The organism is Clostridium sp. E02 (genome assembly GCF_003833015.1).
In the GTDB taxonomy this organism is placed as follows: domain Bacteria; phylum Bacillota; class Clostridia; order Lachnospirales; family Lachnospiraceae; genus Lacrimispora.
In genome coordinates, this window is sequence record NZ_RJLQ01000003.1 from 57,672 (window position 1) to 115,342 (window position 57,671).

At 40.5% G+C, this 57,671-nt stretch carries 50 protein-coding genes and 1 pseudogene (2 of these 51 cut by a window edge); 6 read left to right on the forward strand and 45 right to left on the reverse strand.

Features of this window, described 5'->3' with window-relative positions; genetic code table 11:
* The 17 genes and pseudogenes from EFT72_RS19435 to EFT72_RS02735 all read right to left on the reverse strand — a co-directional run.
* On the reverse strand, window positions 1–285 hold the beginning of the coding sequence (locus EFT72_RS19435; RefSeq protein WP_206426595.1) for an HNH endonuclease domain-containing protein. Its footprint begins 885 nt before the window's first position; the window shows 285 of its 1,170 coding nt (coding positions 1–285); its start codon is at window positions 283–285; its stop codon lies beyond the left edge, outside the window.
* 175 nt (window positions 286–460) lie between these two features.
* Window positions 461–3,010 carry a hypothetical protein gene (locus EFT72_RS02660; protein WP_164473052.1) on the reverse strand — a complete coding sequence of 850 codons (2,550 nt, stop codon included), beginning with the start codon at window positions 3,008–3,010 and terminating at the stop codon, window positions 461–463.
* A 176-nt stretch (window positions 3,011–3,186) separates the two neighbouring features.
* Entirely contained in the window at window positions 3,187–4,902 is a 1,716-nt protein-coding gene (ilvD, locus tag EFT72_RS02665) for a dihydroxy-acid dehydratase (RefSeq protein ID WP_124065349.1), read from the reverse strand.
* A gap of 107 nt (window positions 4,903–5,009) precedes the next feature.
* Window positions 5,010–6,335 carry a 6-phospho-alpha-glucosidase gene (locus EFT72_RS02670; RefSeq protein ID WP_124065352.1) on the reverse strand — a complete coding sequence of 442 codons (1,326 nt, stop codon included), beginning with the start codon at window positions 6,333–6,335 and terminating at the stop codon, window positions 5,010–5,012.
* A 26-nt stretch (window positions 6,336–6,361) separates the two neighbouring features.
* Window positions 6,362–7,951, reverse strand: a complete 1,590-nt coding sequence (locus tag EFT72_RS02675; protein WP_124065353.1) for a PTS transporter subunit EIIC — start codon at window positions 7,949–7,951, stop codon at window positions 6,362–6,364.
* A gap of 196 nt (window positions 7,952–8,147) precedes the next feature.
* Complete coding sequence (locus EFT72_RS02680; RefSeq protein WP_164473060.1) at window positions 8,148–8,918, reverse strand: MurR/RpiR family transcriptional regulator; 771 nt, start codon at window positions 8,916–8,918, stop codon at window positions 8,148–8,150.
* A gap of 763 nt (window positions 8,919–9,681) precedes the next feature.
* Window positions 9,682–10,569, reverse strand: a complete 888-nt coding sequence (locus EFT72_RS02685; protein ID WP_243109923.1) for an effector binding domain-containing protein — start codon at window positions 10,567–10,569, stop codon at window positions 9,682–9,684.
* Between the two features lie 215 nt (window positions 10,570–10,784).
* Window positions 10,785–11,393: a flavin reductase gene (locus tag EFT72_RS02690; protein ID WP_243109931.1), complete on the reverse strand. Its 609-nt coding sequence runs from the start codon at window positions 11,391–11,393 to the stop codon at window positions 10,785–10,787.
* Window positions 11,367–11,715: pseudogene (locus EFT72_RS02695) on the reverse strand (transposase); the annotation flags it as partial. The gene EFT72_RS02690 and the pseudogene EFT72_RS02695, both read right to left, overlap by 27 nt.
* A 219-nt stretch (window positions 11,716–11,934) precedes the next feature.
* Entirely contained in the window at window positions 11,935–13,047 is a 1,113-nt protein-coding gene (locus EFT72_RS02700; protein WP_124065361.1) for a hypothetical protein, read from the reverse strand.
* 68 nt (window positions 13,048–13,115) lie between these two features.
* Window positions 13,116–13,589 carry an immunoglobulin-like domain-containing protein gene (locus EFT72_RS02705; protein WP_124065363.1) on the reverse strand — a complete coding sequence of 158 codons (474 nt, stop codon included), beginning with the start codon at window positions 13,587–13,589 and terminating at the stop codon, window positions 13,116–13,118.
* A gap of 595 nt (window positions 13,590–14,184) precedes the next feature.
* On the reverse strand, window positions 14,185–14,400 hold the full coding sequence (locus EFT72_RS02710; RefSeq protein ID WP_124065365.1) for a hypothetical protein: 216 nt from the start codon (window positions 14,398–14,400) through the stop codon (window positions 14,185–14,187).
* Between the two features lie 246 nt (window positions 14,401–14,646).
* Window positions 14,647–16,158: a lysine--tRNA ligase gene (lysS, locus tag EFT72_RS02715; protein WP_124065367.1), complete on the reverse strand. Its 1,512-nt coding sequence runs from the start codon at window positions 16,156–16,158 to the stop codon at window positions 14,647–14,649.
* 120 nt (window positions 16,159–16,278) lie between these two features.
* Window positions 16,279–16,761 (reverse strand): transcription elongation factor GreA, encoded by a 483-nt coding sequence (gene greA, locus EFT72_RS02720; protein ID WP_124065369.1) that lies wholly within the window; start codon window positions 16,759–16,761, stop codon window positions 16,279–16,281.
* Window positions 16,762–16,859: 98 nt separating this feature from the next.
* Window positions 16,860–17,828: a tRNA dihydrouridine synthase DusB gene (gene dusB, locus EFT72_RS02725; protein ID WP_124065370.1), complete on the reverse strand. Its 969-nt coding sequence runs from the start codon at window positions 17,826–17,828 to the stop codon at window positions 16,860–16,862.
* Window positions 17,825–18,208 carry a DUF6145 family protein gene (locus EFT72_RS02730; protein ID WP_124065371.1) on the reverse strand — a complete coding sequence of 128 codons (384 nt, stop codon included), beginning with the start codon at window positions 18,206–18,208 and terminating at the stop codon, window positions 17,825–17,827. Before EFT72_RS02730 ends, dusB begins: the two co-directional genes overlap by 4 nt.
* A gap of 101 nt (window positions 18,209–18,309) precedes the next feature.
* A complete protein-coding gene (locus EFT72_RS02735; RefSeq protein WP_124065372.1) occupies window positions 18,310–19,317 on the reverse strand; it encodes a LacI family DNA-binding transcriptional regulator in 1,008 nt (335 codons plus the stop codon).
* 352 nt (window positions 19,318–19,669) lie between these two features.
* Between EFT72_RS02735 and EFT72_RS02740 the strand changes: the two genes are divergently transcribed.
* Window positions 19,670–21,151, forward strand: a complete 1,482-nt coding sequence (locus EFT72_RS02740; protein ID WP_124065373.1) for an altronate dehydratase family protein — start codon at window positions 19,670–19,672, stop codon at window positions 21,149–21,151.
* Window positions 21,152–21,179: 28 nt separating this feature from the next.
* Window positions 21,180–22,670, forward strand: a complete 1,491-nt coding sequence (locus EFT72_RS02745) for a tagaturonate reductase (protein WP_124065374.1) — start codon at window positions 21,180–21,182, stop codon at window positions 22,668–22,670.
* Between the two features lie 76 nt (window positions 22,671–22,746).
* Here the strand turns inward: EFT72_RS02745 and EFT72_RS02750 are convergent, their stop codons facing one another.
* The 6 genes from EFT72_RS02750 to EFT72_RS02775 all read right to left on the reverse strand — a co-directional run bounded on the left by EFT72_RS02750 (window position 22,747) and on the right by EFT72_RS02775 (window position 29,136).
* Window positions 22,747–23,577: a sugar phosphate isomerase/epimerase family protein gene (locus tag EFT72_RS02750; protein WP_124065375.1), complete on the reverse strand. Its 831-nt coding sequence runs from the start codon at window positions 23,575–23,577 to the stop codon at window positions 22,747–22,749.
* Between the two features lie 14 nt (window positions 23,578–23,591).
* Window positions 23,592–25,145 carry a glycoside hydrolase family 28 protein gene (locus tag EFT72_RS02755; protein ID WP_124065376.1) on the reverse strand — a complete coding sequence of 518 codons (1,554 nt, stop codon included), beginning with the start codon at window positions 25,143–25,145 and terminating at the stop codon, window positions 23,592–23,594.
* A gap of 84 nt (window positions 25,146–25,229) precedes the next feature.
* On the reverse strand, window positions 25,230–26,081 hold the full coding sequence (locus tag EFT72_RS02760; RefSeq protein ID WP_124065377.1) for a carbohydrate ABC transporter permease: 852 nt from the start codon (window positions 26,079–26,081) through the stop codon (window positions 25,230–25,232).
* Window positions 26,082–26,086: 5 nt separating this feature from the next.
* Window positions 26,087–26,986, reverse strand: coding sequence for a sugar ABC transporter permease (locus EFT72_RS02765; RefSeq protein WP_124065378.1), 900 nt, complete (start codon window positions 26,984–26,986; stop codon window positions 26,087–26,089).
* Window positions 26,987–26,991: 5 nt separating this feature from the next.
* A complete protein-coding gene (locus EFT72_RS02770) occupies window positions 26,992–27,660 on the reverse strand; it encodes a hypothetical protein (protein WP_124065379.1) in 669 nt (222 codons plus the stop codon).
* A 90-nt stretch (window positions 27,661–27,750) separates the two neighbouring features.
* The gene (locus EFT72_RS02775; RefSeq protein WP_124065380.1) at window positions 27,751–29,136 is read right to left on the reverse strand and encodes an ABC transporter substrate-binding protein; all 1,386 of its coding nucleotides are present in this window, start codon (window positions 29,134–29,136) and stop codon (window positions 27,751–27,753) included.
* Window positions 29,137–29,367: 231 nt separating this feature from the next.
* On the opposite strand from EFT72_RS02775, the gene EFT72_RS02780 reads away from it, so the two are divergent.
* Window positions 29,368–30,234 carry an AraC family transcriptional regulator gene (locus tag EFT72_RS02780; RefSeq protein WP_124065381.1) on the forward strand — a complete coding sequence of 289 codons (867 nt, stop codon included), beginning with the start codon at window positions 29,368–29,370 and terminating at the stop codon, window positions 30,232–30,234.
* Between the two features lie 40 nt (window positions 30,235–30,274).
* Here the strand turns inward: EFT72_RS02780 and EFT72_RS02785 are convergent, their stop codons facing one another.
* Together EFT72_RS02785 and EFT72_RS02790 are read right to left on the reverse strand one after the other, a co-directional pair.
* Window positions 30,275–31,411, reverse strand: coding sequence for a glycoside hydrolase family 88 protein (locus EFT72_RS02785; RefSeq protein WP_124065382.1), 1,137 nt, complete (start codon window positions 31,409–31,411; stop codon window positions 30,275–30,277).
* Between the two features lie 16 nt (window positions 31,412–31,427).
* Window positions 31,428–32,426 carry a LacI family DNA-binding transcriptional regulator gene (locus EFT72_RS02790; RefSeq protein ID WP_124065383.1) on the reverse strand — a complete coding sequence of 333 codons (999 nt, stop codon included), beginning with the start codon at window positions 32,424–32,426 and terminating at the stop codon, window positions 31,428–31,430.
* Between the two features lie 404 nt (window positions 32,427–32,830).
* Between EFT72_RS02790 and EFT72_RS02795 the strand changes: the two genes are divergently transcribed.
* Window positions 32,831–34,189, forward strand: a complete 1,359-nt coding sequence (locus EFT72_RS02795; protein ID WP_124065384.1) for an ABC transporter substrate-binding protein — start codon at window positions 32,831–32,833, stop codon at window positions 34,187–34,189.
* 30 nt (window positions 34,190–34,219) lie between these two features.
* On the forward strand, window positions 34,220–35,056 hold the full coding sequence (locus tag EFT72_RS02800) for an alpha/beta hydrolase (protein ID WP_124065385.1): 837 nt from the start codon (window positions 34,220–34,222) through the stop codon (window positions 35,054–35,056).
* 77 nt (window positions 35,057–35,133) lie between these two features.
* Here the strand turns inward: EFT72_RS02800 and pfkA are convergent, their stop codons facing one another.
* From pfkA to map, 12 genes are all read right to left on the reverse strand, one after another.
* Complete coding sequence (gene pfkA, locus EFT72_RS02805) at window positions 35,134–36,108, reverse strand: 6-phosphofructokinase (RefSeq protein WP_124065387.1); 975 nt, start codon at window positions 36,106–36,108, stop codon at window positions 35,134–35,136.
* 65 nt (window positions 36,109–36,173) lie between these two features.
* A complete protein-coding gene (locus EFT72_RS02810; protein ID WP_124065389.1) occupies window positions 36,174–39,659 on the reverse strand; it encodes a DNA polymerase III subunit alpha in 3,486 nt (1,161 codons plus the stop codon).
* Window positions 39,660–39,813: 154 nt separating this feature from the next.
* Window positions 39,814–40,071, reverse strand: coding sequence for an HPr family phosphocarrier protein (locus EFT72_RS02815; protein WP_124065391.1), 258 nt, complete (start codon window positions 40,069–40,071; stop codon window positions 39,814–39,816).
* A 29-nt stretch (window positions 40,072–40,100) separates the two neighbouring features.
* Window positions 40,101–41,069 (reverse strand): DNA-binding protein WhiA, encoded by a 969-nt coding sequence (whiA, locus tag EFT72_RS02820; RefSeq protein WP_124065392.1) that lies wholly within the window; start codon window positions 41,067–41,069, stop codon window positions 40,101–40,103.
* A 2-nt stretch (window positions 41,070–41,071) separates the two neighbouring features.
* A complete protein-coding gene (gene rapZ, locus EFT72_RS02825) occupies window positions 41,072–41,953 on the reverse strand; it encodes an RNase adapter RapZ (RefSeq protein WP_124065394.1) in 882 nt (293 codons plus the stop codon).
* Between the two features lie 19 nt (window positions 41,954–41,972).
* A complete protein-coding gene (gene murB / locus EFT72_RS02830) occupies window positions 41,973–42,884 on the reverse strand; it encodes a UDP-N-acetylmuramate dehydrogenase (RefSeq protein WP_124065395.1) in 912 nt (303 codons plus the stop codon).
* Between the two features lie 8 nt (window positions 42,885–42,892).
* Window positions 42,893–43,825, reverse strand: a complete 933-nt coding sequence (hprK, locus tag EFT72_RS02835) for an HPr(Ser) kinase/phosphatase (RefSeq protein ID WP_124065396.1) — start codon at window positions 43,823–43,825, stop codon at window positions 42,893–42,895.
* 96 nt (window positions 43,826–43,921) lie between these two features.
* Entirely contained in the window at window positions 43,922–45,793 is a 1,872-nt protein-coding gene (uvrC, locus tag EFT72_RS02840) for an excinuclease ABC subunit UvrC (protein ID WP_124065397.1), read from the reverse strand.
* Between the two features lie 10 nt (window positions 45,794–45,803).
* Window positions 45,804–46,316: a DUF1653 domain-containing protein gene (locus EFT72_RS02845; protein ID WP_124065398.1), complete on the reverse strand. Its 513-nt coding sequence runs from the start codon at window positions 46,314–46,316 to the stop codon at window positions 45,804–45,806.
* Window positions 46,317–46,332: 16 nt separating this feature from the next.
* Window positions 46,333–47,787 (reverse strand): putative glycoside hydrolase, encoded by a 1,455-nt coding sequence (locus EFT72_RS02850; protein WP_124065399.1) that lies wholly within the window; start codon window positions 47,785–47,787, stop codon window positions 46,333–46,335.
* A 134-nt stretch (window positions 47,788–47,921) separates the two neighbouring features.
* Complete coding sequence (locus tag EFT72_RS02855) at window positions 47,922–48,485, reverse strand: DNA-3-methyladenine glycosylase I (RefSeq protein ID WP_124065400.1); 564 nt, start codon at window positions 48,483–48,485, stop codon at window positions 47,922–47,924.
* Window positions 48,485–49,357, reverse strand: a complete 873-nt coding sequence (map, locus tag EFT72_RS02860) for a type I methionyl aminopeptidase (protein ID WP_124065401.1) — start codon at window positions 49,355–49,357, stop codon at window positions 48,485–48,487. Before map ends, EFT72_RS02855 begins: the two co-directional genes overlap by 1 nt.
* Window positions 49,358–49,535: 178 nt before the next feature.
* Between map and EFT72_RS02865 the strand changes: the two genes are divergently transcribed.
* Window positions 49,536–51,014 carry a DUF1846 domain-containing protein gene (locus tag EFT72_RS02865; protein ID WP_124065402.1) on the forward strand — a complete coding sequence of 493 codons (1,479 nt, stop codon included), beginning with the start codon at window positions 49,536–49,538 and terminating at the stop codon, window positions 51,012–51,014.
* A gap of 42 nt (window positions 51,015–51,056) precedes the next feature.
* On the opposite strand, the gene EFT72_RS02870 is transcribed toward EFT72_RS02865, so the two are convergent.
* The 8 genes from EFT72_RS02870 to EFT72_RS02905 form a co-directional block, all read right to left on the reverse strand.
* Window positions 51,057–51,575: a CarD family transcriptional regulator gene (locus EFT72_RS02870; RefSeq protein WP_243109924.1), complete on the reverse strand. Its 519-nt coding sequence runs from the start codon at window positions 51,573–51,575 to the stop codon at window positions 51,057–51,059.
* Window positions 51,576–51,822: 247 nt separating this feature from the next.
* Window positions 51,823–52,476: a deoxyribose-phosphate aldolase gene (deoC, locus tag EFT72_RS02875; protein ID WP_124065403.1), complete on the reverse strand. Its 654-nt coding sequence runs from the start codon at window positions 52,474–52,476 to the stop codon at window positions 51,823–51,825.
* 15 nt (window positions 52,477–52,491) lie between these two features.
* Window positions 52,492–53,820: a pyrimidine-nucleoside phosphorylase gene (locus EFT72_RS02880; RefSeq protein WP_124065404.1), complete on the reverse strand. Its 1,329-nt coding sequence runs from the start codon at window positions 53,818–53,820 to the stop codon at window positions 52,492–52,494.
* A 22-nt stretch (window positions 53,821–53,842) separates the two neighbouring features.
* The gene (locus EFT72_RS02885; protein ID WP_124065405.1) at window positions 53,843–54,271 is read right to left on the reverse strand and encodes a cytidine deaminase; all 429 of its coding nucleotides are present in this window, start codon (window positions 54,269–54,271) and stop codon (window positions 53,843–53,845) included.
* A gap of 14 nt (window positions 54,272–54,285) precedes the next feature.
* Window positions 54,286–55,464: a phosphopentomutase gene (locus EFT72_RS02890; protein ID WP_124065406.1), complete on the reverse strand. Its 1,179-nt coding sequence runs from the start codon at window positions 55,462–55,464 to the stop codon at window positions 54,286–54,288.
* Window positions 55,465–55,518: 54 nt separating this feature from the next.
* On the reverse strand, window positions 55,519–55,854 hold the full coding sequence (locus EFT72_RS02895) for a cyclic-di-AMP receptor (RefSeq protein ID WP_124065407.1): 336 nt from the start codon (window positions 55,852–55,854) through the stop codon (window positions 55,519–55,521).
* 81 nt (window positions 55,855–55,935) lie between these two features.
* Window positions 55,936–56,514, reverse strand: a complete 579-nt coding sequence (locus EFT72_RS02900) for an NUDIX hydrolase (RefSeq protein ID WP_124065408.1) — start codon at window positions 56,512–56,514, stop codon at window positions 55,936–55,938.
* 43 nt (window positions 56,515–56,557) lie between these two features.
* A protein-coding gene (locus EFT72_RS02905; RefSeq protein ID WP_124065409.1) for a DNA mismatch repair protein MutS crosses the window boundary here: on the reverse strand, window positions 56,558–57,671 show its 3' portion. The gene runs 776 nt beyond the window's last position; only the last 1,114 of its 1,890 coding nucleotides appear in the window; its start codon lies off the right edge, out of view; it ends in the stop codon at window positions 56,558–56,560.

Genomic DNA, 57,671 nt, shown 5'->3' on the forward strand with positions numbered 1-57,671 from the left:
TTCCAATCCATCTTTAACCTGACCTTCAATCATACCACTAAGATGAATATGAAATTCTAAAACCGTATACCATGCATTTGCAATCATCTCATCAATGATTTCATTGAAGCTAGTCTCTTTTACATCTTCTGAAATCATATGAACGATTGCCTCAAGCCAATAGAACTTATAACAGTATGACGGATTTTTCATCATAAGAGAGAATCCATCTATATCAAGTCTGTTGTAGTATTTGCCATCTATATTTAATTGATATCCGATTTTCTCAAAATCAAATGGATCCATCTTTCTTCATCCCCGCCTTATCTTACGTCTTCTGTTACCTATTGTACATCTAATACTGAAGTGTTTTGTACATAATCCACCCTCTATAAAAGCTACAACATATATTGTCTTATTATATTCCCATACCGGAATATTTTCAACGAATATGAAAGATTATTGAGCTTCACATCATCGATCAAGCGTGGCAGCTGTCATACAGACCAGTAAACAGGTTGATTCCATCTACCTGCCAGGTTCCCTTGGTCACCTGGATCTTCACACTGTGCTGTCCGTCTGTCAACCCTTCATTCCAGTAAGAAGTTTCCCTATCTCCACTCTTAAGGGATTCCACATCGACGCTCTGCCCATCCACTGTCACCTTAATTCCGGCTGACCCTGATTTTCCGAACACATCAAATCCGCTTCCTTTTGGGATTGTAAATTCCATGCTGCTTCCCGCCGGCATAGATGTATAACTCCGGTTATAATAAGCAAAGCTCTGACCAATGTTATGTTTTACACTTCCCTGCCAGGAAATTAGAGGAGATGTATCATCCAGTTTGGACGAAGCAAAGGCTGCTTTTCCCTCGATTGGCATAACCTCCAGATTATCAAAACAGGTATTCCAGAATCCACTCGTCAGTGTTATACGGCCCGTCATAACCGGACTTTCTTTATCCATAAAGCTTCCGGCTTCTTCTCCGTCTGCATACATGGTGATAACATTCTCATCTGCCTTTATCCCAAGCTTGTGCCAGCGTGAAGGATCAAAGTTATCAAGCTTTCCGGCTTTTTTCACGGCACCAAAACGAAGCAATTCCCATTTTCCGTCTACATAGATTTTAGCCCGGTAAGCCGCACCGCTTGAATGAACCACCTCACGCGCTCCGATAATAGCAAAATTTTTTCCATAGCCGTTTCCCTCTGTATCAAACTTCACGTCAATTCCTGCCGTGTAATTGGCCCACCGGTGATCTCCCAGTACCGTCCACGGACTGTTTGTGGTCTGGCTGCTTTCATCGCTTCCGCTCCCCCACGGATTCCAGCTATAGGGCCGGTTATCCCCATTGATCATCTGCATCAATACGTATCCGATATCTTCTGATTTCTGAACCTCAAAGGCTCCCTCTATATCCGTGGTAAATAACGGAGTTCCCCCTCTTTCCTCTACAAAGGAAGCCTCATAATCAAAATGATCGCAGTAAGGGAGTTTAAGAACCGATCGCTCCACACCGGTATCATTCTGACCGCTTCTATAACCGGTTCCACGATCAACCAGACTTGTCACTGTTACAATGGAGTACGGCTTCACAGAGAGCTCAATGGCCGAGGTCCCATCCCCATTGTCGTGAGGAACAGCATGATCTTCTATCTTTTTAAGCCAGTTGGAATCAAAGGTCTCTCCGTCATCCGGTCCTCTTGTCTCCCATATATTATAAGGGTTTTTAACTGTCTTCATATTTTTTAATGTCAGCTGGTACTTTCTTTCTGACATTGTATTGTTTGCAAATACAACCGTATAGTCATCCGTTTTCGGATCCTTTACAGCAAGACGGGTATCGGTGGAGGTGTCTGCCATGATGTCTCCGTCTCCGGTAGAACCATCGGAAAAACAGGCATCCGGAAGGTATTTCCAGCCTCTGCCCGTAAACTGCATGAAATGCTGCACCATCTGAATTCCGCCGTCTGCCTCATAATAACCAGACCAAGGGTCAAATGCCCCAATCAGCTGCTTCGGGCTATAGGTACTTCCTTCATAAAATGCCCCAATGGCTGGCTGAAACAACAACTTGGTCATATGACTGGTATATCCAGCCTGATTTTTATAGGCATATGCGGCAATCAATCGTTCTGCCATGGCAATAATGCCTGCAGAACCGCCGATCCCTCCCCGGTCCGGATCTACATTGGCACGGTAATAAGCATTGATCATGGGAGCCGTAGACTCTCCGTACCAGACCTCTTTCCCATATTCCTGATTGAGCTTGGACAGATCCGCACTTCCCAGCCATATCTGATAATGGTCGGAGATCACATCCACCATATCCCTCAATTGGGTATCCTTCATCAGTCTATCTACCGTGGTGCCCATGCCCCGATATAAATCTGTTGCAACGAGCCTGATCTCTCTGTAATCAAAGGCATTGATCCCATTTTCCCCATCTTCTTCAAACCGTCTGGCACAGTATTTGATCCATGCAAAATTATCGGCATCGTCTTTTCTTCGTTCATTCTGTCCTGGGCTCACTTCTGTAATCTTATAGCCATAATTCTTATAAACTGCATCAATCGTTCTTCGGTACCACTGGTACCTGGCTTCATATTTCGGATTATCATACGCTTCGTTTCCGATTCCCTCCTGGGTCCACTTTGGCTCCCCCCATCGGAGGATTTCCACAGTAATATCAGGATTAATGGATTTCGCATCTGCTGCAAAGTGAAACCCAGCCCCTCTTTTTACATTTGGCACCTCATGGGGAGACCGCATGGTGGCAGGCTCGGTTCCCGATGAGGAGTTCACATCCGCTCCCATCTCGATCTTCACGTGATTCAATCCCGCTCCTTCTTCCTTATCAAACAGAAGCTTCAACATTTCCCAATACTTATCCTCCTGGCAAGCCTTGTAATCCATAAGCAGCCTGGAGGTGTTATTGCAGGTAACGCAACCAAATCCTCCAAAGGTATTTACCTCATCAATCCGGCTTCCATCAATGGTAACAGGAATGGCCCAGCTTTTTTCTCTCACTTCTTTTTCCTCCCTCAAATAATATATTTTAACTTGTTCGTTTGGCTCGTTGCCAGCGTAATTTCCCAGAAAAAAAGGTTCCCAGAAAAATAAATACCGATCTTATATAGTCTACTCTGCTGCCGATTGGAATAAAACCAAGAATCGAATTTGAAACAATTAATAGGAGTGGAAGCTTACTTCATGTATCCTCCCTTCATCGGAGACACTGCACGTTCACTAAAAAGCTTCATGACCCCGGTAGAATATTTTGACGGTCTCGGTTTCCATTTCCCTCGACGTTCTTTAAGAATCTTCTCCATCTCTTCCTCTGTTTTTCTCTTTCCCTTCACCCCGACAATTGCAAGAATGCGGTTCGGGATATCTATTTTAATAATATCTCCTTCCTCTACCAATGCGATGGGTCCCCCTTCTGCCGCTTCCGGCGAGACATGCCCGATTGAGGGTCCTGTGGACGCCCCAGAAAAACGCCCATCCGTAATCAAGGCAATGGTACGTCCAAGTTCTTTATCGGATGAAATTGCTTCAGACGTATAGAACATTTCTGGCATTCCACTTCCTTTTGGACCTTCGTATCTGATCAACACGGCATCTCCAGGCTGTACATGATGTTTTAAAACTGCATCAATCGCCTCTTCCTCGCTGTCAAATGGGCGTGCATTCAATTCAGCCTGAAACATCTCTTTCGGACATGCAGTATGCTTAATAACTGCACCTTCTGGCGCAAGATTTCCTTTTAGAACAGCAATTGCCCCATCTGTTCCGATGGCTCTATGAAACGGCCGGATGATATCTTCTTTCACTACTCCGGCTTTTTGGCAGTATTCCTCACATTTATCATAGAATCCATTCTGTTTTAGGGTTTCCAAATTTTGACCCAAGGTCATCCCTGTAACTGTCATGGCATCTAAATGAAGCATCGATTTGATTTCTTCCATGATCCGTGGTACCCCTCCTGCATAATAAAAGTACTGAGCGGGCCACTTACCCGCAGGGCGGATATTCAAAAGATAATGGGCTCCTCTGTGCAGTCTGTCAAACATGTCAGAATCGATTTCCAAACCGAATTCATGGGCAATAGCCGGAAGATGTATGAGGGAATTGGTTGATCCAGATATTGCGGCATGCACCATAATTGCATTTTCAAAGGATTCCATAGTAACCAGATCTCTTGGCTTTATCCCCTTCTTTCCTATCTCTATAATCTGATGACCCGCCCTCGCTGCCACATCCTTTAAATCTGGGCAGGTTGCCGGCATAAGAGCGGTTCCAGGGAGCATAAGACCAAGCGCTTCTCCCATGACCTGCATGGTGGAGGCTGTTCCCATAAATGAACAGGCTCCGCAAGATGGACAGGCATGCTGCTTATAATATTCCAGCTTTTCAGGAGCCAGTTCTCCTCTTTGACACATTGCACTGTATTTTCCGATCTGTTCCAGCGTAAGAAGATCCGGTCCGGCATCCATTACACCGCCAGTAACTAGTATGGAAGGCATATTGACCCGTCCAATTGCCATTAAATGAGCCGGCACTGCTTTATCGCAGCTTGAAATAAACACTCCCCCGTCAAACGGCGTTGCATTTGCATGAATTTCAATCATATTGCAGATCATATCCCGGGAAGCCAGAGAATAATTAATGCCATCATGACCCTGTGCCATTCCATCACAAATATCTGTTGTAAAATACCTTGCCGCTTTCCCGCCTTTCTCCCTCACTCCGTCTACAGCCTTTTCTACCAGTCCCAGTAAGTGGGCACTTCCTGGATGGCTGTCCCCGAAGGTGCTTTCCACCATAATCTGCATTTTTGAAAGGTCTTCCACCTTCCAGCCCATCCCCATTCGAAGCGGATCCATTTCTGGAGCCAGTTTTCGTATATCCTGACTAATCATAACAACTCTCCCTTCCTATTTGTCTTATATATTACGTTAATCCAATCACGTAAAAAGGGTATTTCAAAGATCATATATATCTTTGGAGTACCCTTCGTTTCCATTTTTTACGTTAATTGAGGCCAATATTCCTTATTGACATCAATGAAATCATCTAAAATCTGTTTTGCCACAGCTGCGCTCGGCACGGTCTTAGACAAGGTCAGGGCCTGCCACAGCTTCAGATAGCTTCCCTCTACCCAGGCCTCTACAACAAGCCGCTCCACTGCCAGTTGCTCTTCCATCAAGCCTTTTTCAAACGTAGGAATATTCCCTTGGCACAGGGGTTCCGGGCCGCTGTTTCCAACCAGGCAGGGCACTTCCACCATAGCGGTTGCGTCAAAATTAGAAATAGCGCCTTTATTTTCCACAATGCAAAGCATCTCTTCCTTTGTATTAAAAGCAATGGCACAGGCTAAGTCCACAATAAAGGAAGCATGGTTGTCAATGTTGAATTCTCCTCCATTTGCATTTCCTGCCTGGATAATGGTTCTTGCTGCACCGAACACCTCCTTTTCTCTGCCTTCGATTACCTCATTGGCTCTGGTATGATCCGGATTGGTATGCTCAACCACATAATCCGGGTAAAGGTAATATTTTAAATAAGTATTTGGTAAAAAATTGGGGTCCAGCTTTAATAAATCCGCTGCTTTTTTATGCGTTTGCTGCCAGCTTTCATCCATATGCTGGGTCTCCACCGATTTATCTGTCAGATAACCATTCCTAGATACATAATCCAAAAGCTCGGGCATTAAGTCGGTGCCATCCTTCGCCTTCACGCTGGTCCACCAACCAAAGTGATTTAAGCCAAAATACTTTACTTCCATATCCTTGGGATCTCTACCAACAATATAGCTCATACGGCGCTTGGTTCCCACCGGCATATCACAGATATTAATGATTTTGGAATGGGGCTTTAATACACGGCAGGCTTCCGCCACAATAGACGCCGGATTGGAATAATTTAACATCCAACAGTCCGGAGAATAGGTTTCCATAAAATCAATCAGTTCCATCATTCCGCCAATGCTTCTCATCCCATAAGCAATGCCACCGGGGCCGCATGTTTCTTGCCCCACCACATGATATTTCATGGGTATCTTTTCATCCAGCTCTCTCATGGCATATTTCCCCACACGGATATGTGCCATACAGAAATCCACATCCGTAAAAGCTTCTTCTGGATCCGTCGTGTAACGAAATTCTACATCTGGTGTTTTTTTCTTCATCACAATTTCCAGAGCCTTTGCTATAATCTCCTGACGCTCTCCGTCATTATCATAAAGCTTCAAAGAACGGATCGGGAATCGGTCTAGGTTATCCATCAGCATCATCACAATTCCGGGTGTATAGGTACTTCCACCTCCGGCTATTACAATCGAAAACTTTTTCATTCTTGTTTTCCTCCTTATTTTTTCCATCAGCTATTTTCTGTTTTCCCCAATTCCTTATCAACTGCCTTTCTTGCAGCACTGACCTTAAGCCCATATACTACCTGTACATTGCTTCCCTTTTTGACCACTGCATTAGCACCAGTTTTATTTTTCAGTACATCTTCGTCGATCAGATCAGGATTTGCAAGGATCAGGCGAAGACGGGTATAGCAGTTATCTACTTTTACAATGTTCTTTGCGCCGCCCAGAGCTTCCACGATCTGGGTTCCACTCAATTCACTGTCCTCTTTTGGATCCTTCCGTGATTTTTTTTCTTTGTATTCCGCTTTCGTATGAAGCTTCATATCCATTCCTTCATCCTCACGTCCCAAAGTTTTTAAATTCAGTTTCGTGATCAGTACACGGAACACGACATAATAGATTACGAAAAATCCGAGACCTGTCAAAATATACATTGGCCATCCGGTCTTGTGAATTCCCAAGGGCACGTTATAAAGCAGAAAATCCAAAAAGCCATTGGGTCCGATTGCACGTACATTTAAAATATTTAATACAACCATACTAAGCCCGCTTAACCCCGCATGAACGGCAAAAAGAACTGGAGCTACAAACATAAAAGAAAATTCTATTGGTTCTGTTACACCTGCGATAAAGGACGTAAACGCAGCTGGAATCAAGATTGCTTTTATTATGTTCCGTTTTTCCGGTCTTGCTGTGTGATACATGGCAAGGCAGGCACCAATCAAACCGAACATCTTGGAAATACCTCTTGCATCCCAGATGACGGAGGACGACAACACTCCGATAGACGGATCGGCTATTTCCGCATAGTAAATATTTCTGGCTCCTTCAAATACCTGTCCTCCTATTGTTTGAACACCCCCTAACGAGGTATACAAAAATGGAGTATAAACGAGGTGATGAAGACCGGTAGGTATGAGCAGGCGCTCCAGTGCTCCGTACATAAAGATCCCGAAATTCCCAGAATGGTTAATAAAAACGCCAAGACCGGTAATTCCGATCTGTACAAAAGGCCATACATAAGTAAGAACTACCGCCATGAGAACTGCTACGGGAATCAGAACAATAAATACAAATCTGGAACCGCCATAAATCTGAAAGGCATTTTGAAACTCAATTTCACAGAATTTATTATGAACAACTGCGGTGATAATTCCCAGAATAATTCCCAAAAATACCCCCATATCCAAAATCTGAATGCCCAGTACCATGGCCTGACCAGTTCCCCTTAATGATTCACCCGTATACATAATTCCAGTCAGATTCATAAATTTGTTCATGGCATTGATGAACACCAGGAATCCCAAAAGAGACGTAAACGCAGCTTCGGACTTCTTCTTATTGGCGAGGCCAGCCCCAAGCCCCACACAGAAGATCAGACCTAAGTTATTTAAGATAGCAACCAGGGAACCAGACAGGATGCTGCCAAAGCCCTTGGTTACTGGATTATCCAGAAATGGTAATAACTCTAGTAATTTGGCATTTGTAAACAGGTTGCCGACGGCGATCAGTATTCCTGCTATGGGCAGGATCAATACCGGTATAAACATGGCCTTCGAAAAGCGCTGCAACTGATCCATCACTTTATCCTTCATTCTCTTTTCCTCCAATATCATGATTCATTTGCTGTATTTTATCATTCCACGTGAAATTCATACCTGTATTATATCTATGCGACTGCCTGTTGTACATACTTTAACCCGGAATAGTAACCTGTTATCCCAGGTTGTAACATGTAACAAAAAAGCCCTGGATGCCGCCTGTCAAAGGGGCATTCAGGACCTTATTCCTTTATCCTTCTATTTTATCCATGTTTTGAAGCACTCTATGGTATTCATAGATCAATAACTCCATAAACATAATCACGTTAGGGAAAAATGTATTCGCCATCATGTTCCTGTCATCTAACTGATTGCTATCCTCAATCCGGAACTGCATATCCGTCATGGAACTGACCCGATTTTCGGCTTCATTCGTAAAGGATACGGTATATATACCGTTCTCCATGGCTGTCTTCACGCGGTCTACCACCCAATTTGTTTCTCCTGACCGTGAGACTGCAATAAACATTTCCATATTTTCCAGATTGTTTTCAAAAACTCCGATGGAATCCATTCCATTGGAATAAATACATTTGATGCCAAGTACCAACAGCTTTTTCGTTAAGTATTCTACAGGAATGGCGGAAAATCCCGTCGCATACAAGAATACATAACCGGCCCCCATATGGCCGATTCGCCTGGCAAATTCCCGGATATCCTCATAGGAATTATATTTTAAAAGTGAATTGCTGCAGAAGCTGTTAATAAACTGCATGTCCGTATTTACATTATCATTTGCACGATTCACAAGGGGAAGAAGCTTATAATACATGTCCACAAATCCATTATACCCCAGTTTTTTTGTCAAACGCATAATTGTCGAAGTAGAAGTGAAGTTCTCCTTTGCAACACCGCGGACTCCCATCTTAAGCATGGAATCCATATGATCTATCATATAACGGAGAACACTGTTCTCCACCTCTGTTAAGTTCCTTCCAGCTGTCAGTTTGCTTAAATCCACCATTTTCTACCATCTCCATTTTACTGTTTTTTTTACTATAACTGATTTTGATATTTTTATCAAATAGATTATGGAGGAGCCCTGTAGTATACAGACTCAGCCTCTTTGTAGCATAAAGAAAAAGGCGAAGTGGAAAAATCCACCTCGCCATAAAGTCTAACTTTAATTCACATCATTCCCCAGCCCCTTTTTTTAAAGTATCTGTCTTTTACATAATTTTTTATATATTTATACTAAACTAACACGCACATCTATATTCACACCTCTGGAACACTTTAATGAAATTTGGATAATATATATATAGCTTTCTCTTTGTCCTTTTTAAGTACTAAAAGTCTATAAAAATTTTTCACTTCGCTAGTTCTACTTAAAGCCACTCCTCTTCCATCTAGGTTTCATTCTTTACCAATTCTTATTTATAGGCTTCAAAATATGAAATGAAGTCATTTGTAGCGCCTGCTATTTCATTTGCATTTGAAGGTCTTGTTTTAGGGAATACTTTGGGTGTTAGCTTATCTAGAGCTAGGATGCCCTATCTCGGTACCATAAAATTTTGTCGGTAACTTCCACATAAATATCCATCGATGTTTCAATACTTGCATGCTACATAACCGACTACATAAAGATCGATACAATCAACATTCTTAAATATCTTAGACATACGAATACTCCTAATCAATGTATTAAAATCAAGAACAGCGTCATTGCTATTTGGTTTATACAATAGGCTACCCTACACTGGAGAATAGCCTATTCATATTTATTATATCTTTTTCTTTACAGCATACCACAGTTCAACATATCCCAAATCAGAGTTACCACCGTATACCTCAAAATTTATACCGTTTGCTTGTTCGTATTCGGCAGTAGGAAGCCATTCCGAAAAAAAACGTTTATTAAGCTTATTGACGACTTCGACAACTTTGTCCCATTTGAATTTTTCAGATGGAATTATAACCCATGTATGTGCTGGAATATTTGCAACCGTGTAACCGTCAGTGTTACTATTTTCCCCTTTGAATGCACACTGCATATATGCAAATGTACCAGGTTCTGTTTGTTTATAATCACATACTCCATGTACCTTACATAATCCAGGACTGACGAATGATGGCAAATTACCCGCATCAGCCACAAGTTTTTCATATGCACCGTTTGCATGATTTCTGTTCCAGAGCTCATGCGGATTACTGTGATGCACAGCATTATCATGTAGAATATCTGCATTCATACCGCTTCCATCTGTTTTAAATACACCCTCGCAGCCAAAAACTTGAAATGCGTCCTTACTTTCAATACGATAATCCATTTCTTTCTCTCCTTTGATTGAAATTTGGAAAGAAATCCTTGGGTATGCTTTTAACGTCACTCCATCGGTACGTGCTTTGGTTGGCGTAATCCCGTGGAGCGCCTGAAATGCACGTGAAAATGAAACAGGTGAATCATAACCATACTTTAATGATAAATCAATCACCTTAATATCCTTATCTTGCAGTTCGATTGCTGCCAGAGTCAACCTTCTTCTACGAATATACTCTGTAAGTGAAATATCGGTTATAAATGAAAACATTCTATATAAATTGTAAATTGAACAACCAGCTATTTTAGCCAGCTCTTCCTGATCAATCTCGCTTGTAAGGTTATCTTCCACATACGTTATCACCAAGCTCATTCGCGATAATAAATCCAAGAATCTCCCTCCCTTCAAACAAAGTATATCCCATAAATAAATTATTGTCGCAACATTTTATGCCGGATTTTGTGTGGATCTTCTAGCCGATCTCTTTTTATTTATTTTCCATTATCCGAATAAAACTTTACGCTAGCTTATGTATTTTTGTGCCTGAGAATTCATTTGGAGTTTTACTAATACTCACCCATATCTCTAAATTTTTGTAATACGGCTATATAATCACGGGAGTTTCCCGTAAAGGTTTCAGGATTAACAGGATAATGAATATTATAAAGATATCCGTTCTCCCCGTAGCGCCCATGTGTCGCCTCATCTAAATACGTTTCATCAATACAAATATTTGTCACCTCAAAACACATAAGAACGTGACTGCTCCCTTCTTTGATCTCTCGTTCCCATAAATAACGACTTTCAAGAGAAAGAAAACATTCTTTGATACGTGGTGCTTTCACTGTAGAAGCGGGTTCTGATGTAAGTCCTGAAAGACTAATTTCATCATCATTTAAGCTGTTATTGCTAATAGTATCTAAGCACAGCTGATAGATATCGCCAGAAGGGAAATTCAATACAACTTCCCCATTTTCTTTTACCGTCTGATATAGGTGTCCCTCTTTGTTTACATTGGATAAAATTGCATAAAAACCTTCTCCATCTCCATTGAAGCAGGCCCAAGACTGCAAACATGCATTAGGCTTGCCGTTTGACTTATAAGATGTTACAACAAACAATGGTGACGGAATCGCTGTCACAAAAACAGAGTATTTGTGGGCATTTGCCTTGATCACATTTACTTTCGTCCTAAGATCAGCGCTGCTTGCTTGGCTCTGCCCGCCTTTGGTGTAAAATATCGTTCTCCATCTTAAGCTTCTGGATTTCCTTGCGAAGCCTAAGCAGTTCGGTATCTTCTGTAGAACGGTTATCTTTTTCTTTAAAGGAACCACTGTTATTAGCCTGGGCGATCCATTTATCAAGGAGTGAGCTTGCAATATCATATTCTCTGATAATATCGCATTTTCTTTTGCCACCTCGATAGAGATCAACGATTTGTTGTTTTAATTCAGGTGAAAACGTACGGCGTGGTCTTGGTTCTTTGTTTTTAGACATAGGGCATCATCCTCTTATTTCATATAGTATAAAAGCATATAGATTGGGCGGGTCCAGAAAGCCGGCCCGCCTTTAATTATTACTAATTTGTGTATATCGGATACTGCAACATTCCGTCTTGGTCAGATAATTCCATTGTTGTTATTTACTAAAATATTTAATATTTCTAGCTTTGTATTTCCACTGTATTCCCAGACCAAAACATTCTTCGTATAGTAATTAATATGGGATTACATCTAAAGAATCAATAACCCTTTTTACCGTACAAAATACTGCTGAGCTGCCATTTCCACCCCGATGAATACCTGCTGGTATTGAATCCCCATTAACTACCATATATACGAGGCCACCACTATCTCCCTTAGCTGAACGATAATCTGCCAAAACAGTGTGGTTAACTGTCATACCATCATCTGTTCTACTTGTGTAATCAGATGATAGTATTTTTCCAGTAGTCAAGTTGGTTTTATATCCTTCTTTTTTTACATTTGCTCCGGTTGGAAAACTAACTACATAATGGTTTCCGACAATACTAACTCCACTGGCTGTTTTTGTTTGTACGGGTGCTTGCGATTCTGATTTAACAAAACTTGCATCTACATTTTTGTCATAACTAATCATGCTAATAGTACCAGCTGGGTTTCCGTCTGGAGTATAAACTCTTTTGCCCGCAGACATTCCATGCCCACACGTAACATAACCATTACCATACATGCCACTCTGGGCTCTAAAGCCTACACTAAAATTGTATTGATACGAGCTGTCTTGATAATAAGCTTTAGATCCTAATGATACAGCGGTCTGTGTTTGCATTATTTCTTTCTCATTAAAAACTATAGCATCTGACCTAATAATATTATTTTCAAAATTTTGTTTCATATCATCTGTTAAATTTTTAAATGAAACTACGACTCTATTATCTTTTTCAAATATGCCAAATCCAGAAATATTCGATAGCCAATCTTCATTTTTATGATTTTCAATATAATTAATGATAGTATTATTTATTCCCTCCAGTTTATTGAGAGAATACTCTGCTGGAACAAATGACGCATTAACCATATCTAAACTTCTTTTTGAGTAATCTATATCTGTCGTTAATATAATCAATTCACCTGCGTCTCCTATATAAGCACCTGCGTAAAAATCCGGATAATTATCGCTTGCTATTTTAGCTAATGATTTATTATTAAATGATTCCATTAATTTCCAGTATTCTAAAACAGCCTTACTTTGATCTTGCTCATTCTCAGAAGTGCTAGCCATAGCTATACCTGAAAATACAAGTGAAAGTGTTAATAATATTGCAAAAAAAGCTCTTTTTAACTTCATTGATTCTTCCCCCTTATTATGATTTTTAAAAAATATATATTAAAAAGGTGTGTGGCGTAAGCACATAATTAAATTGAAAATTCAGCACTAATATAATATTCTTTAGGATTGCCCTGTTGTGATTCAGTACTAAAACCTTTTATTATTCGATAATGACCAGAAGCTAATTTACCATATAATATCTCAAAATCAGTAGACCACGTGAAATCGCTTCCCTTTTTTAATGCATACCCTATAGAAGTAAACATGATATCATCGTTTGCCGGTAAAGAATACCACTTTTTACCTTTCTTTACTTCAAGAATATAATCTTCACCAAACGTTACCTCATCATCAGCAGAATAATTAATAAGCACTGTAATTTTTGTATCAACTACACTTTCTACCGTCATAATTACTCCATTAAAATCATTTAAAACTAAAGTGCTTTCAGTCCTATTTTGATTTATTTCATTATTATCTTTATAATTAATACTGTATCTATAAATTAATATCAATAAAAATGTAATGATGAAGGCAAAGAAATATACTTTTTTTTTCATATTCTTATCCTTTACTTTTACAATGTAATTACACTGCAATTTATTTTTACACCTTTATAACCCCATAGCCATTTGTATCACCACTTCCTCGTTAAATATTTTTAGTTAGGCCACACCTCTTTTAATATCTTTTGCTTAAATTTACCATACCATAATTTCCGTAATGTGTAAATCAAATAAATAAATCTTAATTTTATTGTCGGAAATCATATTATTATCGTTAATAATATTGTATTTAAAACGTATTTTTTTAATATTTTAATTTTATTAAGATATATCGTAGAAATTTATTAATTCTTTTCGTTGTCTGCAATGAATTGCTATAACTATTCTTAAGTAATTTCCATAGAAAAACTCCCTTCTGAAAATGAATTATTTAACTAATTCATTCCCGGAAAGAGGCCATTTTTTTCCAATAATTTCTTTGATTCAAAAGCTTCACCGAGATAACGCTATTAATGATTCCAGCCTTCCATATGCTCATTCTGCGTTGGTAAACACAGCTGGCACATCATCGATTCGCCCCTTCATTCTATTAAATTTATAGAAACTTCTTCCAAATAAGGATTCTGCTGACTTCTCACAGATCGTTTGTTTAGTGTAAAATAAAACTGTAACGAAGGGGGTGAGGACATAAACCTGGATTTAATATAATACCAGGAGCCCATTTTGTATTTTTGTCTATTCCTTCCACTATGTCCGAATCATTTTCTGAAATCATTTCCACTATATCACCGATTTTTTCATCAACTAAAGCTGAGAATTCTTCCTCCGCGGGGGCTTCTTTTTTTGCTATTTCGAGTTTATCCATTTTAATCACCCTCCCTGTTTTCAAATTTTGAAAACAAAAAAAGGACACTTCTTGTTAAAGAAATGTCCAAATAATAAAAGCACTTTTGCTATATTATATTGTGTAAACCAATTACTGATATTTCATACATAGATGTATAGAGCTTTATCCCGGCTTATATCAAATTAACTATTTGATGTATATTTGATGTAAATCTCTTTAAATTCAAGTAAAAAACCTGCGTAGACTATTGATTTTATTAGGTTTTTACCTATCTAAGGACTTCATCGTCGGGAACAACAAAACATCTCTGATTGCATAGGAATCTGTAAGAAGCATCACCATTCTATCAATTCCGATTCCGATTCCACCTGTAGGCGGCATACCGATCATCAGAGCATTAACAAAATCATCGTCCATGGAATTGGCTTCCTCATCCCCTGCTGCAAGTAACGCTTCCTGTGCTTTAAACCGTTCGATCTGATCCAAAGGATCATTTAACTCAGAATATGCATTTGCCATCTCACGTTTGGTAATAAACAACTCAAACCGTTCCGTGTATTCCGGATCTTCCGGCTTTTTCTTTGTCAACGGTGAAATCTCAATGGGATGATCAATGATAAACGTAGGCTGAATCAGATGTTCTTCTACAAACTCCTCAAAAAGCAGACTTAAGATATCACCCTTCTTATGGTGTTCTTCATAAGAAACATGGTACTGGTCAGCCAGAGCCTTTGCTTCTTCATCGGTATGAATAACCGTAAAATCAATGTCCTTATATTTCTTTAAAGCGTCAACCATAGAAATACGCTCGAATGGTTTGGATAAATCAATCTCCACTCCATCATAAGAGATCACTGCCGTACCAAGAACCTGCATGGCAACCGAACGGAATAGATTCTCTACCAGATCCATCATGCCGTGATAATCTGTATATGCCTGATATAATTCCAATAATGTAAACTCAGGGTTATGACGGGTATCCACCCCTTCGTTACGAAATACACGTCCAATTTCATAAACACGTTCCAGACCGCCTACAATCAATCTCTTTAAATAAAGTTCCAGAGAAATCCGTAGCTTAACATCCTCATCAAGCGCATTGTAATGAGTTTCAAACGGTCTAGCCGCTGCACCACCTGCGTTGGAAACCAACATCGGTGTTTCTACCTCCATAAACCCTTGTGCATCCAGATGATTCCGGATCTCTTTGATAATCTGTGATCGTTTTACAAATGTATCACGTACCTCAGGATTCATGATGAGATCCACATATCTCTGTCGGTATCGAAGATCTGTATTAGTCAGTCCGTGGAATTTTTCAGGAAGAATCTGAAGACTCTTTGAAAGGAGAGTCACACTTTCTGCATGGATAGATTTCTCACCAGTTTTGGTGGTAAACGCATTTCCTTTTAATCCAACGATATCACCAATATCCATCTTCTTAAATTCTTTGTATTCCTCTTCACCAATACTGTCTCTGGCTACATAAGACTGAATGGTACCTTTTAAATCCTGAATATTACAAAAAGAAGCTTTCCCCATTACACGTTTGGACATCAGACGTCCTGCAACAGACACTTCCTTCCCTTCCCACTCTTCATACTGCTCTTTGATCTCACTGCTATGAACGTTAACATCGAATTTCGTTACTTGAAAAGGATCTTTTCCTGCCTGCTGAAGTTCTGCCAGTTTCTCACGACGAACTTTAAGCAAATGGTTTAAATCCTCAACCTTTCCCTGCTTTTGATTCTGATTTTGATTCTGGTTTTCTGCCACCTATTTACACTCCTTTGTGAACGACATAAAAGAAGTTCGTTTCGCCTTTCAGCTCTTCGAACCGCTTAATCTCTAAAAATTCGTTAATGTTTTACTTCTCTTTGCCCAAAAAAATTGTGGTTAAGACACTCGCTGGATCTCCAGAACTTTGTACTTAATCACTCCAAGCTGAGTCTCTACACTTACTGTTTCTCCCACTTGTTTGCCTAATAAAGCCTGACCAACCGGTGATTCATTGGAAATTTTATTCTGAAGACTGTTCGCCTCCGTGGAACCAACAATTTTAAATTCCATCTCTTCCTCTTCATCTATATCAAAAACTTTCACCTTACAGCCAATGTTAATCTTGTCTAAATCGATCTCGTCTTCAACGACAACCTCTGCATTCTTAAGCAGTTTTTCTAATTCTTCAATCCGTAATTCAATGTCTCTTTGCTCGTCTTTGGCTGCATCGTATTCTGCGTTCTCCGACAAATCGCCCTGTTCTCTGGCCTCTTTAATCTTTTGGGCCACTTCTTTTCTCTTTACTACCTTTAATAACTGTAGTTCATCTTCATATCTCTTAAGACCTTCATAGGTTAAAATATTTTTCTTATCTACCATGGTTTTGGGTTCCTCCTGGTTTCTTAACTCTCATTCGCATTCCAGATATTATAGCGTAAACATCTTAAAATGTCAATATTAGAGCACTTTTTTCCTAGTTACAATCCACTAATTCTATCTTCTACAAATTGCTTTAATTCGTCCACTGTTTCCACCTGGTTAATATCGTTCCTAAGCTTCGCAGAATGAGGCAGCCCAGCCGTATACCATGCCATATGTTTTCGCATCTCTCGCATGGCTGTCACTTCACCTTTATGCTCCATTTGCATACTTCCGTGTAAAAGGATCATTTCCCCGATCTCTCTTCCTGTTGGAGCGGGAAGCACCTCTCCGGTTTCCAGATAATGAAGAGTTCTGGAAAAGATCCATGGATTTCCTTTGGCTCCGCGAGCAATCATCACACCATCACAACCCGTTCTATCCATCATTGCTTTTGCATCCTCCGGTTGGAACACATCGCCATTTCCGATCACTGGAATACGAACCGCTTCCTTCACACGCCTTATGATATCCCAGTCAGCCGTTCCAGAATAATACTGTTCCCTGGTCCTTCCGTGGACCGCAACTGCCGCCACTCCACAGCTTTCCGCCATTTTAGCAAACTCTACTGCATTGCAGTCTTCCTCTGTAAATCCTTTTCTAAACTTCACCGTGACCGGTTTTTTAACGGTTTTTACCATAGCAGAAAGGATGCGCTCAGCCAATTTGATGTCCTTCATAAGGGCCGATCCCTCCCCGTTATTCACAATCTTAGGAACCGGACAGCCCATGTTTACATCGATGAGTGCAAAAGGACCCGATTCAATCGACGCAGCCATTTCCGCCATAATTTCTGGATCAGAGCCAAAAAGCTGTACGCCCACTGGGCCTTCCCCTTCTGCAACCTTTAATAATTCATTTGTGTTTTTGTTTTTATATAAAATGGCTTTGGCACTAACCATCTCAGTTACTGCCATACCGCACCCTTGTTCTCTGCAAAGAAAACGAAATGGCAGGTCTGTAACCCCTGCCATCGGCGCCAGTATGAGATTGTTATCAAACGTCATGTTCCCAATTCTAAGCTTCACGTATCTTCCTCTCCGCCCTCTAGTTTCTCTCCCAGGCAAAATACCCGGTAGAACATTTCAAGTGATTCCAATAAATCCTTTTTTTCATTCTGATATTGCTTGATTTTAAGCACACTTCCGATTTCATCAAAGAGATAGTCACCCTCCACCGACGAAACTTTAAATTCAAGCGTCCCATCCTCATTATATTCCAGTACCAGCGATCCGCCAACATCTTCCGTATAAAGCACACATAAGATTTTTAATTCTTGCTTAATACGTTCTGGTAAACTGTTAAACTCTTCGTTAAAATAATATTTCTGTTCGTACGAATTGGCACCGCAAAGCACCACATTCTCTCCCTCTTGTCCCACTTTATATCCACCACTCTTTCCATACATGCTTCCTTATCATTACCCAAACTTATGAATAAATACCGAAAATTCTTTCCTTATTTTACTGGTTTTATATTGTAGCATACACCGGTAAAAATAACAATACATTAAAAATCTGTAGTACAACGTTTTACCAGCTTACAGGCAATCTTACAGTCTTTGTTTCCCTCAGTTTTTCCCCCATGTAAGATCTTCATCATATTATTAACCGTAATATTACATAATTCCTCTACCTTATTATCAATGGATGAAAGTTCCGGATCGCTGCACACCGATAAGTTAGAATTGTTAAAACCTGTGATACAAAGATCTTTCGGTATATTTAAAAGTTTTGAATTGGCATATTTGATTGCTCCTACCGCAAGCCCATCATCTGTCGCAACTACACTGTCAAACGATAAATCTCTCCGTTCCAGCAAAATATCCCGAACCGTATGGATCTTGTTTTTCACATAAAGCTTTAAATCTCCCAGTACCGGAAGTCCATTGGCTTTCAATGCGGCTTCATAACCCGCCATTTTTTGAGTCGCACTATAAGAATGGGAATCACAAAGAAACAGAATCCTTTTTCTCCCTGACTCTATCATCTGAGAGGTAACATCAAATGTTGCATGAAAATCATCCCCATATGCACAATAGATATTTTCTCCGTTCAAATATCCATTAATCAAAAAAACAGGAACCTGTTTTGCTGCATCGTATACATACTGTACAACACTCTCTCGTTCTTCCATACCAGCATACGTGGAACCAACCATGATCAAAGCATCAATTCTTTTTGCCAAAATCAGGCTCACGTACTTTTCCTTCACAGACTGTTCATAACCACTGCAGCATAAGATACAATCATAACCATATTCATGCATACGGCTCTCCAAATGTGCCACTGCAGTCGCCATATAAGCATCTGACACATCTGGACAGAGAATCCCAATTGTCTTCATGGAATCCAGTCCCAGCCCTCTAGCAAATACATTGGGAGTGTATCCATTCTCTTCCATAACGGCTCTTACTTTCTGCTTGGTTTTTTCACTTACACGGGGACTGTCGTTCACCACTCGAGACACCGTAGCGATGGATACTCCTGCAAGTTCTGCAATATCATATATATTCATTCTAGTCGTTCCTCTTACATATTAAATGTATTCCCTCGTTTAAATTTCTAACGTTTCAATCCCACCCTGTGTGCCTGCCTTATTTCCCGTTATCTTAACTATTCTGATAAGCGTAAGCGCTTACACTTTTTTCGGGTTTATTATACAAGATTCTTACCTATAAAGCAACTAGTATTCCTTATTTAAATACTAGTATGCAAAATTACATTTGAATGCAAGCCCCATAACTAAGAGAAAAGCGCTTTCTTTTCCCTTTCCCTATTGACGAAGGAAAAAAAATAGTGTATGTTTTATGTAAGTACTTACATCTTCTTCAAAATTCAAAACTGGTACTAAGAAAGGAAAGGAACTTATGCAGGATTTTATTAAAATTAATTCCAGCGATAACGTTGCTGTTGCTTTAAAGCCACTTGCTTCCGGCACAGAGGTACTGCTTGATGGCAAAACCATAACTCTTCTGGAAGAAATCCCACAAGGCCATAAATTTGCTCTTACCGATCTCCCAGCTGGCTCCTCTGTTCTAAAATATGGATGTGCAATCGGAATCACAAAAGACTCCATCGCAGCCGGAGGCTGGATTCATACTCACAATTTAAAAACAGGGTTAGGTGACTTACTAACCTATTCTTATGATAAGCAGGAAATCGAAATAGTCCCTACAAAGGAACGGTTTTTCCAGGGATACCGAAGACCCAATGGGAAAGTAGGCGTCCGCAATGAAATATGGATCATACCAACCGTAGGATGTGTCAACAAAATTGCCACTGCCATTGAACGTGCCTCCCAAAAACATGTAACTGGGACGATCGATGCGGTAGCTGCATTCCCTCATCCATACGGCTGTTCCCAGATGGGCGATGATCAGGAATATACAAGAACCATACTGGCTGACCTAATCAATCATCCAAACGCAGGTGGTGTACTGGTCCTTGGACTTGGATGTGAGAACAGCAACATTACTGAATTAAAACGCTACATCGGCGATTACGATGAACGAAGAATTAAATTTTTAGTTGCACAGGAGTCCGAAGACGAGATTTCTGATTCCCTTGAGTTGATCGACGAATTAGCCGAGTACGTTAAAACCTTTCACAGAGAACCAATTAGTTGCAGCGAACTGATCATTGGTATGAAATGCGGCGGTTCTGACGGCTTATCTGGAATTACAGCCAATCCAACCGTTGGCGCATTTTCTGATCTGCTTGTTTCCAAAGGCGGTACCACCATATTAACCGAAGTTCCAGAGATGTTTGGTGCAGAAACGCTTCTTATGAACCGATGCCAGAATGAAGAAACATTTGAAAAAACAGTGGATCTAATCAATGATTTTAAGAATTATTTTACCAGTCACAACCAGACGATTTATGAAAATCCATCCCCAGGCAATAAAAAAGGGGGAATTTCCACATTAGAGGACAAGTCCTTAGGCTGTGTACAAAAATCAGGAACTTATCCAGTTATGGATGTATTAAAATATGGAGAATCGGTGCAGACGAAAGGATTAAATTTATTGAGTGCACCTGGGAATGATCTGGTTGCCTCTACTGCCCTTGCAGCATCTGGTGCCCACATTGTACTATTCACCACAGGCCGGGGAACTCCATTTGCCTGTCCAGTACCAACCATGAAGATTTCTACGAACACTGCGCTGAGTGAAAAGAAAAGCAATTGGATCGATTTTAATTGCGGAGTTTTAGTAGAAGATACGGATATGGATACACTGAAAAACCATTTTTTTGATTTTGTTGTAGAAACTGCTTCTGGCAAAAAAGTCAAATCAGAAGAGGCTGGATTCCACGATATGGCTATCTTTAAAAAAGGCGTCACCTTATAATTTAACGGGTGAGAAGGAGAGAATTAATATGGAAAAATTATGTTACGAAACACTAGAAAAGCAAGGGTACGAGGGCTACTTACTCAAAGAAGCTCCAGAACGTGTATTACAGTTTGGCGAGGGGAATTTTTTAAGAGCCTTTGTAGACTATTTTATCGATGTACTAAACGAAAAAACGGGTTTTAACTCTAAAGTAGTTCTATGCCAGCCAATTGCACCTGGACTTGCCGATAAGATCAATGAACAGGAAGGACTCTACACTCTTTTTCTCCGTGGATTTGAACATGGCAAAAAAGTCAATGCCAAACGTGTTATCTCCTGTGTAAGCAGATGCCTAAATCCATACGAGGATTATGAAGCGGTTCTTTCTTGTGCAGAAAATCCCGATCTTCGCTATATTGCCTGCAACACCACCGAAGCCGGTATTGTATATGATCCTGCCTGCAAATTTAGTGATATTCCTGCAGAGAGCTACCCTGGTAAATTAACTCAGTTTTTATATCGCAGGTTTGAAAAACTGGGAAAAGAAGCTGGAAAGGGATTTGTCATACTTTCCTGTGAGCTCATCGATAACAATGGAAAAGAACTGGAAAAATGTGTCATGGAATATGCGAAACAATGGGATTTAGGGGATGAATTTATAAACTGGATCCAATCAGAAAACATCTTCTGCTCTACATTGGTGGACCGCATTGTAACAGGATATCCAAGGAACGAAGCCGCTTCCATCTGTGAAGAATTAGGGTATCAGGATAATTTAATCGACACGGGTGAAGTCTTTGGTTTTTGGGTCATTGAAGGACCCGAGCATTTAAAGAAAGAGCTGCCATTTGAAGAAGCAGGGCTGCCCGTAATGATCTGTGATAATCACAAGCCGTATAAACAGAGAAAAGTACGCATCCTAAACGGAGCGCATACTTCCTTTGTATTGGGAGCATACCTTGCTGGAGAAGATATTGTTCGGGATTGTATGGACGATGAAGTAATCTGTGGATTTATGAACAAAACCATATACGATGAGATCATCCCTACCTTAACACTTCCGGAAGAGGAACTAAAAAGCTTTGCTGCTTCTGTAACCGAGCGCTTTAAAAATCCATTTATTGATCATGCATTATTAGCAATATCACTTAATTCCACTTCCAAATGGAAAGCCCGCGTCATGCCTTCCTTGAAAGGATATGTAGAGAAAAATAAGGCACTTCCCAAATGCATCACAGCCTCTTTTGCCTTCTATATTGCATTCTATCATGGAACAAAGTTGACAGACAGCGGTCTCACTGCTTCCCGCCCAGCTGGAGATGAATATACCGTCAACGACGATAAAGCGGTATTAGAGTTTTTCTATGATCACAAAGATGATGACGTAAAAACACTGACTCAGGCCGTATGCAAGAATGTGGCTTTCTGGGGCGAAGATTTAACTAACATCCCTGGATTTTTAGAAGCCGTAACCAATTATGTTACCGCGATCAAGGAAACTGGGGCTTATGAAGTTATGAAAGACTGTTTAAAATAAGGAAATAGCACAAAGGGGCGAAAATCACAATACAATGTGATTTTCGCCCCTTCTGTCCCTACAAGATTCGAATGAATTATAATTTATAATCTTCCAGAAATTCCCTTGACCACTCTGCATTATCCGGAGTGCTATCCTCGATTGTCATCTGAATATAAGGCTTTTCTTTCTTTGCAAAATTCAAAATGGTATCATATTTCATAACTCCGGTTCCAGGTGCACTTGATACGACCCGATCGCCTTCTATCACAAAATCTTTCATATGGAGAACATCTGTATACGCACCCAGATCCTTTATCGCCTCTCCAATCACCTGATCATAGTGCTCACTGTTTTCCACAGATAAGAGATTCACTGGATCAAGAATGATTCTTAAATTAGGAGAATTGATTGCTTCTAACACTTTTATTGCCTGCTTGGAATTGTATACAATATGGTTCCATACCGGTTCAATGGCCATAATAACACCGAACTGCTCTGCACATTTCACAACTGGACGAAAATTAGCAATAAACGTCTGCAATGCTTCTTCGGTATGACATGCAGGTTCGTATTTGTAATCCGCATTGGGCGCGCCAGTCTCAGTTCCAACCACACTACAGCCTAAAATAGATGCAAAACGAAGATGGGACTCGTAGCGGTGTTGTATCTTTTTAATCTCTTCCGGATCTGGGTGGGCTAAATTTAAATAACAGCCTAACACCGCAATATCCAAATCATTTTGTGCAAATACCTTCCGTAAATAGGAGGCAAATCCTGGTGTCAGAGCAGAATCATCAACGGAATGCTCTTTCACCGTCTTGTTAAGCGCCAGATGTACACAAGAAAATCCCTGTTCCTTCGCAATCTTTACACGTTCCTCTATGGTGCCTGGTTCCACATCATGTAATCGAATCCCAATCTGCATAGTTAACTTCTCCTTTATTTTATCTCATAATGATCAATGTTATTAAGTTCAAACGCTTCTCCTTCTGCTCCTGTAATCGTAACATTGTCACAGACTAAGGTTTCCACGTTGCGAATCATAAACCCTTTTTTCTTACATTCCCCCACTCCATTTAACATAGCAGGTGTCCCTTCCTTTGCCTCTTTCGCAAATGAAAGTTCCACATTCTTAAATTCTATGTGTTTTATTTTTTTTTCTGGAAGTCCATAAAGAAAACTTGCTGCCACATGACAGTTTTCTGCTTTTATATTGGTAAAATAAAAGGTTCCAATGACTGGAGTTCTTTCATCCACGGGAAGCGCATCTTTGCATTGCACATAATCAGACTTTCCGTCTGGATCACAGAAATAAAACCCATTGACAACAAATGGTGTCATGACATGATCCATATGGATGTGGTCAAAATAGATCTCTGTAAGCACGGAATCTTCTCCTCTACCTCTTCTGGTCTTGATCCTTAAGCCCCGATCCGTATGGCGGAAAAGACATCGTTTTACATGGATATTCTTAACTCCCGCTCCCACCTCACTTCCGATGGTAACGGCCCCATGTCCATTTTCCATCAGACATTGGCGGATCGCAATATTCTCCGACGGTGTCTGATATCGTTTCCCCATATAAATCTTTCCGGATTTGATGGCAATGCAGTCATCTCCAAGCGAAAAATGAACTCCCAGTATCTCCACATTCTTACAAGATTCCGGATCCAAACCATCCGTATTGGGAGAATCGGAGGGATTTTCAATTTTTAATTGAAGAAATTTTAAATCCTGACTAAAATAAGGATGAAGAACCCAAGTGGGACTGTTTTTTAAAGTAAACCCTTGCAGAGTTATATTTTTACAGCGTTCTAAGAAGACCATTCTGGGTCGAAACGCCCCCTTCATCTCCCGTACATTATCCCACCAGTTATCGAAGGAAGCCTGTCCATCCATCGTTCCTCTTCCATAGATCACAACATCTTCTATTTCAATTCCAGTTATAATACCAGCAAACATAGGGAGAGGGTTCCCTTCCCAGGTGCCAAGATTGTAATCATCCGTTTCATCATAGCTTTCAATCATTCCCGGGAATCTGGGATATCGATACCGATCAGTATCTGCAATCAGTATAGCCCCTTTTGCCAGTTCCATCTTAATATGACTTTTCAAAAACAAACTGGTGATCCGGTAGTTCCCTTTGGGAATCAGAACCCGTCCATCTGCAGGACATGCCATAATCGCAGCCTGAATAAACGTAGTATCATCCTGAATCCCATCTCCTATTGCACCAATCTTTTTCACATTTAATGTTACAAACTCGTACTCTGTATGGAAGCTTACCAAAGCCTTTTCTCCATCTCTTTCCAGAGTGATAGTATAATTCATATCCGGTTTCAAGTCAAATAATGTAAATACAACCTGTTTTGTATCTCCGTAATTTTCTCCATTCACTCGAATGTTACCCGGAGTATCAAACTCATAAATCTGCTCCGTGATTGTTTCAATGGTAACAGAGCGTGCTGTCTTAAAAACAACATTTAATTCCATATGCTATCATCCTCGTCTGTGAAGTTTTCGTATTTCTTTATAGAAAAAAGCGCAGACATTGGATCCTGCGCCTTTATAATTCATTTAACCTTTCACTCCTCCTGCTGCGATTCCATCTATAAATGCTTCCTGTGCACAGAAGAATACAATCAGGGATGGAATAATGGAAATCAGAGACATGGCAAGAATTCGGTTCCACTGAAAGCCTACATCTCCATCCATCGACAGACGTAAATAAATAGAGTTTGTATATTTTGGCATGTCAGAGATATAAATAAGTGGTCCCATAAAGTCATTGGACGTCCACATAAACTGGAACAGCGCAACCGAAACCAGGGATGGTTTTAACATAGGGACAATCACGTACCACAATGTCTTAATTGAATTACAACCATCTATCCTGGCTGCTTCCTCCAGTTCTTTTGGCACTCCTCTTAAAAATTGTACCAGCATGAAAAGGAAATAGGTATCACCTGCAAACAGGGATGGGATAATTAACGGAAGATAAGAATTCGTCCACCCCCACTGATTGAACATGATGTACTGAGGTGCGTTCAAAACAACCTGTGGTAAGAACAGAGTGGAAATCATGAGAGAAAACAAAATCCCTTTCCCCTTGAATTCAAACCGCCCAAAACCGTAAGCAGTAATGGTTGCAGAAAATACAGTGAACAGTACTTTTGGTACTACAATCTTATACGTATTTAAAATAGATTTGATTAGATTAATCTTACCACCATAATCAACAAAAGCATTCTCATACCCATCCATTACCGGATTTTTTGGCCAAAACCATGCGCTGGTAAAGATTTCTGAGTTCGTCTTAAACGTAGCGCCTACCATCCAGATAAGCGGATAAACCATGATTAACCCAACAAGAATGAGTAATGTATATCGGATCCAAGTGCTTATTTTACTTTTGAATTCTTTCGTCATGTCAATTACCTCCCGTCCTCATCTGAATAGTAGACCCACTTTTTCTGACTTACAAATGCGACTGCCGTAAAGGTCATGACGATCAGGAATAAAATCCACGCCTGTGCACTTGCCATACCCATTTTGTGACGTAAAAATGCATTGTTGTAAATTAGAATTGAAATCAAAGTAGTTGATCCGTTGGGGCCACCCTTTGTTACAAGGAAAGGTCCATTAAATTCCTGGAATGCCTGACAAAGCTGAGTGATCAGATTATAGAATATAACTGGCGTAATTAACGGAACCGTGATTTTAAAGAACTGGGTCCATTTTCCAGCTCCGTCAATGGAGGCTGCCTCATACAAATCCTCTGATACTCCCTTTAAAGCCGCAAGGAAAATAACCATAGCAGAACCAAATTGCCATACTCTTAAAAGAACGATAACTGCCATTGCCCCATTACTTGATGCCATCCAGTTGATTTTTTCCCCACCGAAAAATTCAACCACGGTATTGATTAGACCATCTGTATTAAATACAGCTCTCCACAAAATAGCGATCGCAATGGATCCTCCTAAAATTGATGGAATATAGTAAGCCGTTCTGAAGAAATTGACTCCTTTTAATTTAAAATTCAAAATATATGCTATAAATAACGCAAATACCAACTTTAACGGCACATCAAAAATTGCATATTTAAAAGTTACATAAAAAGCTTTTATGATATCAGAATCTGTAAATATCTTATGATAGTTTAACATTCCTGTTTTGGTAATCCCATTAAACAAATCATAATTCGTAAAGCTATAGTACAAAGAAGAAGCAAACGGATAAATTTTAAAAAGAATAAATCCAATCAGCCACGGTAAGACGAAAAAGAACCCTGCATTTTCTGCCAGGAACTTATGAATTCCTTTTGACTTCATACTGTTCATACCTCCTGTTTTGTTTGTATTATATGCTGCGCCTGGAACATTTCCTGCAAGCCTGCGCATCTACCTTTGTTGTTCCCCGCGATCATTTTCCATGCTAGTTCCCCAAAATCCATGTATTTCTCCGTTTGAAGTACGCCTAAATTGCATGCTCTAAGGATTGAATAACCAAGTTCCAATCGTTCAGAAGAATCCTGGAGTTTTTTTAATTTTTCTTTCATAACTGCCTGAAATAAATCTCTTAATTCTCTATAATATTCATAAATCTCCTCTGACATCTGACCGATTGTCTCGATCAAAGCCACCAGTTCTTTCCCCGTAAACGAATGATTTTTCCGAAACATAGCTGCGATTTCACAATAATGTTCTTTTCTACGATAGTTTGTCTCATATTTCGCGACAAATGGCATGAGTTCCAACGTCCACTTACTAGAAAGCATGATTGCTTCTATTTTATTCCGATATTCTTCCTCACCTGTTTGTTCTAATGCAAAAAAATAAGCCAAATAATCTTGCTCCGGCAGACATGCAAAAGACCCCTCCGGGTTTTTCCAGCTGCTTAGCTGAGAGATAACAAACTCTTTATAACCCTGTTCACCAGTCGCTTCATACATCTGGATCGCTCCCACCAACTGGTATGGGTTCATTGTCTCATTTATACCTTCCATGACCTTCGTCTGCCCTTTTCTTTATGGGAGCCGCCATAAGATAATGGCGGCTCGTATGAAATAAATATCCATTGCTATTTCTTGACTAAATTAGCTTTCAAGTGTATCTGTAATTCCCTTAATCAGCTCTTTTGCAGCTTCGGCAGCATCAATATCACCTGCGCTTAATTTACCAAACACTTTATAATATACGCCATCTGGGTTTGCTTTTAAGTCATTGTGTTCAAATTTACTATCCAAAGTAAACTGGCTGTAATTCATAACCTTCTTATTCGCTTCAATGGTAAGTGGATCCCCAAGGTCATTGTCCTGAAGAATCTTTAATCCTTCTGTAGAACAAGGAATTCCTCTTTGTGTGGAGCAGATTTTTACCCCTTCTTCATCATTTAAAAGGAAGTTGATTAACATAGCTGCTTCTTTTGGATGTTCGGAAGTTGCAGATACTGCAAATGCCATGGAAATCTTTGTAAATCCACCGTTATGGTCTCCCATCTTAATGAAATCGCCAACAACAAATTCCTGACCGGGTTTGTTCACGCTGCCTTCCAGTGCTTTTTTAAACTTGGAAGCAGAAGAATCCCATTCAAAAATACCAGCGTATTTTCCATCAATCCATTTTGCGTTTTTATCCACAGAATCAGCCATATCCCCATCAAGAGTAGCCATGGTAGGAATGACATGTTTTTCTTCCAGACTGGTAATGAATTCCATTCCCTCTTTTACTTCGTCTTCTGTGTAATTAACTGCACCACCCTGAACCCATTCTTTTCCATATTTGGACTCTAAGTAATATACCATTAAGATCATACGGTCATACTGGCCAAGTGCCAATGGATACATATCAGGATCTTTTGCCTTAAATGCAGCTCCTGCCGCATAAAGTGAATCCAAATCGGTAGGCAAATCACATCCAACTTCTTCAAATGCGGTCTTGTTCCAGTAGAACAGACGTCCGGTTAAAGAAATCGGTACTGCCATTAATTTACTATCTACTTTGCAAAGGTCCAGACTCTCTGGTGTAAACTGTGTCAAATCAAGAACACTTGAATAATCTTCCAAATTGGCAAATGAAGTTCCGCCCTGACTGTAAGATTCAATCCAGTTCCAGTTGACCTGCATCACATCTGCTGAGTTACCACCTAAGATATTTAAAGACTGTTTCTCTTCCCATCCAGTCCATGCGCCATACTCTGGAGTGACTGTAATGTTAGGATATTTTGCTTCAAATGCCTTGATTGCTTCTTCTGTCGCTGCATGTCTGCTATCGCCGCCCCACCAAGAAAATCTAAGTTCTACCGGTTCTCCGGAAGTGGTATCATCTGCTGCAGAAGCATCCTCTGCTTTTGCTGATGCCGTTGTCTCTGCTGTTGCAGTGGTTGTCTCACTGGTACCACTCTTACCTGCTCCACAGGCAGTTAAGGACATTGCCATAACAGTTGCTAACCCCATTGCTGTCCACTGTTTGATTTTTTTCATCTTTTCTCTCCTTTTATCTTCCCCTCACAAAATGAGTTCTTAAAGCCCAATGTAAGTATTTTCGCATTCTTAGACAAATTTCTTCCTATTTGCGTAAGCGCTTACACTATGCTTTTTATTTATTATAACACCGATTATCTTATAATTCATTTCAAATATCACACAAAACATTGCAAATTATGACATCCTATGGTATTATTTTAGTAATAATCGCCAAGGAGATTTCAATAAATGAAAGTACTTACCACGTATTCTGACGGAATTGACCAATGTATGGAAACACGATACTTTTCTATTGCACATCTTCACAAGGAAAGTGGAGTTCTAAGTATGCACAGTCACCATTGCTACGAATTTTATTTTTCAATCAGTGGTGGATTAACCTTTTTTATTGGTGAAAAAAATTACAAGATTGAATCTGGCAATCTTTTTATGATCAATCAACACGAAAAGCACCAGGTTGTACAGTTAGATACTTCTGTCCCCCATGAAAGATACGCTGTTTTTATCGATCCTGCTTATCTAAAAAGCATCTCAACACCAAGCACAGATTTAACCTACTGCTTTACCCATCGGCCGGAACCCTTTTCTCACAAAATCTCTTTGCCCCAGGGCCAGCAGCGACGTTTCACCTATTATTTTAACAAATTAGCTGTGGAGGAAGGATTTGGACACGATATTGAGGAACGTTCTGCGTTTGCTGAATTTATGGTATTTATTACAAAACTGACCGTTGAAGCCACCACGGGTACCGAATTAAAGGAACAAAAGCAGTATTTTAATAGCAAGGTAGCTGATATCATCACATATATTCATCACAATATCGATTCTCAGTTAAGCATCGGTGAGATAGCCGCTCATTTTTACTTAAGTAACTCCTATCTTTGCAGACTATTTAAAAAGGGGACAGGGACAACCATCAATCACTACATCACCTCCAGACGAATTGAACTAGCACAAGCGCTCTTATCCGGTGGTTACAGTGTGAATGAGGTTTATAGCATGTGCGGATTTAATGATTACAGCAATTTTTTCAAGGCCTTTACGAAAAAAATAGGCATCTCTCCAAAAAAATACGCACAAAACAGCTTAAGATAAAAAGGCTGCGGGATTGAATTCCGCAGCCTTTTTTTACTATTTATTTATGAAATTCAAACCCACACCGCTTCATCTCCGTGTAAGCAAGCAAAAACGGTCCCACGCCTTTGGCATCATCCGCTACAATAGGTTCAGACATATAATAATCAAAGGTACCCGTTCTCCGGTTATTCCCTCCAAGTCCAGCAACCAAACAAATTCCACCCAGGCTCATGCTTCCCTCTTCTGTGTGCAGATAGTTTTTACAAATCCCCTCAAATGCTTTTTTACCGGCTTCTGCGTAAGATTCTTTTAAATACCCCAATCGAACTCCCTTTAAGATGGCATAAGAAAAAATCGCGCTGCCACTAGTTTCTAAGTAATTTTTATCCATACCGCCTAAATTCACCACCTGATACCACATACCAGATGGATCTTGGAAGTCTAGCATGGCATCAATAAGATTTACAAAATCACTTTCCATCTGTTTTAATAAAACTGAATCAGATGGATCGGCTTTATCCATCGTGTCCAGCAATGCCATGGAAAACCACCCAAGAGCCCTTAACCAGAAATTCTGAGATAATCCGGTCTTTGTATCACACCAATACATCTCTCTAGAAGAATCGTATGCGTGATAAAATAACCCGGTCTTAGGATCTCGCATATGTTTCACTACAGTGGAAAATTGATGATAAATATCGTTGCAATTTTTCTTATTGTTAAATCTATTTTCATATTCCATATAAAATGGCTGGCACATATAAAGGCCATCCAGCCAAACTTGATTGGGATAAATGTTTTTGTGCCAGAAATTCCCCTCTTTGGTCCTTGGCATCTTTTCAATCTGACTGTAAACCAGATCAATGGCTTTTCTGTACTTTTCTTTTCCGGTCAGATCGTAAAGCTCAAACAGAGTTTTCCCTGCATTGACATTATCAATGTTTAACTCTTCCACATCATAACCGTCGATGGTTCCATCCTCTCTTACCCGGTGATCAACAAACGTATCTGCAAAATCAAGATACTTTTTTTCTTTGGTTATGGAATACATCTCTAAAATTGCTTTGATCATACATCCGTCAATATAGTTCCAACCAGACTTTTCTCCCTGAAGAATCTTTTCAACGTTCCAGACCGGATAATCAGGTGTACTTTTCTCCATTAATTCATTGATATACTTTTCAATCAAATCCATGCTTATGTTCCTCTCTTCATGTACTTTCCAGATTCTTAACACTTTGTCTTACTATCAAACGGTTTTCCAGCCACACATCATCGGGAACTCCACCCTGTTCTATGATGGAAACAAGCATTTTAGTTCCCTCCACAGCAATCTTTCTGGCATTCCTTTCCACTGTGGTTAGTCTCATATCAGCATAACCGGAAAGTTCCCAGTTGTCAAATCCTGTAAGTGAAATGTCTCCAGGCACCTGTAATCCCCGTTCATTTGCAGCACTTTTTGCGCCGAATGCCATCTCATCATTAAAACACAGCAGTGCAGTTAAATTCTTATAGTTATCTAAAAGTCTTCCCGCTGCCGCCCTGCCACTGTTATAGCGATAATTTCCATATTCAATCGGAAACTGCTTCGGTTCTAGTCCCCATCTTAATGCTTCCTGCCACCAACCCTGATGCCTGAGTTTAGTTGCCTCTAAGTTCTTTCCCCCTTCAATCACACCAATTTGGCGGTGGCCATTTGCCAAAAGATGCTCCATCGCTTTTGACATTCCACCTTTTTCATCTGTAATCACAGCAGGAATGTCAAAAGAAACCCGACGGCTTATAGCCACCATAGGGATTCCCTTTTTTCTTGCCTCTTCAAGAAATTCCACGTCCCAATCTCCTTGTGACATAATTAAGAGTCCGTCAAAACAGCTTGGATTTAACGTTTCCGGCTCATGCATATCAATTCCTTTCACAATCACATGATACCTGCTTCCAATAACGCTATATACCCCTGTGAGAACATTATGAAGAACAAAGGGTGATGTGGACTTACTGATTATAGAAAAATAAAGTCCAATAATATGAGATTTAGACTTTCTTAACGAAACTGCAGCCTGGTTTGGTACATATCCCATGGCACGGGCAATATCCAGAATCCGTTCCTTTTTCTTCTGATCTACGGAGCCTGATCCACTCAAAGCTCTGGAAACCATTGAATAAGAAACTCCAGCACGGGTCGCAATATCTTTTATGGTAACAGCCATATTTCCCCCTATTTAAAAAATGTTTTTAAGTTATCATAACATTCTTTTTTTTACATGTCATCTATCCTATTAATTTTTTCATTACGATTGATTTTTATTCACTGCAAAGGTTTGCAATGCGAGTTTATTTTTTTATGTATTATGTACATTATATTTTGTTCAACAACGCTGTTATTAATTTGTTTTTACTATTTCCAGACAACAAATCTCTATTTTATATTTATTTATTATTTTATTTTAGCTAATTTTTACAATTAATATTCCAATTTTTATGAATATTTCACCTTTCTATTTTTTTACTATATGATAATATAGTTAAGTATGTAAGTGCTTACACGCTTACAAGACTGCTTTAATCGTTTCTGTTTCCATAAGAGGAAACCAAAGAAAGAGAGGAAAAAACTATGAAGAAAAAAATCGCCAAAATTATGGCAATCGCTCTATCAGCCGCTTTGGGCCTGTCTTTAACAGCCTGTGGCAGTGCAAAGAGCAATCCTGATTCTAAAGCTGATACGAATACTGAAGGAAAAAGTACAACTGCCGTGTCCGACGAACCCGTTACCATTCGAATGTCCTGGTGGGGTGGGGATTCTAGACATACGGCAACAGAAAATGCAGTTAAAGCATTTATGGAAAAATACCCGAATATTACTGTGGATACCGAATATGGAGCATGGACCGGTTGGGAAGAAAAACAATCCTTGGGAATTTTAAGCGGTGAATGTGCTGATATCCTACAGATGGGCTCTAACTGGGTAACCGATTACAGCAGGGGTGGCGATTCTTTCCTCGATCTTAATCAGTATTCTGATGTTCTTAATTTAAGCCAGTTCCCAGAAGACAAATTAAAAGCCAACGAAGTAAACGGAAAATTAATGGCTATTCCTATTTCTCTAACCGGACGCCTTTTTTACTGGAATAAAACTACCTTTGACGAAATAGGCTGTGATATTCCAACAGATGAGGCTTCTCTTTTAGCTGCTGGTGCCGCATTTAAAGCTTTTGGTGACGACTATTATCCTCTGGCTTTGGGTGAATATGACCGTGCTATTTTTATGGTGTACTATCTGGAAAGCAAATATGGAAAAGATTGGATTACAGATGGGAATTTAAACTATACCGAAGATGAAATCAAAGAAAGTCTGGCATTCATAAACAGGCTGGAAGACGAACATGTCATTCCATCCATTGCTACCATCAGTGGTGACATGGCTGACTCTTTAGATAAGAACTCAAAGTGGATTGATGGGAAATATGCAGGTCTTATGGAATGGGATTCCGGTGTTTCCAAAGTAAAAGCAGCTTTAGAAGGCAGTGTAAACAAACCTGGGCAGGAATTTGTTATTGGGGATTTCATAAATCTGGGGGATTACCAGGGAGGTTCAACCAAGGTTTCCATGGATTTTGCAATAAAAGCTTCTACCGAACATCCCAAAGAAGCTGCTATGCTGGTTAATTTTTTATTAAATGATCCAGAAGGCATAGAGATTTGTTCTACAGAACGAGGGGTTCCATGCTCTTTTGTTGGAATCAAAGTTCTTAACGAAAAAAATATTGGAGATTCTATGACTAAGGAAGCGAATGCAAAAGTTTTAGACTATTGCAAATTCACACAGGATCCCCAGTTTGATAACAGCCAATTAAAAGCAAACCCTGATGGTTTGTACTATAAAATTTTTGGTAAATTAAGCACTAGAGAAATTATGCCAGAAGAAGCTTCTAAGACTTTAATTGATGGGATCAAAGAGGTTATGGCAGAATAATTAAATTTATTTAGAAAGGATTATCAGATCATGAAGCAGTTTACGCAGGAGATTTTTATTTCAGAAAAACAGACTGGTCATAAAAAGTTAACTGCTCCCGCAAAACTTTTTGCTTATGTCCTGGATCCAGTAACGATAGCCCCTGACCGAAGACGCCCGGCAATCATCATCTGCCCGGGTGGGGGATATGGTCATTTATCTGACAGGGAGAGTGAACCTGTTGCCATGCAATATCTGTCTATGGGATATCACGTTTTTGTCCTACATTACAGTCTGGCACCTGATGTTTTTCCATATTCCCAGATGGAACTGGCTATGGCGGTCTCTTATATTCGTTCCCTTGAATCAAAATGGCTGATTGATACACAAAAAATCATTGTATCCGGTTTTTCTGCTGGGGGGCACCTAGCTTGCAGCCTGGGAGCTTTCTGGAATCAAGAGTTTCTCTATGGTCCCCTTGGATTGACACCAGAAGCGATCTGTCCTAATGGTATGATATTGGGATATCCCGTTGTCTCAGCAGGATCGTGCTGCCATGCTGGTTCGATAAAAAATCTACTGGGAACCAAATCAGAGGATGAATCGATGCGCCGCCTGGTTTCCATGGAATACCAGGTGGGACCACACACGCCAAAGACCTTTCTATGGCATACATCCACAGACGATTCCGTACCAGTAAAAAACAGTTATTTATTAGCAGAAGCTTTGACCGAACATGGAGTCAACGTTGAAATGCACATTTACCCTTCAGGCTGCCATGGTCTTTCTCTGGCTAATAAAGAAGTGTCAGGAGATGACGGACGATATGTGAACCCCCAGTGTCAAAGTTGGATTCCACTTGTCAAAATCTGGTTAGAGAATTTTTAATAAAATATACAATAAAAATGCGCAGCAGCTTTTGATGTAATCATCAAAAGCTGCTGCGCTTTCTCTATGTGGGATTCCTATCTTACAAGCATCTTACTAATCTGATACTGATCTTCCGGAATGTCTTTGGTCATAGCCAGTGCTTCCTGAATATCGAAATCAACATAATCTCCATGCTTATATGCAACGACACGGTTGCTTTTGCCTTCCGCAAGTAATTCCACTGCTCGTGCACCCATGATAGAAGCATACACACGGTCCTTACAGCTTGGTGCTCCACCTCTTTGCATATGTCCAAGAATGGTCGCTCTTGTCTCAATGCCAGTTGCTGCTTCGATCCTTCTTGCCATAGACGAGGAATGACCAATCCCTTCCGCATTGATAATGATATGGTGCTTCTTTCCCCGCTTTCTATTCTCAATGATGCGGTTGATCAGCGCCTGTTCATCTCCATCGTAACGCTCCGGTAATAATACATCCTCTGCCCCATTCGCGAATCCACACCAAAGAGCGATGTAACCAGCATTCCGCCCCATAACTTCAATAATACTGCAGCGTTCATGAGATGTTGAGGTATCACGTACCTTATCGATCGCCTCCATAGCCGTGTTCACTGCCGTATCAAACCCTATCGTGTAATCCGTACAGGCAATATCTAAATCAATGGTTCCTGGAAGTCCAATGGTGTTAATTCCAAGTGAAGAAAGTTTACCAGCTCCACGGAATGACCCATCTCCTCCAATCACTACAATTCCATCAATGTTATGCTTTTTGCAGATCTCTGCCCCTCTCTTCTGCCCTGCTTCTGTTACAAATTCCTGACATCTTGCAGTATAAAGAATTGTTCCGCCCCGATGAATAATATCAGATACACTGGTACTACTCATATCTACGATCTCTTCCTGCAGAAGGCCTGCGTATCCCCTCATAATTCCTTTAACTTCCAATCCCTTATGAATTGCAGTTCTCACAACAGCACGAATCGCAGCATTCATTCCAGGTGCGTCACCACCACTGGTTAATACGCCGATAGTCTTCACTTTATTTGCCATAGTAACTTCCTCCTGATCCACGGATAACTGTATTTGTAAGTTTTACATTCCATACAATTTGTATTTTAATGCATTTTACCAATCTTTTCAAGTTTTTTTTCCACAAGTCTGATATTTTTTTCACCAATTTTTTTGGTTAGAATTTCAATAAGATCTGCTCCCGCATTCACATTCCAGTTCGATGGAAGGACCTTTTTTGCTCGTTCTTTTTCCAGATATATGATGACCGAATCTCTCCCCTCGGATTCTTTGAGTTCTTCAAGAATCTCCCGTTCTACAACCTCATAGGTGGCTTTGTCCGGAAATTTCAACCAAACTTCTCTGGGAACTGCATCAAAGGGAATCACACCTTCACAGATCACCTTCCCCACCGGATCGTCTCCTATGGAAGCTCTCCCTTGTATAAATACCTTAGAATCCTCCACAAGCAGATCTCTCTTACGCTCATAATCCTTGGGAAATACAATGACCTCCACTGTGCCTGTCAGATCTTCTATGGTAAGGAATGCCATCATTTTGTTGTTTCTAGTGGTTTTGACTGATTTTCCAGTAATAATCCCGCCGATGGTAACGGAAGCACCGTCCAAAACTTTAGTTTCCTGGGTCTCCTCATCCACCACAAAATCGGCTGACACTGCATTTATATGATTTCTCCATGTAGTCTCATAGGCTTCCATGGGGTGACCGCTGACATAGATTCCCAGAGTTTCTTTCTCAAATGCAAGAATATCTTCTTTTGAAAACTCTCCCACCTCTGGAAATGAAATCTGAAACCGGCTTTTTTCTTCCTCTCCGGCTATGTCAAATAAAGTCATCTGCCCATCTAAGGTATTTTTTTGATCCTTACTTCTCTGATCTAAAAGCTCCGGAGCAATTAAAAGTTTCTGTTTTCTGGTTCCTTTTAAAGTATCCAAAGCCCCTGACTTAATAAAGTTTTCCAGTGTCCTTTTATTCACCTCTTTATTGCTCATTCGGGTTATAAAATCTTCCAAATCATGAAAAATGCCATCCTGTTCTCTCCCTGAAACAATCATCTCTACCACTGATTTTCCCACGCTTTTAATTGCAGAAAGGCCGTAACGAATGGAATCTCCAGATACAGAGAAACCACTTTCTCCTTCATTGATATCCGGAGGAAGGATCGCGATTCCCATACTTCTACAGCTTAAAATATACTCAGATACCTTTGTCACATTATCCATAACAGAAGTCAGAAGTGCTGCCATAAATTCCTGTGGATAATAATATTTTAGATAAGCCGTCTGATAGGACACCAGTGCATAAGCGGCAGCATGGGATTTGTTAAATGCATATTTTGCAAAATCAATCATCTCATCGTAGATCTGATTTGCAGTCTTTTCATCAATCCCGTTGGAAATGCAACCCGCTACTCCCTCATCGGGATTGCCATAGACAAAGTTCTGCCTTTCTTTTTCCATAACGGATGTTTTCTTCTTTGACATGGCTCTTCGAACCAAATCACTTCGCCCCATGGTATATCCAGCCAGATCTCTTACGATCTGCATTACTTGTTCCTGATATACAATACAGCCATGCGTGGGACTTAAGATATGTTCGAGCTGAGGGCATTCATAGGTAATGGAACTGCGGTCGTTTTTGCCTTTTAAATACTTGGGGATAAAATCCATAGGGCCCGGACGGTAGAGGGATATTCCTGCAATAATATCTTCCAGGCTTTCTGGTTTTAATTCTTTCATAAAGCTCTTCATTCCAGAACTTTCCAGCTGAAACACACCATCATCTTTTCCAGTTCCAATTGAATCTAGTACCCTTTTGTCATTATAATCAATCGCATCCATGTCGAGAGAGATTCCTCTGTTTTTCTCTATCCCATGTACTGCATTCTGGATCACGGTTAAGGTTCTAAGTCCCAGAAAGTCCATCTTCAAAAGTCCCAGCTCTTCTAGAATTGTCATAGTAAACTGAGTGGTTATGCTACCGTCTGAAGCTCTTGATAAAGGCACATATTCGTCAACAGAGGTCTTGCTTATAACAACTCCTGCCGCATGCATAGAAGTATGTCTTGGCAGCCCCTCCAGACGCATGGACATATCTATTAGATATTTAACCTCATCGTCCTCATTATAAGCATTCCTTAAATCAGGGCTTTGTTTTAGTGCTTTTTCTAATGTCATACCAAGATCTCCAGGTATCATCTTGGCAATGGCATCGCACCGTGCATAAGGCATATCCAAAACTCGTCCTACATCACGAACCACACCTTTTGCAGCCAGTGTTCCAAAGGTTACAATCTGTACCACTTGTTCTTTGCCGTATTTTTCCACCACATAGTCGATCACTTCCTGCCGTCTTTCATAACAGAAATCAATATCAATATCCGGCATGGATACTCGTTCTGGATTTAAAAAACGTTCAAATAGCAGTTGATAGCGAATGGGGTCTATATTGGTGATTCCAAGGCAATAAGACACGATACTTCCCGCTGCAGAACCACGCCCTGGACCTACAATAATATCCTGTGATCTTGCATAGTGAATAAAGTCCCAAACAATTAAAAAATAGTCCACATACCCCATGGAGCGAATGACTTCAAGTTCATAATTCAGTCTCTCATTTAATGTCCCATCCTCATCATCAGGATAACGTTCTAAAAACCCTTCCGTACAGAGTTTTTTTAAATACGACCAGGAATCATACCCTTGTGGTACGTCATAACTGGGAAGTTTCGTAACACCAAATTCGATTTCCACATTGCATCGCTTCGCAATCTTATGGGTGTTATCAATGGCCTCTTCTGCATAGGAAAAAAGGGTTCTCATTTCTTCCTCTGATTTGCAGTAAAACTGGTCCCCTTCATAACGCATACGATTCTCATCGGCAACCTTTTTACCAGTCTGTATACACAAAAGGATATCGTGAGGAGCTGCATCTTCTCCATAGGTGTAGTGAATATCATTGGTTGCCACCAATGGAATGCCTGTCTCACTATTTAACCGCATCATACCCTGATTTACCGTATTCTGCATGGGAATCCCATGATCCTGGAGTTCTAAATAAAAATTCCCCTGTCCAAATATTTTCTGATAGCGTAGAGCCGCCTCTTTCCCTTTTTCGTACTGCCCTCTTCCGATGTATCGGGATACTTCTCCTGCCAAGCAGGCACTTAATGCAATGATGCCCTCATGGTACGTTTCCAATACCTCATAATCGACCCTGGGTTTATAATAAAATCCTTCTACAAACCCTTTTGAAACAATTTTCATTAGATTTTGATAGCCTTGATTGTTCTCTGCAAGAAGTACTAGATGATAATATCGATCTTCTCCTCCAACTATCTCTCTATCAAATCTTGAACCGGAAGTCACGTACACTTCACACCCGATAATCGGCTTAATCCCAACCTCATTGGCCGCTCTATAAAAATCAATTACGCCATACATCACACCATGATCGGTAATTGCCATGCTGTCCATACCTAGTTCCTTTGCTCGGGACACAAGTTCTCCGATCTTACAGGAACCATCTAACAGACTGTATTGCGTATGTACGTGTAAATGTGTAAATGCCATCTGTACGTATCTCCTTTTATCCTCATTTCTTCTATTGTACCATATAACATAGCTCGGGAACATAATAAATCAAAAAAAGCGGAAAGTAAAAGAAGCGGAACTTCCATTGTCTGTCAATGGCTGTCCGCCTCGTAAAACCGTATTTTATTATACATTATTCCTGATTGCTTAAATATTTCTCGATTTCACTGACGGCCTGTTCTTCATCGGAACCATCCGCTGTAATCGTAATCTGCTCTCCAGCTACAAGGCCCAGGGTCATCATGCCCATAATACTCTTGGCATTCACCCTTTTGGATTCGATTTCAACATAGATGTTACTTTCATACTGGCTTGCAAGCTGTACCAACATAGCAACTGGTCTTGCCTCTAAGCCTGATGCAAGTTCGACGGTGACTGTTTTTCTTACCATAATTATCCTCCTCATTCCTATGAACGGATCTATTCCATTCCCCTGCCCACGCCTGTCTCGCGCAGCCTCCCTGCCAGATCGCATAGCTTTCTAAGCCGGTGGTTCACTCCTGATTTACCAACAGGAGGGTCTAGAGCTTCTCCAAGCTCTTTTAATGTAGCATCTGGCTTGTCAATCCTTTCCCGAGCAATCTCACTTAAATGAGTGGGAAGTTCTTCAAGCCCAATTGTATCTCTGATATATTTTATATCTTCTATCTGCTTGACCGCAGCTGATACCGTTTTATTAATATTCGCAGTTTCACAGTTAACCTGTCGGTTCACACTGTTACGCATGTCTTTTAATATTCTTATATTTTCAAATTCCATTAAAGTAACTGGTGCTTCCATCACATTTAATATATCAACAATCTGATTTCCTTCTTTGATATAAACGACAAAGTAACGCTTTCGCTTCACTATTTTGGCTTCTAGATCAAAGGTGGCTATGATGGATTTTAATTGTTCCGCTTTCTCTTCTGTCGCACAAACGATCTCATAATGATAAAATTTCTCCGGATCACTAATGGACCCTGAAGAAAGAAATGCTCCTCTGATAAATGCTCTTCTACAACAGGATTGTTGAATCACAACATTTTTTACTATGCTTAAATTCTCCCCTACTTCTCCATTCTCATCGAGAAGCTTGGTTGCATGCAAAACACGGATCGCATCCTCATGTTCCCGTAGAATTACCGTATAAGTACGATTCTTATTCAAGTACGCATTTCGTCGAATAGAGATGTCAGTACTAATATTAAATGTTTTTTTCAATAATGTAAAGTACTTTCTTGCAACTGCTACATTTTCCGTATGAATTTTAATCGTATAGAGGTCTTCTTCCGATATAATTATCTTGCCACAAAGACTTATGATCGCAGCCATTTCTGCAATCTGACAATGCCTTGCCAGACTAACTTGTCTTGAAAGTTCTTCTTTTAACTTGGAAGAAAATGACATGTCTAGACCATCCTTTTGCGTATAGTATCCTTATCAATATCACGGTGTTCTATCTTTATACCGAATTCTTCTTGTGAACGCAGTCTTTCAAAGACAGACTTAGCAATGGTAACAGAGCGGTGTTTGCCTCCGGTACAGCCTATGGCGATAACAAGTTGATTTTTGCCTTCCAGCACGTAATTGGGTATAAGGAATTCAAGCATATCATATAGCTTGTCCAAAAAAAGAGCTGCTGTCCCATATTGCGTCACAAAATCTCTTACCTCGATATCTTCTCCAGTTTTAGGACGTAATTCCTCCACATAATAAGGATTGGGCAGAAATCTTACATCAAATACCAGATCTGCATCCGAAGGAATTCCGTATTTAAAACCAAAAGAAAGGACGGTAATGTATAAATTCTTATACGCTTCATGGTTCATAAAAATCTTTTCCAGTTCTTGTCTCAATTCCTTTGTGAGAAGCTTGCTGGTATCTATGATGTAATCAGCTTCCTCTTTTAGAAATGCAAGCTTCCCACGTTCTTTTATAATTCCGCTGTCAATTCTCCCTCCAGCAGCCAGAGGATGAGCTCTTCTTGTCTCTTTGTATCTTTTAATCAGAGTCTCGTTACCGGCATCGAGAAATAAGATTTCAAAAGGAAGACGGTTTCTTGACCAATCATCAAAAATCCGGTTTAAATCCATCAAATCATCTCCACTGCGAATATCAATTCCCAGAGCCGCATTCCGAATATTCCCCGGATTTTTAAAGGTCAGATCCGCAAATGTTTCGATCAGAGGTATGGGAAGATTATCTACACAATAAAACCCCATATCCTCAAGCATCTTCAGTGCCTGCGTTTTACCCGCCCCCGACATGCCCGTTACAATTACAAGTCTCACTTTTTTCTCCTTTGCACCGTTAAATCTTACCCAGCGTCTTTACTTCCATCTCAAGTTTTACTCCGGAGTTTTTTTGCACTCGTCTCTTCACTTCTTCGATAAGCGCCATAATTTCCGCTGCCGTGGCATGCTCTTTATTGATCACAAATCCACAGTGTTTTTCCGAAACCTGGGCACCACCAAGGGAGAATCCCTTAAGCCCTGCATCTTCAATCAGTTTCCCTGCAAAATACCCTTCCGGTCTTTTAAACGTACTGCCAGCACTTGGATATTCCAAAGGCTGCTTTTCCTTTCTCCTGCGAAAGAGTTCATCCATACGGTTTTTAATGGATATTTCGTCTCCTTCTTTCAATCGGAGCTTTGCATCAACTACTATATACTGACTTGACAATATGCAGCTGGTCCGGTACCCTAATGAAAGTTCATCCGAAGATATTTCTTTGATTTCTCCATTTGCCGTTACCACCGTAACAAAACGCAAAACCTCTTTCATCTCGGAACCATATGCACCTGCATTCATCACAACTGCACCGCCTAGTGTACCAGGAATTCCTGCTGCAAATTCAAAACCAGTAAGGGATGCCTTGTATGCTTCCTTGGCAAGCCGGGCAAGGGAAATCCCTGCTCCAGCTTTTATGAATCCAATCTCCTTATCCACACTGCAATCACGAAATCCATCCATGGAAATGACAACTCCGTCGAATCCTTCATCTGCAACCAAAAGATTGCTTCCGTTCCCCAATATGAAAAATGGAATTTCTTCCCTGCGACACAAAGTAATAATTCCAGCCAGTTCTTTTTTATCTCCTGGAGTTACAAAGAATTTGGCTGGGCCGCCAACACGGAACGATGTATGCTTACACATCTCTTCTCCAGCTAAGATGTGATTTTTATCGGCTGCATCAAGAAGTTTTTCATAAATTCCAGTCATCAGACACCTCAATCATCTTGTTTTCTAGAAAGGTTTGCCTGAACGCGGTTATACAATTCCTGAGCCGCGTTGTACCCCATCTTCTTTTGTCTATAATTGACAGCCGCAGATTCAACAATGATGGCCAAATTACGTCCCGGACGAACCGGAATGGAATGACAAACCACTTCATTGCCTAAAAATTCTGTAAACTGATCTTCCAGTCCCAGCCTGTCATATTCTTTATCTTTATCCCAGTCTTCCAACTTAATCACCATATCTATGGCCTGGGTATCTTTCACACTCTCAACACCAAATAAAGTCTTGACATCAATAATGCCAATCCCTCTCAATTCTATAAAGTGTCTGGTGATTTCCGGTGCACTCCCAATCAGCGTATCATCACTGACTTTACGGATCTCTACCACATCATCGGTTACCAGACGGTGCCCTCTTTTAATAAGTTCCAGAGCTGCCTCGCTTTTACCGATTCCACTCTCACCCATAATTAGAACACCTTCGCCAAATACATCCACCAGTACCCCATGAATGCTAATACAAGGCGCAAGTTTTACCTTCAGCCAACGAATCACCTCTGCCATCAGATCTGATGTTGTTTTATCTGATACCAGGCATGGGATTCCATATTGGTTGCACAAAGTCAGTAAATCCTCATCTGGAGTCTGACTCCGGCTGTACACCAAACAGGGAATCTGATAGGAAAGCAGCTTGTCATAGACCTCAAGTTTTCTTTCATGGCTCATCTGATTGATGTATTCCTGCTCAACATATCCTATGATTTGGACACGCTCGTTGTCAAAGTGATCAAAAAAACCTGCCAGCTGCAATGCCGGACGATTGACATCCGGATGGCTAAGCACCGTCTTCTCTGCATCAATCTCCGGAGTCATATTCCGCAGATTCATTTTTTCAATTAAATCAGTAATAGGTACTCCATGCATGGGTAACGCTCCTTTTTCCATCTGTTTTTTTCATACTAACACAAATTTGGTGATTTGAAAAGCACTATCAGCCCTTTCTGCCCAGAATACAGGACGTTAAAGATGAAAGAATTCATATACGCTTTTTGCTGCACGGGAATTTAGCCCTGGTGTTTCAAGAAGCTCTTCATAAGAAGCCTCTTTCACCGCCTCTAGACTCTTGAATTTCCGCATGAGTGCTTTTCTTCTTCCTGGGCCAATATCGCTTATATCATCAAGTATGGATTTGACCTGGCCTTTGCTTCTTAAACTTCTGTGGTATTCGATGGCAAAGCGGTGAGCTTCATCCTGGATTCTGGTAATAAGCTTAAATCCTTCAGAATGGTGGTCAATCGGAATTTCTACGTTATTATAGTACAGCCCTCTGGTTCGGTGATTGTCATCCTTAACCATTCCACACACAGGTATGGTAATGTTTAATTCCTGTAATGTTTTTAACGCGATATTTACCTGACCTTTTCCACCATCCATCATAATCAGATCTGGAAACCGGGTAAAACTGCCAAACTCTTTTTCCATTCCACTCACTTTTAGACTTTCCATCTCTTTTAATCCATGAGAAAACCTTCTTGTTAATACTTCATTCATAGAAGCATAATCATTGGCTCCCTTTACCCACTTTATTTTAAACTTCCGATAATCATTCCGTTTTGGCTTTCCATTTTCATAAACGATCATGGAACCAACCGACTCAAATCCACTGATATTGGAGATATCAAACGCCTCGATCCGTTTAATTCCTTCGATTCCCAGCCAACTGCCAATTTCATTCATAGCTCCTATGGTTCTAAGTTCTTCCCGTTTGATTTTTTCCTTATCTTGGGACAGAACCAGTGCTGCATTCTTTTCAGCCAGTTCTACCAGACGTTCCTTTTGCCCTTTCTTTGGAACGAAAAGTCTTACCTTCTGACCCCTTTTGCCTGTCAGCCATTGAGCTATCACCACTTCATCTTCTAGTTGTGTCTGCGTCCATACTTCCCGGGGGATAAACGGAGTGCCAGCATAAAATTGCTTCACAAAACTGGTTAAAATCTGCTTGTTGTCCTCCGCAGTCGCTATGGTTACATGAAAATGCTCTCGGCCAATCAGTCTGCCTTCTCGTACAAAAAAGACCTGAACCACTGCATCTTTTTCATCCTTAGCGAGTGCAATGATATCCCGATCTTCCATTCCACTGTCCGTAATTTTCTGTTTTTGTGCTATCTGTTTAACACTGTTTAACAAGTCCCGATATTCAATGGCTTTCTCATAATCCATCTCTTTTGAAGACGCCTGCATCTTCTCCTCCAGCATCTGGATCACAGGCGCAAATTTCCCGCTTAAAAAATCAAGTGCCTGGGATATATTATTCCCATAACCTTCCTGGCTTATATATCCCTGACAGGGCGCCTGACACTGCTTGATATGATAGTTTAAGCATGGTCTTTCTTTTCCAATATCTCTGGGAAGATTTCGTCTGCATGTTCTGATCTGATAAAGCTTGCGAATCAGTTCAATCGTATCTTTTACGGCTCCCGCACTGGTGTATGGACCAAAATACCGATTTCTATCCTTTTTCATCTCTCTGGAAAAAAGGATTCTTGGAAACTCCTCACTCACAGTGACCTTAATATAAGGATACGTTTTATCATCCTTTAACATGGTATTATAGCGTGGCCGGTGCTCTTTGATTAAATTGCACTCCAGTACAAGTGCTTCCAATTCCGAGTCTGTTATAATGTATTCAAATCTTTCAACTCGTGATACCATCTGTTCGATCTTCGTAGTCTTGTTCCGACTGCTCTGGAAGTATTGTCTGACTCTGTTTTTTAAACTAATCGCTTTTCCTACATAGATAATTTCGTCCCGCTCATCATGCATAATATACACTCCGGGCTGGGACGGCAGCTTCTTTAGTTCTTCTTCTATATTAAATCCGATGTGGTCCACTTGGTTCGAATCACCTCAATCTCGTTCCGTCATATTTTATCTGCAGTTTTAGATACCCTTCCAAAGAATCATACAGATCTTCGGGTAACGTATCTTCATTCCCAATCTCCATGATTTCGCATAGGGCAAGGAGCTCTTCTTTCTTAAACAAACCCTTTCGCTGTTTTAGAATCTCCAACTTATCATGATACGACCTTGCATCCAAAAAAGCAAGAAGATTTTTATTATCCACTTCTTCTTCATCCTCTTTTGGCTGTGAGAATCGTTCTTTTTTCTCTGACGGCAATTGATCTGGATTCACGTATTCAAATCGATATCTTTGCAAAACGTCCGGATATTTTTCATGATCCACCTCACTAAGAAACATGGATAGAGGGCGCACATAAACTCCAAATGTACCGTAAAGCGCCTGGTAAACAACCATCTTCTCTCTTGTCTCCGAATGGACTGCCAGAGCAATCACCTGATACATCTTATCTTTAAAATGTTTGTAGAAGTCTCCTGGGCTTGGCATTCGATTCATGGTATCCCTCACTTTTTTAACGACCGGCTCTCCCCGTAGTAACAATTACCACATTCGGTTTGCTCCTGGTCTCTTTTTTATGATCCGTCTTGTCGCCTTTTTTTTCATCCGGTTCCGATTCATCAGTGGCAATTTTCCCCTCTAGACTTCTTATGGCTTCTTCTGCTTCTTCATCCTGGGATTTAGTTTCATGCGCAGATAAAACTGGCTCTTCTGGCTCTTGAATCTCTGTATCAATCCCAGCCGCTTCTCTTGACTGTTTGATCTGTTCTGCTTCTTTTATTCCATCTTCTTTTGACAAGAATGCATCCCAGGTATAGCGGTTAGAAGCGCTCCAGAGAATCCATTCATCATAGCCAGCATCGTATACTGCCTGAATCTGATCCCTGATTTCTTTCTTCCCATAAGGAATGTGATGTTTTAAGTAAGAAGCGGTAAAATCCTGAAGCCATGGACGTACCACTGCCTGTTTCTTCCCTTTTGTTTTAGATCCATTTAAATCTTTTTTTGACAGCTTTAAGGCAGCCCGTATGGTATCATATGGTTGGGTATCCGGGTGCTCAATCCCAAAATTACCATCTCCATAATGTGACGGATAAATCATGGGAGAGATGTAGTCCAGATGTTCTGCCATAGCACAGTAATCTTGTCCTACCGCATTCGCATCAATGCTGCTTCCAATAATTGTACCAAATACATCCGCTGATACGCGAACCCCCTGAACAGACAGTTTATCAGAAGCATACTGGACGAATTCCGTGATGATATCCGTTTTGGAACGTCCCTTGGTATCCCCTTCATCAAATGCCACTCGTTTCATGGAACTGTCTGTGGAAAATCGGATATAGTCAAACTGAATCTCATCAAACCCTGATTTATGAGCTTGTGTTCCTATTTCTATAAGATAGTCCCATACCTCTTTCTTATAGGGGTTTACCCATGCAAGTCCATTCTTATCCCTGTACAGCGTACCGTCTTTGTTTTTCAGGCTCCACTCTGGCTTCTGTTCTGCCAGATAGGGATCTCGAAAAGCCACGACTCTGGCGATGGTATAAATTCCTCTTGACTTTAATTCCTTCATCAACGCATCCATATTTCGGATATACCGCTTTTGTGCTCCGATTTCCTTGACTGTAAGAGCATCTCCCATGTCAAAAGTAATCCGCCCGTCATCGTTTTTTACATCAATGACCACAGTATTGATCTCTGTTCCTTGGATCTGATCTAGGATAGAGGTAAAACCTTCGGAACCTGCCATAAAACCAGAGATGTAAATTCCTTTTACTTTAACCGGCTTTTTAACCGTTTTTTCAGGTACCTCTTTTGAAATATCTGCTTGCTTCTCCTCCGTGCTCTGGCTGGGATTCTCCCTCGTTCGGTCCGATTCCTTCCCATCAAAATCCCTTCGATATCGGCTGCATCCGGTAGCTACCAAAGAACATAAAAATATTGCTATAAGCCATTTTTTCATAATACCCCATTCACTTTCTATGGTTTCTGATATGATAATGTAACAAATATTTAATATTTTACCACATTATGTAAAATTTTCCAAATAAATTTACAAAATCCCGGATGCAGCCCTTTTATCTTTCTTACTATTGTTTATTTTACGTTCTTCGTCCGGCAAAAGCAGGACAACTCATGGTCATTTACAACCCCTACGGCCTGAAGATATGAATAAATTGTTACAGAGCCAGTAAATGCCATTCCTCTTCGTTTCATTTCCTTTGACACTTGATCGGATAGACTTGTTTTTACTGGAAACTCATCCGATTCATTTTTGATTATTTCACCATTTGTAAAGCTCCATAAAAAATCAGAAAATGATCCGTATTCTTTTTGTATTTCCATAAATATTCGAGAATTTTTCACTGCAGCTACAATTTTCTTCCGATTCCTTATGATTCCTGTATCCAACATCAAAGCTTTAATTTTTTCCTCTTGATAGTTTGCCACCGTTTCTACCTCAAATTCATCAAAAGCTTTACGAAAATTCTCTCTCTTTTTCAAAATTGTAATCCAGGAAAGTCCTGCCTGGAACGTCTCCAAAAGAAACATTTCATAGAGTTTTTTATCGTCATAGACCGGAACGCCCCACTCTTCATCATGATATTCTACATAATCATGAGATGATAGGTCCACCCAGAAACAACGTTTTTTATCCATTATTTTGTTAGTACCTCCGGACCTTCTTCCGTAATCAGTATCGTATACTCCCACTGGGCGGATAAACTCTTGTCTTTGGTATAAATCGTCCATCCATCTGCTTCATCTTGTATCACATCCGGTTCTCCAGCATTGACCATAGGCTCGATGGTAAAAATCATTCCTGGAACTAGAAGCATATCCGTTCCTCTTGTCCCAATGTGGCTGACCCACGGCTCTTCATGAAACTGATTCCCAACCCCATGTCCCCCAATCTCTCTTACTACAGTAAAGCCATTGGCATAAATATACTCCGATATAGCGGCACCAATATCTCCTAAATGCCCCCATGCCTTTGCTTCTTTTAAAGCTAGATCCACGCTCTCTTTCGTTACCCTCACAAGTCGTTCTGCCTCCTGTGATACCGTACCGATACAGTACATTCTAGAAGCATCCGCATAATACCCACCAAAAATAGTGGTTACATCCACATTTACAATATCCCCATCTTTTAGAATCCTTTTTGAATCGGGGATTCCGTGGCATACCACTTCATTGATAGAAGTACACACGCTTTTGGGATATCCTTCAAAATTAAGGGGGGCAGGAATCCCTCCCAGACGAATGGTATTTTCATGTACTAGAGTATTAATATCTTCTGTACTAATTCCCGGTTTTATATTCTCTGAGACCAGGTCAAGAATCTGATTGTTGATGATTCCCGCCTTCCGAATCCCTTCGATCTGGTTTGGAGTCTTGATCATAGAATGCTCCGGTACCTCATCTCCCATAATCTCGTAGTTTTCAATCTTTTGATCAAATGCCAGATGGCAATTCTTATATTTCGTTCCGCTGCCGCACCAGCAAGCGTCATTTCTACCTATTTTAAACATATTACTCCTCCTTCTTACTACATCGTTTTAACATGTTTTTAGCCTGTTGTAAAGTGTTTCCCCCAAATAACGGGCTGGAAAACCCGTGGCATTTTGCGAATATGTATGTTACAATCGTAAAAGATTACGTGATATAAGTTCGTGTCATTGTGATGGCACAAACGTGATGGAGGGACAAATGAATATAGGATTTGATAACAACAAGTATTTAACTATGCAGTCAGAGCACATCAAAAAACGTATCAGTCAGTTTGGAGACAAACTCTATCTGGAATTCGGAGGGAAACTATTTGATGATTACCACGCTTCCCGTGTACTTCCTGGATTTGAGCCCGACAGTAAACTTCGTATGCTGATGCAGCTTGCTGACCAGTCTGAAATCGTGATTGCTATTAGCGCCGCAGACATTGAAAAAAATAAGATACGTCACGATCTGGGCATTACCTATGATGTTGATGTGTTTCGATTAATTCAGTCTTTTCGAGACAAGGGGCTTTATGTCGGAAGTGTTGTTATCACACAATACTCTGGACAAAAAGCCGCTGATTTGTTTAAAAATAAGTTAGAGCATATGGGGATTTTAGTTTACCGGCATTATATTATCGATGGATATCCCAGCAATATACCATTTATCGTCAGTGACGAAGGCTACGGAAGAAATGACTATATTGAAACCACCAAGCCTCTGGTTATTATCACAGCACCCGGACCTGGAAGCGGTAAGATGGCAACCTGCTTATCCCAGCTCTACCACGAAAACAAACGCGGAATCAAAGCTGGGTATGCAAAGTTCGAAACATTCCCCATATGGAATATTCCACTAAAGCATCCGGTAAATCTTGCTTATGAAGCGGCTACAGCGGATCTAAACGATGTGAATATGATTGATCCATTTCACCTAGAAGCCTATGGAGAAACAACGGTAAACTATAATCGTGATGTGGAAATTTTTCCAGTTTTAAGTGCTATTTTTGAGGGGATTTATGGAGAGTGCCCTTATAAATCTCCCACTGATATGGGAGTGAACATGGCTGGCTTGTGCATCGTAGAGGATGAGGTGTGCCAAGAAGCCTCCAAGCAAGAAATTATCAGACGGTATTATCAGGCCTTAGCCCGGCTTGCAAAAGATATGGGTTCCAAAGATGAAGTCTATCAGATTGAACTTCTTCTGAAACAGGCAAAACTCACCACTGATTTAAGAAAGACAGTAAAATCCGCCTGTGATCTGGCCAAAAAAAGAGGAACTCCAGCCGCTGCTCTTATGTTGCATGATGGAACGATCATAACAGGCAAGACCACCAACTTACTTGGGGCATCTGCAGCGGTTCTTTTAAATGCGGTTAAGGTGTTAGGAAATATTCCTCACAACGTTCACTTAATATCCCCTGCAGCCATTGAACCAATCCAAAAATTAAAAGTGAACTATCTGGGAAGTAAAAATCCAAGACTTCACACCGATGAAATTTTAATCGCGCTTTCCACCTGTGCTGCCTCAGATGCCAATGCTCAAATCGCTATGGATCAGCTTCACAAATTAAAAGGCACGGAAGCACATACCTCCGTACTTTTATCCGATGTGGATATTAAAACCTTCAAAAACCTTGGGGTCCATTTGACCTGCGAACCGATCTATGAGGAAAAAAAGCTTTACCATTAAAAAAAATCCCTGCCTTCCCCCAAAATGGGGAGAAGGAGGGGATTAGATGTTTTCCTCTACATGTACGCGTTTCGTAATCATGTTTTTTATTTTTGTTTTGTCTACATCCAAAGCAACTGCCAATTCTCCGTATAGAAGATCTTCTGCCATGCTATAATATAAATCATCTTTTGCCGTATTCTTTTTTCCTTCTGCAAGACGTTTTTGTTTTTTCAAATACAGTGTCTTAACGATCTGCATCCAACCGGTGCAATCATTCTTTAACATGAGTTCCTTAAACTTTCCTTCTCTCTGCCTGTCATCAAGCACCCAAATGGTCTCGATCTCTGGGATTTGGTCAATGAGTTTGATAGCTTCCTCTCTGGTAGAAGCGGGTCTTATGGGTGTTTTCCGGTTGTCGACCGGTGTATATACGGCACTTTGGTGTTCCTCATACAGAGGCTTCAAAGTATAGTAGAGCCTTTCCTCATCTGCTGCATACATCTGCAAATTCCCAATGGATTTTACCTTACATATCCCATGAGTGCCAAATACAACTAGATCATTTACCTGAAACATCATTCATTCCTCCTGACTGAAATCCAACGCTGATAAAAAAAGTTACAATTGCTATTCTTATAGTTTAACACTTTTGTACCCGTTTTGTCAGTGTTTTTTTTAAATTATGTCATTTTCGTGAAATATAACCAGAGGGTAGGGGGGTATTTTTTGTGCAAATTAGAGATTAATTCACAAAAAAACACCTTAAGCTGCTCTTCCTTATAAAATGTCAGATAGTTAAGGTGTTATTAAATCCCATTAAAAGGAATTATTTACTCTTTTGCGCTACAAGTTTTACTGCAGAACTTGCCCCTACCCGGTTGCATCCGGCTTCTAAATAGGTTCTTAATTCCTCCAGCGTACGAATCCCTCCAGCTGCTTTTATCTTGACGTCTGGTCCGATCTGTTCTTTGAAAAGCTGAATATCATTTAAATCAGCTCCACCACTTCCAAAACCAGTGGACGTTTTAATATAATCAGCTCCTGCTGCTGTCACTGCCTTGCACATGGCAATCTTTTCTTCTTCTGTTAAGTAGCAAGCCTCAATGATCACTTTTAAGATTTTATCCCCTGCCTCTTGCTTCAGTTCTAAAATCTCTTGCTCAACCTTTTTATAATCTCCGTTTTTTACATCGCCAATATTAATTACCATATCTATCTCGTAAGCCCCATCCTCAATAGCTCTTTGAGTTTCAAGTACTTTGGACTTGGTATCGCTGTATCCCAATGGAAATCCCACTACGGTACAAATAGTCAGAGTTGGGAACTCCTTATGGACCCGGCTGATATAACTTGGAGGAATACAAACTGAAGCGGTATGATACTCCATTGCCTCCTTGCAAAGTTCTTCTATCTCTGTCCAAGTTGCAAACGCCTTTAACAACGTATGATCCACATACGTTAACATCTCTAAATCTGTCATCTTCTTGATTCCTTTCTACTTTATCAAATGAATTATGCCCTCTTTGGTGACCCTTGCATATACAAGTGGTTCCGGTTCTGGCCGTATTTGGTCTACAGTGACTGCCTGTATAAACATTTCTTCAGAAGCCTTAAAAAGCTCTTGTCTTGAAGTGTATAAAACCGCTAAGGTATCTCCTGGTTCCACAGGCTCTCCTACCTTCTTCTTCAATGCGATTCCAGCGGTATAATCAATGGGGCTTTCTTTTGTCAGTCTTCCCGCACCAAGAAGAGAAGAGGCAATTCCGCATTGTTCTGTATTCATTGCCGTAATATATCCGCCTTTTACTGATTTCACTTCTTTTTCAAAAGACGCTCTTACAAATAAGGCTGGATTCTCAATCACAGAAGAATCTCCCCCCTGGGCTTTTACCATAGCCGCCAAACAAGAGAGGGCACTTTTATCCTCAATGGTTCTCTCTGCCTGTTTCCTACATTCTTCCAAGCTCCCTTTTCCTGCCAGAAAAAGCATTCCTGCTGCCAGGTTTAAGCAAACCTCTGTCAAATCTTTTGGTCCATTTCCATTTAACGTTTCTACCGCTTCGATTACTTCCAGACTGTTTCCAATTAAATTCCCCAAAGGAATGTCCATATTGGTGATCATCGCCATCGTATTCTTTCCTGCATGTTCTCCTATGGCTACCATCTTTTCTGCCAGTGTAATGGAATCCTCTAAGGTTTTCATAAAGGCGCCGCTTCCGGTTTTAACATCCAAAAGGATACAGTCATTTCCAGCTGCCAGTTTTTTACTCATGATCGATGCAGCAATCAAAGGAATGCTATCTACCGTCGCCGTCACATCTCTAAGTGCATATAGTTTTTTATCGGCTGGTGCCAAATTACCGGACTGCCCGATCACAGAAAGACCTGTGGTGTTGACAACTTCAAAGAATTCTTCTTGTGTCAACGTAGTGCGAAATCCAGGAATGGATTCTAGTTTATCAACCGTACCTCCCGTATGCCCAAGGCCTCTCCCTGACATCTTTGCCACCTTCACTCCACAGGCAGCTGCAATGGGAGCTACAACCAACGTTGTCTTATCCCCCACACCGCCAGTGGAGTGTTTGTCTACTTTCACGCCTTTAATGGGAGACAGATCCACCATGTCGCCAGAATGGGCGACTGCATCTGTAAGAACCGCTGTTTCTTTGTCTGTCATACCCTTTAAATAAATGGCCATCAGCATAGCGGCCATCTGATAATCAGGAGCTTCTCCCTTCACATAACAGTCTATCATCCATCGGATCTCCAGATCCTCTAAAATTCCACCATTCCGCTTTTTCGCGATTAAATCATACATTCTCATAAGAACGGACCTCCTTTCCCAATCATCTGACTTCTAAATCCTTTTTCGTAAATCCCATGGGAAACAAATCTTTTAATGTATACACGGAAATTTCCGATCCCGCGCCCAGTATAATCTTGAATTCATCGGGATCACAAAATTCTGCCATTACCTGCCGGCAAACTCCACAAGGGGCACAAATGTGTCCTGTCTCACCTTCTTTATTTCCTACGATAGCAATGGCAGTAAATTCCCTGATACCTTCTGAAATTGCTTTAAAAAATGCCGTTCTCTCTGCACAATTCGTGGGGGTATAGGAAGCGTTTTCAATATTGCACCCCCGGTATACCGCTCCATTCTTTGCAAGCAGTGCTGCTCCCACAGCAAACCCCGAATAAGGGACATAGGCGGCTTTTTGAGCTTCATACGCTTCGCTTATCAGCCATTCCAATCTGGTCTTACAAAGTTCCAATGACACACCTCCTGCTATTCTTCTACGTCTTTTAAATAACTTTTTCCTGCAATGTCTCCTTTTATCCCAAACAAATCAAGTACCGTTGCCGCTATGTCTGCGAACGTATCTCTGGTTCCAATGGATACCCCCTTCTTAATGCCTTCCCCGTAGATCAGCATAGGTGTGTATTCTCTGGAGTGATCTGTGCTAGGTGTGCCTGGATCACAGCCATGATCTGCTGTAATAATTAACACATCATCCGGTCTCATCGCTTTTAGGAAATCCCCTAACTGTACATCAAATTCAGTTGCCGCTCTGGCATATCCCTTTACATCGTTTCTATGTCCGTAAAGCATATCAAAATCCACCAGGTTGACAAAACAGATTCCACGGAAATCTTCTTGCTGAGTCAGCAGTGTTTTTTCCATTCCATCCGTATTGTTAACAATAGTCATGGTTCTCTGAATACCCTTGCCTGCAAAAATATCATAAATTTTACCAACTCCTATGGTATCAAACCCCGCTTCCTCAAGACAATCCAGCATGGTCTTTTTCGGAGGGAGAAGGGAAAAATCATGCCTGTGAGGAGTTCGTTTAAAGTCCTCTGGTCCCTTCCCTAAAAACGGTCTGGCGATAACACGTCCTACCCCATGCTCTCCTTTTAATATCTCTCTGGCTATCCGGCAATCACGGTACAGTTCTTCCAAAGGCACCACGTCCTCATGCGCTGCAATCTGAAACACACTGTCCGCAGAGGTATATACAATTAAGTCCCCTGTTTCCATATGCTGATTCCCATAATCCCGTATTACATCCGTACCAGAATATGGCTTATTGCAGAGGATTCCTCTGCCTGTCTGCTTTTTAAATTCACGAAGCACTTCTTCTGGAAATCCCTGGGGATACGTTGGGAGTGGGTCTTCAGAAATTATTCCCGCAATCTCCCAGTGTCCAATGGTGGTGTCCTTCCCTTGTGAGCGTTCTGTCATTCTTCCATAAGATCCAATCGGCTCCTTTTCCTTCTCGAAAACAGTCACTCCATCAATGTTAAACATCCCCAGTTTTTTTAAATTTGGAGTATGGTATTCCTTTTCTTTTGCTATGGAGCCTAACGTGTTACTTCCTTCATCATGGAATTTATTCGCATCCGGAGCTTCTCCGATTCCAAAACTATCTAAAACAATTAAAAAAACTCTTTTTGTTTCTGTCATAGTATTTCCTCCTGTTACGAAAAGGGATTGCTTCGCAATCCCCCTGTCCTATCATCAAATTTTTTCAAAGCGTTCTACGTCCGTAACAAATATCGTTGCTCCGCCAAGTTCAACCGTCATCGGCATCATCATATACCCCGCCGAAACAGAAGCAATATTGGGAGCTGGCACGTTGCAAGTTATTTTCTGTCGTTTTCCACAGGTTTCTTTTATCAAATGAATCACGTCTTCAATTTGTCCGTCTTCCGCACCGATCATTAATGTTGAGTTGCCCTTTTTTAAGAAACCGCCTGTTGTGGCAAGTTTTGTGACACTGAATTGGTGTTCATTCAGCACATCGGTCACCCGGTTCCCATCATCGGAACTGACGATTGCATAAATTATTTTCATATCTGACACCTCGCTGTCTATTTTGGCAAAACTTCATTGGTATATTCTATTATAAATCATATTGTAAAAAATTAAAACAGCTTATTCGAAAATAATTGCCATTTTGGCAATTATTTTCTCATAAATACGCTCCTTCATCCATGGTTCACTGACCTCTTTTATGCAATCAGCGATGGAAAACCAATCCACAGCACTGTTTTCATCCTCTTTCTTTTGTGTCCGCTCCCTGTCATCTGCTTCCAGCAAGTAAGTAATATTAAGATGTAGATGAGAGGATACATATTTCCCTTTTTTCTCATGCCCATCAACGGTCAACACTTCGATCGAAAATGGTTCCTCAAATAACGGTTTTACTGTTACAATCCCTGTTTCCTCTTTTGCTTCCCGAATGGCTACAGAAAGTAGATCCGTTTCTCCGTCTGCGTGTCCACCCGTCCATGCCCAAGAATTATAGATGTTATGATACGCCATTAAAATCCGGTCATGGGTTTGATTTAAGATCCAGCCAGATGTAGATATATGAGCCGCTTGATTTTCTCTAAAATAAACAGAATCCCTCTCCATCAAAAAACGAAGGATCATCTCTTTATCCGCTCTCTCCTGTTCATTATAGGGAATATAATCTTTAATCGTTTTCAAAAATTTCTTTTTGTGATCCATCGTCCCCTACTTTCTTTATTCTGTATTGCCCTATTTTAAAAGATTATGGATCAATTTTGATTTCCAAATCTTCCTGGTAACCTTTTTCCATCTTGTGCCTTGCTTTTCGATTCTCTACGGTATCAAATACGATGGAAAAATCGTAATTTTCCGGATAAAGCTGATCAGAAGCTACCAGTAGTTTGACTCGTTTCCAGTTAATAAATATCTTTTTATTGGGTAGTTGAACTTGCAGGATCCCTTTTTCATCTGCTGATCTGCACACGATCCCCTTTTGTTTCGCTGGATATAGCATTACACTATCTCCTATGGCAAACGGCACTGGCTTTGCTTTCTTAATTGGCTGATTGTTGCTTGGCTTATTTTTATGTTTTTTTAGATATTCCGGCTTTTTTTCACGAAAGTTTTCTCGTTCTCCATACGCATACCGATCTGCTCTTTGAATCATATGTTCTGGCATTCCCAGGCTTCTTGCGATGAAGAGTGCACAGCTTTCTCCTGCCGCACCAATTTCCATACGGTAAAGAGGCTTTAAAGATTCTTTATCAAATGCCATACGGGCATTGGTGATCCCTTCCGCTTCCTCCGCATAAGTTTTTACTTCGGGATAATGTGTGGTAACAAGAAATAAGCAACCAATATTACGAAGTTCTTCCAATATAGCAACCGCAATCCCCATTCCTTCTGCCGGATCTGTGCCAGATCCTAGTTCATCCATAATCACAAGACTTTTTTCATCCGCATGGTTTAAAATCTCCAAAGCATTCTTGATGTGTGCGGAAAAGGTAGATAAATTCTCTGTTATATTCTGCCCATCCCCGATATCGCAAAGCAATTGGCGATTCAGACAAAGCTTTGCCCTCTCACAAGGAATATGAAGGCCACATTGAGCCATAAGGGAAAACAATCCTACGGTTTTGATGGAGACAGTTTTTCCTCCCGTGTTGGGGCCTGTGATGACAATCCCCCTTCCTTCGTATCCTATTTCAAAATCAAGTGGCACCACCTGAGATGGATCTAGAAATGGATGCCGCCCATTTTCAATGTGAATCCTTCTTTCCAAAATAATCTCCGGTTCCACCCCTTTCATGGATGCACTTAATTTTCCTTTGGCAAATATAAAATCCAGTTTTTCTAAGATTTTTTTATTTTCCACT

What these genes read in the sequence shown, in the direction of transcription:
- EFT72_RS02780 (WP_124065381.1), top strand. Translation starts at nt 29,368, where the DNA reads ATGAAAGTACTTACCACGTATTCTGACGGAATTGACCAATGTATGGAA.
- EFT72_RS02880 (WP_124065404.1), bottom strand. Translation starts at nt 53,820, where the DNA reads ATGAGAATGTATGATTTAATCGCGAAAAAGCGGAATGGTGGAATTTTA.
- EFT72_RS02865 (WP_124065402.1), top strand. Translation starts at nt 49,536, where the DNA reads ATGAATATAGGATTTGATAACAACAAGTATTTAACTATGCAGTCAGAG.
- EFT72_RS02755 (WP_124065376.1), bottom strand. Translation starts at nt 25,145, where the DNA reads ATGGAATTAAATGTTGTTTTTAAGACAGCACGCTCTGTTACCATTGAA.
- EFT72_RS02890 (WP_124065406.1), bottom strand. Translation starts at nt 55,464, where the DNA reads ATGACAGAAACAAAAAGAGTTTTTTTAATTGTTTTAGATAGTTTTGGA.
- murB (WP_124065395.1), bottom strand. Translation starts at nt 42,884, where the DNA reads ATGACTGGAATTTATGAAAAACTTCTTGATGCAGCCGATAAAAATCAC.
- EFT72_RS02795 (WP_124065384.1), top strand. Translation starts at nt 32,831, where the DNA reads ATGAAGAAAAAAATCGCCAAAATTATGGCAATCGCTCTATCAGCCGCT.
- EFT72_RS02745 (WP_124065374.1), top strand. Translation starts at nt 21,180, where the DNA reads ATGGAAAAATTATGTTACGAAACACTAGAAAAGCAAGGGTACGAGGGC.
- EFT72_RS02740 (WP_124065373.1), top strand. Translation starts at nt 19,670, where the DNA reads ATGCAGGATTTTATTAAAATTAATTCCAGCGATAACGTTGCTGTTGCT.
- EFT72_RS02705 (WP_124065363.1), bottom strand. Translation starts at nt 13,589, where the DNA reads ATGAAAAAAAAAGTATATTTCTTTGCCTTCATCATTACATTTTTATTG.
- EFT72_RS02735 (WP_124065372.1), bottom strand. Translation starts at nt 19,317, where the DNA reads ATGAATATATATGATATTGCAGAACTTGCAGGAGTATCCATCGCTACG.
- EFT72_RS02800 (WP_124065385.1), top strand. Translation starts at nt 34,220, where the DNA reads ATGAAGCAGTTTACGCAGGAGATTTTTATTTCAGAAAAACAGACTGGT.
- EFT72_RS02770 (WP_124065379.1), bottom strand. Translation starts at nt 27,660, where the DNA reads ATGGAAGGTATAAATGAGACAATGAACCCATACCAGTTGGTGGGAGCG.
- EFT72_RS02855 (WP_124065400.1), bottom strand. Translation starts at nt 48,485, where the DNA reads ATGGATAAAAAACGTTGTTTCTGGGTGGACCTATCATCTCATGATTAT.
- EFT72_RS02850 (WP_124065399.1), bottom strand. Translation starts at nt 47,787, where the DNA reads ATGAAAAAATGGCTTATAGCAATATTTTTATGTTCTTTGGTAGCTACC.
- EFT72_RS02765 (WP_124065378.1), bottom strand. Translation starts at nt 26,986, where the DNA reads ATGAAGTCAAAAGGAATTCATAAGTTCCTGGCAGAAAATGCAGGGTTC.
- EFT72_RS02870 (WP_243109924.1), bottom strand. Translation starts at nt 51,575, where the DNA reads ATGATGTTTCAGGTAAATGATCTAGTTGTATTTGGCACTCATGGGATA.
- EFT72_RS02750 (WP_124065375.1), bottom strand. Translation starts at nt 23,577, where the DNA reads ATGCAGATTGGGATTCGATTACATGATGTGGAACCAGGCACCATAGAG.
- ilvD (WP_124065349.1), bottom strand. Translation starts at nt 4,902, where the DNA reads ATGATTAGTCAGGATATACGAAAACTGGCTCCAGAAATGGATCCGCTT.
- EFT72_RS02710 (WP_124065365.1), bottom strand. Translation starts at nt 14,400, where the DNA reads ATGGATAAACTCGAAATAGCAAAAAAAGAAGCCCCCGCGGAGGAAGAA.
- EFT72_RS02815 (WP_124065391.1), bottom strand. Translation starts at nt 40,071, where the DNA reads ATGGTAAGAAAAACAGTCACCGTCGAACTTGCATCAGGCTTAGAGGCA.
- whiA (WP_124065392.1), bottom strand. Translation starts at nt 41,069, where the DNA reads ATGTCATTTTCTTCCAAGTTAAAAGAAGAACTTTCAAGACAAGTTAGT.
- pfkA (WP_124065387.1), bottom strand. Translation starts at nt 36,108, where the DNA reads ATGGCAAATAAAGTGAAGACTATCGGCGTATTAACCAGTGGTGGTGAC.
- map (WP_124065401.1), bottom strand. Translation starts at nt 49,357, where the DNA reads ATGTTTAAAATAGGTAGAAATGACGCTTGCTGGTGCGGCAGCGGAACG.
- EFT72_RS02785 (WP_124065382.1), bottom strand. Translation starts at nt 31,411, where the DNA reads ATGGATTTGATTGAAAAGTATATCAATGAATTAATGGAGAAAAGTACA.
- EFT72_RS02760 (WP_124065377.1), bottom strand. Translation starts at nt 26,081, where the DNA reads ATGACGAAAGAATTCAAAAGTAAAATAAGCACTTGGATCCGATATACA.
- EFT72_RS02700 (WP_124065361.1), bottom strand. Translation starts at nt 13,047, where the DNA reads ATGAAGTTAAAAAGAGCTTTTTTTGCAATATTATTAACACTTTCACTT.
- EFT72_RS02675 (WP_124065353.1), bottom strand. Translation starts at nt 7,951, where the DNA reads ATGAAGGATAAAGTGATGGATCAGTTGCAGCGCTTTTCGAAGGCCATG.
- EFT72_RS02730 (WP_124065371.1), bottom strand. Translation starts at nt 18,208, where the DNA reads ATGTATGGAAAGAGTGGTGGATATAAAGTGGGACAAGAGGGAGAGAAT.
- EFT72_RS02900 (WP_124065408.1), bottom strand. Translation starts at nt 56,514, where the DNA reads ATGGATCACAAAAAGAAATTTTTGAAAACGATTAAAGATTATATTCCC.
- EFT72_RS02775 (WP_124065380.1), bottom strand. Translation starts at nt 29,136, where the DNA reads ATGAAAAAAATCAAACAGTGGACAGCAATGGGGTTAGCAACTGTTATG.
- deoC (WP_124065403.1), bottom strand. Translation starts at nt 52,476, where the DNA reads ATGACAGATTTAGAGATGTTAACGTATGTGGATCATACGTTGTTAAAG.
- EFT72_RS02670 (WP_124065352.1), bottom strand. Translation starts at nt 6,335, where the DNA reads ATGAAAAAGTTTTCGATTGTAATAGCCGGAGGTGGAAGTACCTATACA.
- EFT72_RS02790 (WP_124065383.1), bottom strand. Translation starts at nt 32,426, where the DNA reads ATGGCTGTTACCATAAAAGATATTGCGACCCGTGCTGGAGTTTCTTAT.
- EFT72_RS02845 (WP_124065398.1), bottom strand. Translation starts at nt 46,316, where the DNA reads ATGAATCGAATGCCAAGCCCAGGAGACTTCTACAAACATTTTAAAGAT.
- greA (WP_124065369.1), bottom strand. Translation starts at nt 16,761, where the DNA reads ATGGTAGATAAGAAAAATATTTTAACCTATGAAGGTCTTAAGAGATAT.
- hprK (WP_124065396.1), bottom strand. Translation starts at nt 43,825, where the DNA reads ATGCATGGAGTACCTATTACTGATTTAATTGAAAAAATGAATCTGCGG.
- EFT72_RS02810 (WP_124065389.1), bottom strand. Translation starts at nt 39,659, where the DNA reads ATGGCATTTACACATTTACACGTACATACGCAATACAGTCTGTTAGAT.
- EFT72_RS02895 (WP_124065407.1), bottom strand. Translation starts at nt 55,854, where the DNA reads ATGAAAATAATTTATGCAATCGTCAGTTCCGATGATGGGAACCGGGTG.